The 57,671-nt window shown below is 47.3% G+C and carries 53 protein-coding genes (1 of these 53 running past the window's edge); 27 read left to right on the top strand and 26 right to left on the bottom strand.

Features of this window, described 5'->3' with window-relative positions:
• The 6 genes from aroC to QUB14_RS16775 all read left to right on the top strand — a co-directional run.
• Window positions 1-441: the 3' end of a chorismate synthase gene (aroC, locus tag QUB14_RS16800; RefSeq protein WP_190659307.1), read on the top strand. Its footprint begins 660 nt before the window's first position; only the last 441 of its 1,101 coding nucleotides appear in the window; its start codon lies off the left edge, out of view; it ends in the stop codon at window positions 439-441.
• A gap of 1 nt (window position 442) precedes the next feature.
• Window positions 443-1,354, top strand: coding sequence for an MBL fold metallo-hydrolase (locus QUB14_RS16795; RefSeq protein WP_006633695.1), 912 nt, complete (start codon window positions 443-445; stop codon window positions 1,352-1,354).
• 634 nt (window positions 1,355-1,988) lie between these two features.
• On the top strand, window positions 1,989-2,912 hold the full coding sequence (locus QUB14_RS16790; RefSeq protein ID WP_333119890.1) for a hypothetical protein: 924 nt from the start codon (window positions 1,989-1,991) through the stop codon (window positions 2,910-2,912).
• Between the two features lie 851 nt (window positions 2,913-3,763).
• Window positions 3,764-4,363 (top strand): class II aldolase/adducin family protein, encoded by a 600-nt coding sequence (locus QUB14_RS16785; RefSeq protein ID WP_333218174.1) that lies wholly within the window; start codon window positions 3,764-3,766, stop codon window positions 4,361-4,363.
• 262 nt (window positions 4,364-4,625) lie between these two features.
• Window positions 4,626-5,180, top strand: coding sequence for an Npun_F5560 family protein (locus QUB14_RS16780; protein WP_190659313.1), 555 nt, complete (start codon window positions 4,626-4,628; stop codon window positions 5,178-5,180).
• A complete protein-coding gene (locus QUB14_RS16775; protein WP_333218172.1) occupies window positions 5,173-5,823 on the top strand; it encodes a hypothetical protein in 651 nt (216 codons plus the stop codon). Before QUB14_RS16780 ends, QUB14_RS16775 begins: the two co-directional genes overlap by 8 nt.
• Before the next feature lie 51 nt (window positions 5,824-5,874).
• Here the strand turns inward: QUB14_RS16775 and QUB14_RS16770 are convergent, their stop codons facing one another.
• Window positions 5,875-6,219 carry an STAS domain-containing protein gene (locus tag QUB14_RS16770; protein ID WP_190659317.1) on the bottom strand — a complete coding sequence of 115 codons (345 nt, stop codon included), beginning with the start codon at window positions 6,217-6,219 and terminating at the stop codon, window positions 5,875-5,877.
• A 33-nt stretch (window positions 6,220-6,252) separates the two neighbouring features.
• Between QUB14_RS16770 and QUB14_RS16765 the strand changes: the two genes are divergently transcribed.
• Together QUB14_RS16765 and QUB14_RS16760 are read left to right on the top strand one after the other, a co-directional pair.
• Window positions 6,253-6,423, top strand: a complete 171-nt coding sequence (locus QUB14_RS16765) for a hypothetical protein (protein WP_190659319.1) — start codon at window positions 6,253-6,255, stop codon at window positions 6,421-6,423.
• Window positions 6,424-6,568: 145 nt separating this feature from the next.
• Window positions 6,569-7,192: a DedA family protein gene (locus QUB14_RS16760; protein WP_333218170.1), complete on the top strand. Its 624-nt coding sequence runs from the start codon at window positions 6,569-6,571 to the stop codon at window positions 7,190-7,192.
• A gap of 959 nt (window positions 7,193-8,151) precedes the next feature.
• Here the strand turns inward: QUB14_RS16760 and purM are convergent.
• Complete coding sequence (purM, locus tag QUB14_RS16755) at window positions 8,152-9,180, bottom strand: phosphoribosylformylglycinamidine cyclo-ligase (RefSeq protein ID WP_333218168.1); 1,029 nt, start codon at window positions 9,178-9,180, stop codon at window positions 8,152-8,154.
• A gap of 492 nt (window positions 9,181-9,672) precedes the next feature.
• On the opposite strand from purM, the gene QUB14_RS16750 reads away from it, so the two are divergent.
• From QUB14_RS16750 to QUB14_RS16740, 3 genes are all read left to right on the top strand, one after another.
• Window positions 9,673-10,749 carry a septal ring lytic transglycosylase RlpA family protein gene (locus tag QUB14_RS16750; RefSeq protein ID WP_333218167.1) on the top strand — a complete coding sequence of 359 codons (1,077 nt, stop codon included), beginning with the start codon at window positions 9,673-9,675 and terminating at the stop codon, window positions 10,747-10,749.
• Window positions 10,750-10,943: 194 nt separating this feature from the next.
• Window positions 10,944-12,533, top strand: coding sequence for a bifunctional pantoate--beta-alanine ligase/(d)CMP kinase (locus QUB14_RS16745; RefSeq protein ID WP_333218166.1), 1,590 nt, complete (start codon window positions 10,944-10,946; stop codon window positions 12,531-12,533).
• A gap of 495 nt (window positions 12,534-13,028) precedes the next feature.
• A complete protein-coding gene (locus tag QUB14_RS16740; RefSeq protein ID WP_333218164.1) occupies window positions 13,029-13,964 on the top strand; it encodes a polysaccharide deacetylase family protein in 936 nt (311 codons plus the stop codon).
• A 20-nt stretch (window positions 13,965-13,984) separates the two neighbouring features.
• Here the strand turns inward: QUB14_RS16740 and QUB14_RS16735 are convergent, their stop codons facing one another.
• Both QUB14_RS16735 and QUB14_RS16730 read right to left on the bottom strand, forming a co-directional pair.
• A complete protein-coding gene (locus QUB14_RS16735) occupies window positions 13,985-14,212 on the bottom strand; it encodes a Uma2 family endonuclease (RefSeq protein ID WP_333218162.1) in 228 nt (75 codons plus the stop codon).
• Between the two features lie 39 nt (window positions 14,213-14,251).
• Window positions 14,252-15,319, bottom strand: a complete 1,068-nt coding sequence (locus QUB14_RS16730; RefSeq protein WP_333218161.1) for an FAD-dependent oxidoreductase — start codon at window positions 15,317-15,319, stop codon at window positions 14,252-14,254.
• A 272-nt stretch (window positions 15,320-15,591) separates the two neighbouring features.
• On the opposite strand from QUB14_RS16730, the gene QUB14_RS16725 reads away from it, so the two are divergent.
• Both QUB14_RS16725 and QUB14_RS16720 read left to right on the top strand, forming a co-directional pair.
• Complete coding sequence (locus tag QUB14_RS16725) at window positions 15,592-16,437, top strand: YaaW family protein (RefSeq protein ID WP_333218159.1); 846 nt, start codon at window positions 15,592-15,594, stop codon at window positions 16,435-16,437.
• Between the two features lie 43 nt (window positions 16,438-16,480).
• A complete protein-coding gene (locus QUB14_RS16720; protein ID WP_333218158.1) occupies window positions 16,481-17,959 on the top strand; it encodes an O-antigen ligase family protein in 1,479 nt (492 codons plus the stop codon).
• Between the two features lie 114 nt (window positions 17,960-18,073).
• Here QUB14_RS16720 and glmS read toward each other — a convergent pair whose 3' ends face one another.
• The 4 genes from glmS to QUB14_RS16700 all read right to left on the bottom strand — a co-directional run bounded on the left by glmS (window position 18,074) and on the right by QUB14_RS16700 (window position 24,034).
• Window positions 18,074-19,996 carry a glutamine--fructose-6-phosphate transaminase (isomerizing) gene (glmS, locus tag QUB14_RS16715; RefSeq protein WP_333218156.1) on the bottom strand — a complete coding sequence of 641 codons (1,923 nt, stop codon included), beginning with the start codon at window positions 19,994-19,996 and terminating at the stop codon, window positions 18,074-18,076.
• A 159-nt stretch (window positions 19,997-20,155) separates the two neighbouring features.
• Window positions 20,156-20,401 carry a photosystem I iron-sulfur center protein PsaC gene (gene psaC / locus QUB14_RS16710; protein WP_015175986.1) on the bottom strand — a complete coding sequence of 82 codons (246 nt, stop codon included), beginning with the start codon at window positions 20,399-20,401 and terminating at the stop codon, window positions 20,156-20,158.
• Window positions 20,402-21,297: 896 nt separating this feature from the next.
• Complete coding sequence (locus tag QUB14_RS16705; protein WP_333218154.1) at window positions 21,298-22,509, bottom strand: chloride channel protein; 1,212 nt, start codon at window positions 22,507-22,509, stop codon at window positions 21,298-21,300.
• 619 nt (window positions 22,510-23,128) lie between these two features.
• On the bottom strand, window positions 23,129-24,034 hold the full coding sequence (locus tag QUB14_RS16700; RefSeq protein ID WP_333218153.1) for a CoB--CoM heterodisulfide reductase iron-sulfur subunit B family protein: 906 nt from the start codon (window positions 24,032-24,034) through the stop codon (window positions 23,129-23,131).
• 386 nt (window positions 24,035-24,420) lie between these two features.
• Here QUB14_RS16700 and acpP point away from each other — a divergent pair, with 386 nt between their 5' ends.
• The 4 genes from acpP to QUB14_RS16680 all read left to right on the top strand — a co-directional run bounded on the left by acpP (window position 24,421) and on the right by QUB14_RS16680 (window position 28,143).
• Window positions 24,421-24,675, top strand: a complete 255-nt coding sequence (gene acpP, locus QUB14_RS16695) for an acyl carrier protein (RefSeq protein WP_006633716.1) — start codon at window positions 24,421-24,423, stop codon at window positions 24,673-24,675.
• A gap of 97 nt (window positions 24,676-24,772) precedes the next feature.
• Window positions 24,773-26,026: a beta-ketoacyl-ACP synthase II gene (gene fabF, locus QUB14_RS16690; RefSeq protein WP_333218151.1), complete on the top strand. Its 1,254-nt coding sequence runs from the start codon at window positions 24,773-24,775 to the stop codon at window positions 26,024-26,026.
• A gap of 108 nt (window positions 26,027-26,134) precedes the next feature.
• The gene (locus QUB14_RS16685) at window positions 26,135-27,436 is read left to right on the top strand and encodes an AAA family ATPase (protein ID WP_333218150.1); all 1,302 of its coding nucleotides are present in this window, start codon (window positions 26,135-26,137) and stop codon (window positions 27,434-27,436) included.
• Window positions 27,424-28,143 (top strand): DUF4276 family protein, encoded by a 720-nt coding sequence (locus QUB14_RS16680; RefSeq protein ID WP_333218149.1) that lies wholly within the window; start codon window positions 27,424-27,426, stop codon window positions 28,141-28,143. Before QUB14_RS16685 ends, QUB14_RS16680 begins: the two co-directional genes overlap by 13 nt.
• A 1-nt stretch (window position 28,144) precedes the next feature.
• On the opposite strand, the gene QUB14_RS16675 is transcribed toward QUB14_RS16680, so the two are convergent.
• The 6 genes from QUB14_RS16675 to QUB14_RS16650 all read right to left on the bottom strand — a co-directional run bounded on the left by QUB14_RS16675 (window position 28,145) and on the right by QUB14_RS16650 (window position 33,286).
• Window positions 28,145-28,924: a DUF6816 family protein gene (locus tag QUB14_RS16675; RefSeq protein ID WP_333218147.1), complete on the bottom strand. Its 780-nt coding sequence runs from the start codon at window positions 28,922-28,924 to the stop codon at window positions 28,145-28,147.
• A gap of 255 nt (window positions 28,925-29,179) precedes the next feature.
• On the bottom strand, window positions 29,180-29,587 hold the full coding sequence (locus QUB14_RS16670) for a ChuX/HutX family heme-like substrate-binding protein (RefSeq protein WP_333218146.1): 408 nt from the start codon (window positions 29,585-29,587) through the stop codon (window positions 29,180-29,182).
• 180 nt (window positions 29,588-29,767) lie between these two features.
• A complete protein-coding gene (locus tag QUB14_RS16665; RefSeq protein WP_333218145.1) occupies window positions 29,768-30,721 on the bottom strand; it encodes a PhoH family protein in 954 nt (317 codons plus the stop codon).
• Window positions 30,722-31,095: 374 nt separating this feature from the next.
• Window positions 31,096-31,614 carry a KH domain-containing protein gene (locus QUB14_RS16660; RefSeq protein ID WP_333218143.1) on the bottom strand — a complete coding sequence of 173 codons (519 nt, stop codon included), beginning with the start codon at window positions 31,612-31,614 and terminating at the stop codon, window positions 31,096-31,098.
• A complete protein-coding gene (gene rpsP / locus QUB14_RS16655) occupies window positions 31,586-31,870 on the bottom strand; it encodes a 30S ribosomal protein S16 (RefSeq protein ID WP_006633724.1) in 285 nt (94 codons plus the stop codon). Before rpsP ends, QUB14_RS16660 begins: the two co-directional genes overlap by 29 nt.
• Window positions 31,871-31,951: 81 nt before the next feature.
• Window positions 31,952-33,286, bottom strand: a complete 1,335-nt coding sequence (locus QUB14_RS16650; protein ID WP_333218142.1) for a D-alanyl-D-alanine carboxypeptidase — start codon at window positions 33,284-33,286, stop codon at window positions 31,952-31,954.
• 726 nt (window positions 33,287-34,012) lie between these two features.
• Here QUB14_RS16650 and plsX point away from each other — a divergent pair.
• From plsX to QUB14_RS16615, 7 genes are all read left to right on the top strand, one after another.
• Window positions 34,013-35,062: a phosphate acyltransferase PlsX gene (gene plsX, locus QUB14_RS16645; protein ID WP_333218141.1), complete on the top strand. Its 1,050-nt coding sequence runs from the start codon at window positions 34,013-34,015 to the stop codon at window positions 35,060-35,062.
• 163 nt (window positions 35,063-35,225) lie between these two features.
• Entirely contained in the window at window positions 35,226-36,227 is a 1,002-nt protein-coding gene (locus tag QUB14_RS16640) for a beta-ketoacyl-ACP synthase III (RefSeq protein ID WP_333218139.1), read from the top strand.
• 405 nt (window positions 36,228-36,632) lie between these two features.
• Window positions 36,633-37,514, top strand: coding sequence for an ACP S-malonyltransferase (gene fabD, locus QUB14_RS16635; RefSeq protein ID WP_190663634.1), 882 nt, complete (start codon window positions 36,633-36,635; stop codon window positions 37,512-37,514).
• A gap of 621 nt (window positions 37,515-38,135) precedes the next feature.
• Entirely contained in the window at window positions 38,136-38,849 is a 714-nt protein-coding gene (locus QUB14_RS16630; RefSeq protein ID WP_333218137.1) for a PspA/IM30 family protein, read from the top strand.
• Between the two features lie 10 nt (window positions 38,850-38,859).
• Window positions 38,860-39,804 carry a phosphate ABC transporter substrate-binding protein gene (locus tag QUB14_RS16625; protein WP_333218136.1) on the top strand — a complete coding sequence of 315 codons (945 nt, stop codon included), beginning with the start codon at window positions 38,860-38,862 and terminating at the stop codon, window positions 39,802-39,804.
• 242 nt (window positions 39,805-40,046) lie between these two features.
• Window positions 40,047-40,685 (top strand): 1-acylglycerol-3-phosphate O-acyltransferase, encoded by a 639-nt coding sequence (locus tag QUB14_RS16620; protein ID WP_190663631.1) that lies wholly within the window; start codon window positions 40,047-40,049, stop codon window positions 40,683-40,685.
• A 154-nt stretch (window positions 40,686-40,839) separates the two neighbouring features.
• Window positions 40,840-41,373 (top strand): hypothetical protein, encoded by a 534-nt coding sequence (locus QUB14_RS16615; protein WP_333218134.1) that lies wholly within the window; start codon window positions 40,840-40,842, stop codon window positions 41,371-41,373.
• A 266-nt stretch (window positions 41,374-41,639) separates the two neighbouring features.
• Here QUB14_RS16615 and QUB14_RS16610 read toward each other — a convergent pair whose 3' ends face one another.
• The 9 genes from QUB14_RS16610 to QUB14_RS16570 all read right to left on the bottom strand — a co-directional run bounded on the left by QUB14_RS16610 (window position 41,640) and on the right by QUB14_RS16570 (window position 52,835).
• Window positions 41,640-42,185 carry a GAF domain-containing protein gene (locus QUB14_RS16610; RefSeq protein WP_333218133.1) on the bottom strand — a complete coding sequence of 182 codons (546 nt, stop codon included), beginning with the start codon at window positions 42,183-42,185 and terminating at the stop codon, window positions 41,640-41,642.
• A gap of 165 nt (window positions 42,186-42,350) precedes the next feature.
• Entirely contained in the window at window positions 42,351-42,941 is a 591-nt protein-coding gene (locus QUB14_RS16605; RefSeq protein WP_333218131.1) for a YdcF family protein, read from the bottom strand.
• A 711-nt stretch (window positions 42,942-43,652) separates the two neighbouring features.
• Window positions 43,653-44,483, bottom strand: coding sequence for a GUN4 domain-containing protein (locus QUB14_RS16600; RefSeq protein WP_333218129.1), 831 nt, complete (start codon window positions 44,481-44,483; stop codon window positions 43,653-43,655).
• 154 nt (window positions 44,484-44,637) lie between these two features.
• Window positions 44,638-45,780 (bottom strand): hybrid sensor histidine kinase/response regulator, encoded by a 1,143-nt coding sequence (locus QUB14_RS16595; protein WP_333218127.1) that lies wholly within the window; start codon window positions 45,778-45,780, stop codon window positions 44,638-44,640.
• Window positions 45,781-45,931: 151 nt separating this feature from the next.
• A complete protein-coding gene (locus QUB14_RS16590) occupies window positions 45,932-48,580 on the bottom strand; it encodes a GAF domain-containing protein (RefSeq protein WP_333218125.1) in 2,649 nt (882 codons plus the stop codon).
• Between the two features lie 577 nt (window positions 48,581-49,157).
• Window positions 49,158-50,291: a glycosyltransferase gene (locus tag QUB14_RS16585; protein WP_333218123.1), complete on the bottom strand. Its 1,134-nt coding sequence runs from the start codon at window positions 50,289-50,291 to the stop codon at window positions 49,158-49,160.
• Between the two features lie 13 nt (window positions 50,292-50,304).
• A complete protein-coding gene (locus tag QUB14_RS16580; protein WP_333218121.1) occupies window positions 50,305-50,502 on the bottom strand; it encodes a hypothetical protein in 198 nt (65 codons plus the stop codon).
• Between the two features lie 483 nt (window positions 50,503-50,985).
• Window positions 50,986-52,134 carry an NAD-dependent epimerase/dehydratase family protein gene (locus QUB14_RS16575; protein ID WP_333048204.1) on the bottom strand — a complete coding sequence of 383 codons (1,149 nt, stop codon included), beginning with the start codon at window positions 52,132-52,134 and terminating at the stop codon, window positions 50,986-50,988.
• A 110-nt stretch (window positions 52,135-52,244) separates the two neighbouring features.
• On the bottom strand, window positions 52,245-52,835 hold the full coding sequence (locus QUB14_RS16570; protein WP_333218120.1) for a chromophore lyase CpcT/CpeT: 591 nt from the start codon (window positions 52,833-52,835) through the stop codon (window positions 52,245-52,247).
• Window positions 52,836-53,024: 189 nt separating this feature from the next.
• Here QUB14_RS16570 and QUB14_RS16565 point away from each other — a divergent pair, with 189 nt between their 5' ends.
• Window positions 53,025-53,219 carry a KTSC domain-containing protein gene (locus QUB14_RS16565; protein ID WP_333218188.1) on the top strand — a complete coding sequence of 65 codons (195 nt, stop codon included), beginning with the start codon at window positions 53,025-53,027 and terminating at the stop codon, window positions 53,217-53,219.
• A 343-nt stretch (window positions 53,220-53,562) separates the two neighbouring features.
• Here QUB14_RS16565 and petL read toward each other — a convergent pair whose 3' ends face one another.
• Complete coding sequence (gene petL / locus QUB14_RS16560) at window positions 53,563-53,664, bottom strand: cytochrome b6-f complex subunit PetL (RefSeq protein WP_006633742.1); 102 nt, start codon at window positions 53,662-53,664, stop codon at window positions 53,563-53,565.
• Between the two features lie 77 nt (window positions 53,665-53,741).
• On the opposite strand from petL, the gene aroB reads away from it, so the two are divergent.
• Complete coding sequence (gene aroB / locus QUB14_RS16555) at window positions 53,742-54,836, top strand: 3-dehydroquinate synthase (protein ID WP_333218118.1); 1,095 nt, start codon at window positions 53,742-53,744, stop codon at window positions 54,834-54,836.
• A 96-nt stretch (window positions 54,837-54,932) separates the two neighbouring features.
• Here the strand turns inward: aroB and QUB14_RS16550 are convergent, their stop codons facing one another.
• On the bottom strand, window positions 54,933-55,703 hold the full coding sequence (locus QUB14_RS16550; protein WP_333218117.1) for a tetratricopeptide repeat protein: 771 nt from the start codon (window positions 55,701-55,703) through the stop codon (window positions 54,933-54,935).
• 192 nt (window positions 55,704-55,895) lie between these two features.
• Between QUB14_RS16550 and QUB14_RS16545 the strand changes: the two genes are divergently transcribed.
• Window positions 55,896-56,738, top strand: coding sequence for a stomatin-like protein (locus QUB14_RS16545; RefSeq protein WP_333218116.1), 843 nt, complete (start codon window positions 55,896-55,898; stop codon window positions 56,736-56,738).
• Here QUB14_RS16545 and folP read toward each other — a convergent pair.
• Window positions 56,729-57,598, bottom strand: a complete 870-nt coding sequence (gene folP, locus QUB14_RS16540; protein WP_333218114.1) for a dihydropteroate synthase — start codon at window positions 57,596-57,598, stop codon at window positions 56,729-56,731. The two genes, QUB14_RS16545 and folP, sit on opposite strands and share 10 nt — an antisense overlap.
• Between the last annotated feature and the right edge of the window lie 73 nt (window positions 57,599-57,671).

Below are 57,671 nucleotides of genomic sequence, written 5' to 3'. Positions count from 1 at the left end.
CTGGGAATGCCCGTATTCGACAAACTCGAAGCCGACTTGGCAAAAGCCATCATGTCCTTGCCCGCCAGCAAAGGCTTTGAAATTGGTTCCGGGTTTGCCGGGACTCTGCTCAAGGGCAGCGAACATAATGATGAATACTATACTGATGATAAGGGTGTAATTCGTACAGTGACGAATCGCTCTGGCGGAATTCAGGGTGGGATTGCTAACGGCGAAAATATCATTTTGCGGGCGGCATTCAAGCCAACTGCAACAATTCGCCAGCAGCAGCGCACCGTTACCCGAGAAGGCGAAGAAACGCTGCTGGCTGCCAAGGGACGGCACGACCCTTGCGTTTTGCCAAGAGCTGTGCCAATGGTGGAAGCGATGGTAGCTTTAGTGTTGTGCGACCATCTGCTGCGCCATCACGGACAATGTGGAACCTTAAAGCCTGAATTTTAAAATGGAAATCAGCTTGTCCTCTGTAGCGGCAACTCCCGTTGATTGCCCTCAACCCTCCGAATCAATAAAAGGTATAGATGATTTTGTAGTACAGTTTTGGGGCGTGCGGGGCAGTGTTCCGACACCCGGACAGGAAACTGTTCGCTACGGCGGCAATACTTCTTGTTTGGAAATGCGAGTCGCTGGCAAACGCTTGATTTTTGACGGCGGAACAGGCTTGCGGATGCTGGGAGACCAGTTGGTGCAAGAAATGCCCGTGCAAGCTTATATGTTTTTTACTCACTATCACTGGGATCACATTCAAGGTTTCCCGCTGTTCGCCCCAGCTTTCATCCGCGGCAATAGCTTTGATATTTACGGGGCGACTCCGCCGGATGGAGATTGCATGAAAAGGCACTTTGTCGAACGGGTGCTGCACTCGAATTCGCCGGTGCCGCTGATGGGTTTGCAGGCAGATTTGAATTTCTACGAACTCCATCACAACCAGACGATGATGCTGGACGATATTGAGATTAGGACGGGTTCTCTGAATCACCCGAATACTGCTATGGGCTATCGGGTGACTTGGCAGGGACGTTCTGTTGTTTATTGTTCGGATACTGAACATTTTCCCGATCGCCTAGATGAGAATGTCTACAATTTAGCCCTCGACGCTGATGTGCTGATTTACGATGCGATGTACACAGACGAGGAATATCACAACCCCAAGTCTCCGAAGGTGGGTTGGGGACACTCGACTTGGCAGGAAGCGGTGAGAATGGCTAAGGAGGCCCGGGTGAAACGAGTGGTGATTTTTCACCACGATCCGGCTCACACAGACGATTTTCTCGATCGCATCGCCGAAGACGTGCAAATTGCTTTTCCGAAGGCTGTCATGGCACGCGAGGGTCTTATTTTGCCGATCGGCTTCTGAACATTCGCCTAGGCGAGCTCGATCGAACCATCAACCGATCGAACCATAATTGTTATGTGAATATGTGGAGCTGGGGGCGAGACCAGCTCCACAATTTTTTTTAATAGGCAGCAAACTCTTAACTGCATGGTATAATTCTTGCTTGTTAAGTTTTTAGGTCGAGTATTTAAGGTTTTTTTTATTCTTCAACCGCGTCCGCAAGACGCCAAGACGTAAGATAATTGGAGAATTGCCAAGGGTGAAAAGGAGACTGTTTTGAATGTCAACAAACACGGGGAGGCGAGGCGATCGCACGCCTGAGTGCTAGTCTGATGCCAGTAGACTTCCAGAAGCCTTGTTACAGATTAATTATTAAGGACAAAAACTGAAGTTATAGCTCGGATCAAATAAAAGCGCAATCGGTTTTTTCAGATCGTGAATATTGACAACTCTCAAAAGCTAATAGCTTTTAGGCAGAAACTGAGAAAATTTTCAGCAGTCAATTTGACTAACCAGAAAGAAACGATGGCTCTTGGGTTTGGCAGGAGCTGCGGCAAGCGAATGTTATGACTTGACTATCAAAATGGGAAATTTACGTTTTAGATCTTCAGCACATCAATACAGATGGATTGCCTTAGGCAGTTTTGCTGTAATTATGGGTATTTCAGGCGCCCTGGCCTACCGCCTCGCCCCGCCCCCCGGATTCATGGCTCAAGGCACTCTCACTTCTAATAATCCGCCAGTCAAATTTTCGAGTACGGGCACGACAATTCTCAAGCAGGGAGAGCAACTCACCCCAGAGGTTCTGCTGGCAGATAATGTTGTCAAAGCAGTGGCAGATGCAGTTAAGCTGTCGCCCCAGCAAGTTCGACAAAATGCTAGTGTCAAGATTTCTAAGCCGGAACAACCCCTAGAGATTGTTGTTGGGTATCGCTCGCTCGATCAGGAGCAAGCAATCCAAACGGTGGATATGTTGATGAAGGGCATGGTGGAAAAAAGCCGCCTGATTAACAGATATCGGTGGCAATCAGTCAATCAGTCGCTCAACCAACGCTTGGCACAAGTCACTCAAGACCTGAAACAAGCTCAGCAAAAACTCGACCAATACGAAAGAGAGCGCGCTCGGCTGTTGCAGCAAATGAAGCTTCAGCAAGACTTTTACAACAAAACTCAGCTTGCAATGGCGGATACGCAAGCTTCGGAAAAAGAAATGGTGAGCAGTTTGGCCGCCGCTACAGTGCCGCAAATTGTGGCGACGCCCACGAGCGATCCGACAGTGCCTCTGATTTTGGGAATTGGCTTGCTGTTGGCGATTTTGGTCAGCCGGGGTTTGATTCCTTCGGTGGCGGATTGGAGGTACAAGGCAGCTTTTCAGCGAGAAGAGAGCGAAAGGCTCCAAAGTGCTTTGTACCGACTGATCAAAGAAGGCCGGGGCGAAATAACTCTGGTGCGGTTTGCAATGGAAACGCGGCTGTCGCCGGATGTCGCTCAGCGTTTTTTGAACCAACAAGCTGAAGTCTTTAATGCCAATTGCGAAATTAAAGACGACGGCAGCATTTTGTATCACTTCCACATTTAAAGGGCTGCGAGCGATCGCGATCCACAGAAGACTTTAGCCGATCGAACCCTCACTGCTCGATCGGCTTGTTTTTTTCTTAATAGGACTTATATCAGGTTCGGTTGATCGACTATCCCCCTCTAGGTAGGCGCGGGTTTACGGGATCTATAACTTATACTACTACTTACAGATTTTGGTGAACCCGCCGACGCGAGCTGGTGTTGCGGTGATTTTACCCGACATGATATTACGCTCAACCCGGTTTCTTAGCTTGTAGGATGCCCCGGAGCTAAAAATTTCTCGATCGACAGAGGTGTTGACTAACGTAGAGCACCCGAAGATTCTGCCAGTTCCTCCCAGACTGGCTAAAAAATATTTTTTTTGTTCCGCTTGCTTTTTGCTTAAATATATGTATAATGATAAAAAATCAGTAAATGTACGGTTGCTTTTTAGCTAATTTATCTGATGAAGGGGTAATTTATCCTTAAATCTTTCTTAAGGTAGAAATACCCTCAGTAAAAATGCTGTAGGGTAGAACAATAACGGATTCAGGGATGTTATGTAGTTTCACCTCAGAAACTTGATCGGGCAAAAGCCTGGAATCAAACTCCCCGACTGAAAGCGTACATCTTCATATTGAACTTTTCTAATCACCTAGAGGCTAAACCATGATTTTGGAAATAATTGGTTCTTCATTCCTAGCTTACTTTTTGCTAATGTCGGTCGCTAATTACGGCGACACAGGAATGTAGATTAGTTAAAGCACTGATGCACCGAGACAGAAGGCAGCAGGCAAAAAAAACCAGTTTGACAACTTCGATTAAGTCTCTGTTTGGATTGTGTCTGTCGTGTCCGCTCTGACCGAAAAATGGATGGATGAAGGAGTCGTTAAGTACCGCTGTGATTGGGAAAAAGCAGACCCTGTAGCTGCCCAGAACATAGCAGATTTGATGGACTGGCGCGATCGGCTCCACGGTTTGGGATTAATTGGCGTTTACGAAAATGGCATAGGGTTTGGCAACGTCAGCGTCAGACTGGGGAATTCTTGCCAATTCGTGATTTCGGGAACCCAGACTGCACACTTGAGAACTCTGGGACCAGAATCATACTGTACTGTTACCGAATTTAACTTAGAACAAAATTTCCTCGGCTGCCGGGGCCCCGTACAAGCTTCGTCGGAGTCCCTGACTCACGGGGCCCTGTACCTTCAGAGACAGGATATTGGCGCGATAATTCACGTCCATAATCCTAAGCTATGGCAGCAACTGCTGTTTAAGATTCCTACTACTAGAAAAGAAATACCTTACGGCACTCCTCAGATGGCCTTAGAAATGTTTAGACTTTTTGAAGAGGAGAATTTGGCAGAGCGCCAAATTCTGGCGATGGCCGGTCACGAGGACGGCATTATCTGTTTTGGCAGCACCGTGGACGAAGCTGGCAAAGTGCTTTCGGCTGTGATTGGTTACACATGAGATCTTGCACTATTATCAGAAAAAGCTAAGAAACCGGGTTTATTGACAAAAAACCTAGGATTCTACCTGTGTCTATGGCAAGAAACTAAGGTGATGACGTGGATGCCTGATTTGAGTTAGACTGAGCTTTACCCTTGACATCGGGCCGCTGGCTCGATTTAGCCTAATGGGTTCAAAACTTTTGAAGTGCCTCTTGCCTCTGCGGTAAGGGAAAGATATTTTTAAAGAGAAACACATTATATAACAAAAGCTGAGAGTCATCGTGAATCCAACTAAACTTGTAAGCTCAAAAGAACTGCAATCAGAGGTATCTCGTCTCACCGAAGAGCTGCAAATGCGCGACCAATTGGTGCAGCAGTTGTCTCAAGAACTCTTCAGGCTGGTGAAGGGAAATTCGAGTTTTGTGCCGGCGCCGGAAGTTTCCGATCGCCACCAAGCTCAAATGCAGGCAATGCGGGAACAACTCCAAGCTGTTGAAGAACAGGTGGGTTTTTATCAGGAACAAATCGCAGAGAGGGATGCTGAGGTTTACCAACTGCGGCAGTCGGTGCAGGAATTGACGGATCGCTCTCGGATGCTGGAACAGGTGGTTCAGGAATTGCCGGGGGTTTACCGCCAAAAGTTTGCCGAGCGGATCGAGCCAATTAAGGAAAAATTGGATCAACTGCAAAAGGAAAACCGCCAGTTGCACACTGAGTTGCAAAGCGTAACTTACCGTCTCGCTGTGCGGAGCCGCAAGGCTAAGGGCTTGGATCTGCCGAGCGTCGATGCTGAGGACGATCGCGGCATTCAAATGCCGAGCTTTGGCAATGTCTAAGGTTTTGATTGTGGCGGGTGGCGAGAAAGGCCCAGCCGCAAGTCTCAAGGCGGCGATCGCTCAATCTCATCCTTTAACTGAAGTCAATATCTGTGGGGTTTCTCAACTCAATTCGGGCGCGATCGCTCCGGGTGGGGCTATCGTTTGTCCCTTGACGCTGGATGTGCCAGAAAATCTCGTTTTTCCGGCTCAGGATGTGTTTCGATTTTGCCGCAATGTTTCGGCGGCGCGCGATCGAGTGTCCCAGGAGTTGCTTTTTCCCGTCGGGGGTGGCAATTTTTGGCTGCCTGTGGTGTTGACGGCAAAGGGGCCACTGTATGCTGAGGTGATCGGTGGGGAACCTGACAAGCAGTCTGGCGAGTTGAGTTACTCTCAACCGGTGCATTTGTCGGATGTTTGGCGACAGCAGTTGTATGAGTTGGCTTACCGCTTGCTGAATCTTTTAAATGCGCCGCCGGCGACTTATTTGATGCAGTTCGGGTTCGTAGGGGAAAGGATTTGTTTCGATCGACTGTGGCCTTTTCCGGCTGCACCTGCGATCGTTTCTGTCGGCCTTCAAGTGCCGGATTTATTTGTCTGTCATTGGTCTTGCTTGACAAATAAGCCTATTTATGATATACAAATTTGCTCTGGGGTTACTTGAAGTCTATGGGAAATTTGAGATTTGAGATTTGCTCTCGGGAGGTCATTTGAATCAAGCAACTAGAGCCGGAGTTTCAGCGGAGATAATTTGGTCGAAACTGTCGAAGATTTCAAAGAGTTGGTCGAGTTGAGTAATTTCAAAAATTAGCTTGACTGTGGCTGAGAGGTTGCAGATGACCAGGCGGCATCCCCGGTGGCGGGCGGCGTTGAGTCCGCCGACTAAGGCGCAGATCCCGGAACTGTCGATAAAATCTACGGCGGCCATGTCTATTACCCAGAGTTTGTGGCGTTCGGGGACAATCTCGGCTAGCTGTTGCTGGAGGAGGCTTCCGGCTTGGGAGTCGAGGCAGTTGTGAGGTTGAAGGATGATGTGTTGGTTGAAGTTGGGAAATTCCATAGCAGTTATCCTACCATCGTAAAGTATGAATAAGTGAGTTCAGTTGCTGATTCTGTTGAAAGAATCAGGGGATTTCAGCTAAGGTTTGAGGAAGGGCGATCGCCCTTGTGGGAATCGGTGGGGAGAGCCGTTGTGATAAATTTAGTAGGAAAACTGGCTAGCTATCGCGCAGAACGCAACGGCCACAATTATCTATTAGTCTAGTATGCCTGAAAGGCTAATTTTTAGTGGAACCAGCGATCGCCACAAGAGTGTGTTCTTCATCACAGCGAAAGATTGCACTATTGGCTGAATCGAGCCAATATATAAAAGTATTGAGCTTTGCAAAAGTTTACGAAGGCAGCATCCAATGTCTTTTGAGTTTTTATCGCTAGAGACTATTCAGAAATTTGCCCATGATTACGGCTATTGGGCAATATTTCTGGGAATTTTACTGGAAAATCTGGGAATTCCTCTCCCAGGTGAGACTATTACGATTGCTGGCGGGTTTTTAGCTGGTAGCGGGGAACTGAATTACTGGTTTGTGCTCGCGAGTGCGATCGGCGGTGCGACTGTGGGCGGAAATTTCGGTTATGCGATCGGCAGGTACGGTGGCTGGCCACTGCTGCTGAAGCTGGGACAATTTTTCCGCTTTCGAGAAGAACAACTGTTTGACTTAAAAGAACAGTTTAGCAAAAATGCAGCTAAAGCCGTATTTTTGGGCCGTTTCATCGCACTGCTGCGAATTTTTGCTAGCCCCCTAGCGGGTATTGCAGAAATGCCTTTTTGGAAATTTTCGCTGTTCAATGTTCTGGGTGCTGCAAGCTGGGCATCTGTAATGGTGAGTTTATCCTACTTCTTGGGACAAGTTGTGTCTTTGGAGAAATTGGTAGCTTGGGCCGCTCAATTTGCGGTATTTGCTTTGCTGTTAGCAGTTGCTTGGATTGCAATTCCTATTTGGTTGGAGTCGCGGAATTTGGACAAGACTAAATAAGATTGGTGGTTAGACTTTTTGCAAGAGTTCTGGATTTTCTGTTTTTAACTGCGGATAAACGCAAATGAATGCAGATATTATCTATTTTTGCAAAAAGTCTAAGGATTGTCGATCGCCTATTAATAACTCAGGGCTTCTGTCCTCCAAATCATCAACTTTGTAGCGATAATTTCTGTCCTCAGTCCCATCTCTGCTTAGTATGAGGATGTTCTTGGATTGATTTAAATAGGATTTCAAAAACTTGATCGCTATAATTATAATTCACAGAATGCTGCTAACCAGGGAGGAGAAGAAGTGCTATCGGAATAATCATGGTGTTCGCTGAAAGGCGATGTAATAAATACTCTAGCCCTTCAATTACTTTAAATATTTCATTAGCAATATATTGAGGACTTAGGTAATCAAGGGCGTTAAATCAAGGGTTTGAGATTGCTTCACTAAGCTCTCTTCGGACATAAAATAGTAGTACGTGTCTAGATTCTCTGGATCTCCCTGAATCCACCAATGAAACACCTTATTTACGATGCAACAAAAAAACTCAGCAAGTTTAGATTGATTATTTCGGTTATTTAGCAATAAATAAAATATTTTTTTTCCTCTAATATCTCCTTTTTGTTCCTCTTTTAATGCTTATTGCAGTTGCTATATTTATTTTGGAGTCAGATACCTTTGAACGGCTATTTTTGCACTACTTGACGGAAATAATTTTGAATTATACCGTATTTAAAGGCACAACAGCTTGTTTCACTTTCATTTAAAATTGTAGCAACGAGTCATCTGTTGTGAATTCCTTTTTCCCTTTCTTCCTCTGTCTCCTCTGCGTCCTCTGCGTTTACTTTCAAAAGTATAAATTTAACCGCAGATATACACAGATAAAGGCAGATTGAGATTGTCTGTTATTGCACAAAGCAAAGCGAAGCAATCTTCAGCCCCTGGGATTGCTTCTTACTAATTACCCATTACCCATTATCCATTATCAATTCTCCTTTCCCCTCAATCACTTCCCCGATCGCGAACGCACCAATTCCCTGAGACTCAAACCATTTAACAGCCTGTTCTACTTCCCTGGAATCGAGCAACAGCACAAACCCAATCCCCATATTAAAGGTATTGAACATATCTGCTGTGGCAACTTGGCCAGCTTCAGCAATCCACTGGAAAATTGGTAAATTTGGCCAGCTATTGCTGTGAATTTTCACAGATTGATTTGCGCCCAAACAGCGGGGCAAATTTTCCGGTAAACCGCCGCCCGTAATGTGAGCCATGCCGTGAATTTCTAGACCACTCTTAATTGCTTCGAGGACAGGTTTAACATAAATCGTAGTCGGAGTTAGCAGCACTTCTCCTAAACTTTTGCCACCTAACTTTTCGGGTTGGGAATTCCAGTCAAAACCCCCATCGCCCGCAATTTTTCTCACCAAACTAAAACCGTTGCTGTGTACGCCCGAACTCGCCAGCCCCACAGCCACATCTCCTACCCGCACCTGCGAACCGTCCAACAATTTGCTCTTTTCGACAATTCCCACGCAAAAACCAGCTAAATCGTACTCTCCCGGTTGGTAAAAACCGGGCATTTCTGCCGTTTCCCCGCCCAACAAAGCACAGCCCGCTTGCTTGCAACCGTCAGCTATCCCGGCCACCACCGCAGCTAATTGTTCGGGATTTAACTTTCCCGTCGCTAAATAATCGAGAAAAAAGAGGGGTTCGGCCCCGGATGTCAGCACGTCGTTGACGCACATCGCCACCAAGTCGATACCTACCGTGTCGTGCCGATCGAGATTGTGGGCCAATTTCAACTTAGTCCCAACGCCGTCAGTACCCGAAACCATAATCGGCTCTTTTAAACCCTCCGGAACGCTGAAAAACCCGCTAAACCCGCCGAATCCGCCCAAAACTCCCGATCTGTGCGTGCTCTTGACCATACTCCCGATGCGCGAGACAAAAGCTCTGCCCGCTTCAACATCCACACCTGCTTCTCGATAATCCATAAGTCCGCCAAATCGATTTCTAATTTTTAGTTTATGGCCATAACAGTTGACAAACAGCTTTTTTCACACTAGCTATTCGCCAGCCCACAACAGACACTAAATTTTTGTAAATTTTTGTAAATTTTTCGGGAATAACTGAAACGGCTGTAAGCACTGTAACTAAAGGATTTTATGATAGAGGGTTTGGAGAAAATTTGATGAATATTTGGTGAAAATCGCGATCGCAGCGATCCCCAACCGCAAAAGTTTGTGGTAGTCTGTTGCAGTTCGTGAACAAAACACAAATTGCGGATCGAGCACGAGTTGTCAAGTGTCAGGGAAGTTTCCGCCAATTTTTTTTGGGGCGGAAGCATGAAAGCAAAAACGCACCCCGATACTTTGCTTTGACTCACGGGGGAATGGCGAAGGGCAAGAGAGAAATCCTTGACGCCCGCCGCCAAATGGCCAATCCTCCAATCTCGGTTGGCAATGGCTATTCACAAAAATGGACGTATGAAGGAAAAATTTGTTGGTGGTCTACTCGCTATCCTGTTAGTTCCTGTGGTAGGAACGGCATCCTCTTGTCACGCACAAGCAACAGGTGCCGACAACCAAAACTCTCCGGTTTCCGAGCAAGTAATTGCCACCCAACCGTCCCGGCAGTTAAACGCGAGTCGGGTCGAAGCGCAAAAAGTCGGACAGTATCAGTATCAAGCAAGAGCTGAAATTGCCCGAGACTCGATCGCCAAAATCCAGCCCCACGAGTTAGACGGGCGACAAGCAGCGACAGTCTACGTGCGAAACATTCCAGTCATCACCTTTCTGAACGCCAATCCGGAAACAAACACGAAAATGGGAGAAGCTGGCAACAGCCAAGCCGGTGCTAGCAGTCGGTCAAAAGTAGCGGGCGCCAGAGAAAATCCCAAAGTCGGAAACATTGCCAGCAACGACCGCAACCAAGAACCCGATTCAGTTTGGCGGGCATCAACCTTAGCAGCAAGACTCAACCAGCTAGCCCGCAACAACATCGATCCGAACAGCATTACCGTTAAGTGGGAAAAAGGCGATCGCTACATTATCCAGGCAAACGGCGAGGACTTGGTAAACATCAACGCCGAAACAATCCTCCCCGACAGCACCACCGACTTTAGCCGAGACGCCCTGCAAGCAACCAATCGCCTCCGCCGGCTTCTGGGCAACGCCCCACCCCTGGAAAAAGTCGCAGGCAAACCCCAATCAGAACCCCCCGTGCTGTCTATGGGCCCAGTTCAAGTGCGCCTCAGCGGCTGGGCTTCTTGGTACGGCCCCGGATTTGACGGCAACCTCAGCGCCAGCGGCGAGCGTTTCAACCAAAATGATTTGACCGCAGCGCACCGCCACTTGCCTTTTGGAACTAGAGTCATGGTGAGAAATCTCGACAACGGCCGCACCGTAGTTGTCCGCATTAATGACCGCGGCCCCTATGTGGGCGATCGGGTCATTGACTTGTCCGCCGGCGCCGCCAGCGTGCTGGGAATGATGAGCAGTGGCGTTGCGAGAGTGGAAATCGAAGTGATCGAACCGCCGCAGCCAACAAAAGTTGAACGCTGAACGGTAGTCTAAGGCAGAATACAAAAGTTATCCGAAGTGTAGAAGGCAGAAAGTAGAATAAAACTGACATCTTGCACCATTCTTTTTGGAAGAGGCATCTTACCTGTTCTTGAGGATGATGCAAGATGTCAAGTCGAACAAATTCTGACAAATAAACTCTGCATTCTGCCGAATGCCTTCAGGAGATTCTACCGGTGCGCCTGTTTACTACCATTGCAGCACTTCGCTGCTACTTAAATTTACAAAAGTCTGCTGCACCTCATTTGACAGTCGGTTTGGTGCCGACGATGGGAGCTTTGCACGCAGGACATCTGAGCTTGATCCAGCGGGCAAGGCAAGAAAATGCGATCGCCCTGGTCACCATTTTTGTCAACCCGCTGCAATTTGGGCCCACAGAAGATTTTCAAGATTATCCTCGGAATTTCGAGCAAGACCGGCTGTTGTGCGAACAAGCTGGGGTTGATGCCATATTTGCTCCCTCAGCAACGGAAATGTTCGGCCATCAAGCAGTCGGCACAGAAACAGAGCAAACCGCCCAAAAACAGATAGAGATTCACCTTTCATCCTTAACTCAAGTAGTCCCGCCACCGGCGATGACATCGGTTTTGTGCGGCAAAGCAAGGCCGGGTCATTTTCAGGGCGTCGCGGCAATTGTTACTAAACTCTTGAGTTTGGTGCAGCCGACAAAAGCTTATTTCGGTCAAAAAGACGCCCAGCAGTTAGCAATTATTCGGAAGCTGGTCTTTGATTTTAACTTGCCTGTAGAGATTGTCGCTTGTCCGATCGTCCGCGAAGAGTCGGGACTGGCAATGAGCTCTCGCAATCAGTATTTAACAGCAGAGCAAAAACAGCAAGCCTCCGTACTCTACCGCGCGCTGCAACAAGCCTCGGAAACTTTTGCTTCAGGGGATCGCACCGCAGTGACCGCAATCGCTGCCGCGCACGCAGCAGTCGCAGAAGAACCAGCAGTAAAGCTCGAATACGCCGAAATCGTCGATCCCGACAGTCTGACGCCGTTGCAGGTTGTGGAAACAGCGGGACTTTTAGCCGTGGCCGCCAGAGTTGGCTCTACTCGCTTGATTGACAATATAATTCTCAGGAATCGCCGGCCCATTGTGGCGATCGACGGCCCGGCGGGAGCAGGCAAATCTACCGTAACTCGCCTTGCCGCAACTGCTTTGAACTTGTTTTATCTGGATACCGGTGCGATGTATCGGGCGCTGACTTGGCTGGCATTGAAAACAGACACGCCGATTTCCGACGAATGCGCGATCGCCGAATTAATCAGTTCGAGTTATTTGGAATACAACCTCGATCCCGCGTCCCCGATGTTGAAGATTAACGGCGAAGAGGTAACCGAGGCAATTCGCAGTTTGGAAGTGACATCCCGCGTCTCGGAAATGGCGGCAATTCCCGCCGTGCGGCAGTTTCTGGTGGAGGAACAGCGGCGCTGCGGCACAAAAGGCGGAATTATAGCAGAAGGCCGCGATATCGGCACTAACGTGTTTCCCGATGCGGAACTGAAGATTTTTTTGACGGCTTCGGTACAAGAGCGATCGCGCAGGCGGCTGTTAGAACTTAAAGATACCGATCGGGCTAATATTAGCTTGGCCCAATTGGAACAAGACATCGCCCTACGGGACGAAAAGGACAGCACCCGCGAGGTTGCACCTTTGCGTAAAGCGGCGGATGCTGTGGAAATTCAAACAGACAATCTGACTGTTACTGAAGTTATCGATCGGATTGTCGGCTTGTACAAAGAGAGAATCGGCCCTAAAAGTTAATTTTACGAGCCTGGGGGCGCGCGATCGCCCTCATATCAAATCCGGTTAAACTCACATCTTGCACCATTCTCGCTTAACAGGCTTTCGGGTCTATCCCACAAAGACTAAATTTTCTTGTGGGGTGGAATCTTCTAGCCAGCCCTTGAAAGGCTTATTAACAATAGTGCAACATCTCACGTTAAACCAACTTGCAGTGTCAGGTAGGGACGCGGGCCGATGCGCGCTGAGTCCCTAAGAATATCGTGCCATTAATCCGATTTGAGCGCCGTCCCCCTAGCTGGGGAAAAAGTTCAACCATCCCGCGTTTTCATGGGTTAGGGCATTTCTGGCGTACAAATCTTAAATTTTTTTATCCGGACGCACTTCCCCACGATCGGTCATTTGCAGTAGCATCTTTAGATGCCATCCAATTTAAGATTATCCTCTTAAGTGGATTAACTTGATATCAACATAAAATCTCAAATTAACTGTGCAAGGTGTGAAGGAGAGAAGGACGTGACAAAATTGAAACTGCTGTGGAGGCGGCGAAAAACTTTCATCGTTGGTTTTATCGCAGCCACAGGAAGTTTTTTGTTGGGTGTGACATGGCCGATTAACTTGCGGGCAAATCAGCCCTTGCAACCGATTCAGGCGCAAGTCTTGGCCGTATCCCAGTCCCAAGAACAACAGCCGATGTCCACTATTAATAAGTTCTCCGAGGCGATCGCCAATCGAGTAGAATTTTCCCAACAGGCTCTAGCCCAAGTGCAGGCAATCCGATTTCAATCAGCCGTACCGGATCAGTTTCAAGGTACAACCATTAGTCACGCGAAACTCGACTCCCAGCACAAGGCGATCGCCCTGACATTTGACGACGGCCCCTGGCCGAAAACAACTACACAAATCCTAGATATTCTCAAGGAAAATAATATTAAGGCTACATTCTTCTGGGTAGGAAAATACCTGCAAAATTCTCCCGAAATTGGCAAACAGGTTGCAGCAGCCGGTCACGCGATCGGCAACCACACTTGGAACCATGAATACCTTCAGTATAACGAAGACGGTGCCGCTCGCGAGATCGATCGCACTTCATCCTTAATTGAGGAGTTGACCGACATCCAAACATCGATGTTCCGCCCGCCAGGAGGCATTTTAAACAATGGATTGACAGCTTACGCTCAAAAGAAAAATTATGCAGTTGTGATGTGGTCTGCTGATTCTTTTGATTGGCGCACTCTTACGGAATCTTTAATCGACAACGTGATGAGGCAGGCAAATTCCGGCGGCATTGTGCTGATGCACGATGGCGGCGGCAATCGTTCTAGAACTGTAAAAGCTTTGCCTGATATTATTGCTAAACTGAGAAAGGAAGGGTACAGTTTCGTAACAGTTCCCGAGTTATTGCAGATGCAAGAACAAGAGTCAAAACAGCAGGAAACAGCACAAAAATAAAAATTTGGAAAAGTGGGACTTTACACCATTTTTCCATTTTTTTGTAAGTCGTTAGATGGATTTTTCATAACTATATAGCGCAGGTGAAGGTTAATCGCAGTTATAAAATTAATATAGACACGGCTGTGGTCATCGCTACCTCCCGCCATCGCGTACACCAAACCGCGCCGATATTCATGCCGGACGGTATTATCACGTTCGAGGGCAAGGTAATCTTCGGGGCTAAACGCAGAGGGGATGGCAATCATAGCGTTAGAGGCAAAATCGATACATTCATTTTAGCCATATTACCAATTTAGGGTTGAATCTAAGGGCAAATCCTGCAACTGAGAATTCACCCAATTAGCCGCCGCCAAACCCGATCGCAAAGCACCCTCTATTTGACCTTCGCCGCACAAATCCCCCGCACAAACCAGCGGCAAATTCCCCCCAGCCGACAAACAAGATACAGGCAAAGGATTTCGACAAAAAGCATAGCGCCAGCGGTGAACCTGTAACCATTCCGGCTGCTTCAGCCAAGGGATTAAATATTCAGAAGCTCTCGAAAGCAATTCCTGACCGACAGTTTCCAAATCAGCAGCTTCTAAATAGCGTTCTGCAAAAGTTGCGCTGCTGTGAACAACAAACACCGGCTGCTGCGGATCGAGCCGTTTGCTGCTGTCCAAACCAACCCAAGCTAAATCAGCATTATCGGGAAAAGAAACAGATTTCCACTGCGGATTTAGATTGCTCAAATCTTGGTGTTTTGCCACAGGATAGCCAGCCATAACGGTAATGCAAGGGTCGTACTCCACCGAACGTAATTTGTCAAGAAAATCAGGTTGAAAACCAATTTCCGAATTCAAAAACATTAAAGCTTGAGGAGCCGGAATTGCTACTACAACAGCCTTAGCAATCAATTCTTGAGGCGTCTGTAAATTGTCGTCGGTAACTTCTAGGGAAAGATGCCACATTTGGTTATCTGTAGTCGAAATAGCTTGTACGCGGCGGCCAAAGCAAATTTCTAAACCCTCCGCTAGATACTTACCCACAGCATTCATACCCGCAGGTGCGACATAACAAGAATTAGGAATAGCAGAAAGTTCTCCCTGTCTGAATTCCCAGACAGTATCAGTCCAGAGTTTGAGGATCTCCCGATCGACCAAAGCCTCAATTAACCCCTGCACCGCATCCCCCTGCGGTTCCAGATACCGCGCCCCGTGATCGGCCCTAGTACCCTGTACGCGGCGGGTAGCAACACGTCCCCCCGCGCCGCGAGATTTCTCAACAACCGCCACAGAATAACCAGCTTGACGCAACCGTTGAGCGCAACTCAGCCCCGCCATACCCGCACCAATCACCGCAACATCGAACATAATCAATCAGTCAGCCTTGTGAATCTAAACATCAGCTTAAAGGCTGCGAGCTGAATTTGTACCTTACCGATGACTCAAAAGAGCCGTAGCTTGCGGGGCCCGACGCCATCGCCCTGCACCAAGTAGTAGAATAAAGGACAGCACGAATCCATGATTAAGACCAGATCAAAAAATGCCACTGTAGGTAAATCCTAAATCCTCATGGTTGTCAATCAGCAGCAATCTAAAATCTAAAATCTAAAATCTAAAATCGAATAGGGGAGGGCAAAATTTTGGACGAACTCAGAGCAGCACTCGAATTGACAACAGAAGAAGAATTGCAGCAACTAACAGAACTTCTGTTCAGCCGCAAGTTTAACCCTTTAGATTACGTGCAAACCCCCGCACCGATAGATGTACAAAGTCGCGATCGCGAAGCATGGCTCGACGCGGTTGAACAGCGGTTTCGCTATCTTGCAGCCGACGGGTTGACGGTACTCAGAGGGCGAACCCAACAAGTAACTTACAGACAAGCACTAATTCAAGTTTGTCGCTATCTCAAAATCCCTTATCCCAGACAGTTGTCAACCACCGACTTAGAGGCAGAAGTATTTCTGCACTTAATGGGCCGCGCGTGGAAGCGTTTACCCGCAGACGAACAGCAAGCGCTGACAGTGCGCGTACAGCGAGCGATCGTTGATTCTAAACTCTCAGAACCCCTGCCAATTTCTGCAGAAAAAGACCCGCTCGGTTTGCTGTTCAAAGGTGGCAGCGCTTTAGCTGTTAGTTCTATCTTAAAACCAATGCTGCTCAAACTAATGGCCAATCAATTTGCGCTGCATTTTGCCACCTATCAAATGGCAAAACAAGGAGTGCTTGCAGGCACTGCAACTGCAGCAACCCAGTTTCAAAATTATGTCGCAATTCAGACGGCGCGGCGCGGTATGGCGGTGAGTGCGGCTCGTTACGGTGCGACGCGGAGCGTATTTTCGTTGGTCGGCCCGGTGATGTGGACTTGGTTTTTAGCGGATTTGGGTTGGCGATCGATTTCCACGAACTACGGCCGCATTATCCCGACCATTTTTGCCTTAGCTCAAATACGCCTGACGCGATCGGAATGCGTTTGGGAACTAGCTTAACGATGGTAAATTGTAGATTTTAGATTTGAGATTGGGAGTGTGGGTGAATATCAAAAATCGGTTGAAATTAGCTGCCAAAAAGACAGCCGAAAATCTCAAGTCTCGCCTCCAAAAACATCCAGATCCCCGCCTGCAAATCCCTTGGAATTTCGCTCAAGTGGGGATGCTGATTTTTCCCTTAATTCCGATTTTGGGAGCTTTAGGTTTATTCCTGGGATTGGCCGGCACTTGCAAGCAAAAGTTCCGTCAAATTAGTCGCCGCCCGTTGAATCGAGGATTCGCAATTCTGAGCGCGCTGCTAGTCATCACAGCGGTTTTTGCCCACAACCGCATCGAGGCCTTTTTAGGGTTGTACAATTTCTTGCCGTTCTTTATATTGTTTGCCGCTTTCAGCAGTTTAATTCAAACTTTGCCTCAATTGCGGCAATTGTCTTGGATGATTGTAATTAGTTCAATTCCAGTGATAATTTTAGGCCTGGGACAGCAATTTTTAGGCTGGAGCGGCATCGATCAATTGCAGCCTGTTTTTGGCTGGGTACTCGAACCCAGAGGCAATCCCCCCGGCCGCATGGCTTCTGTGTTTATGTACGCTAATATTTTAGCTTGCTATCTGACAATTGCTTTTATTTTAGCACTGGGACTGTGGATGGAAGAAGTCAGTTGTCAGTTGGGAGTTGTCAGCCGTCACCACTTACCAATGCCCAATGCCCAATTCCCAATTCCCAATGCCCAATTCCTATTTTTAAGTTGTGCAGCGATCGGAAATGCTCTTGCTTTGATTTTTACTAATTCTCGCAATGCTTGGGTAATGGCAGTTTTGGCAGTTTTGGCTTTTGCATTTTATGCGGGTTATAAAAAATTATTAGCTGCGGTTTTGAGTGTGGCTAGCACAATTTTTTTGTCTGCCTTTGGCCCGGAACCACTGCGGCAATCTTTACGAAGAATTGTTCCGGCTTTCTTTTGGGCTAGACTCACCGACGAGATGTTCCCAAATCGGCCGACTGCTACTTTGAGAAAAACTCAGTGGGAATTTGCTTGGTCTATGACTCAGCAGCGTCCTTGGACTGGTTGGGGATTGCGAAATTTTACGCCTCTCTATCAAGCTCAGATGCAAGAATGGCTCGGTCACCCTCACAGTTTGATACTGATGTTGACTGCGGAAACGGGAATACCCGCAACGCTTTTTTTGTTTGGTTTAGTTGGTTGGGTTTTGGCTAGGGGTGTTTTGCTGCTGACGAATTGGCCACTTTTTCCTGCGGATATCAAACACGAGCAAATAGCAACACAGGAAGTAGCGGAAAATGCTTTTGTGTTCAATCAAAAATCTATAATTAATAGCAAAAGTCAGGTGGTTTGTCAAGATGTAAGAGCGACCGATCGCCTAATTTTTTTCAGTTATTTATTAGCCTTCGCCGCCTGTACGCTTTTTAACACTGTAGATGTGACGCTGTTTGATTTTCGAGTCAATACTACAAGCTGGTTGCTGTTGGCGGCGATTTGGGGTGTGTGCGAGGGGGAATAGTTTTGAGTTGAGGAATTGGCATTGGGAATTGGGAATTGGGCATTGGGAAGGAGAAATTCAGTAATTAATCCTCCTTCTTCCTTCTTCCCTCTTCCCTCTTCCTTCTTCCTTCCTTTATTCTACCGTCACCGACTTCGCCAAATTTCGTGGCTGATCCACATCCAAACCCCGACGCGCCGCAATGTGATAAGCCAACAATTGCAGCGGAATCACTGTCACAATCGGCGACAACAATTCATCCACCAAAGGCACCGGCAAAATGTGGTCAAAAATATCGGCTTCCGCCACACCTTGCTTCGGCGTAACGCCAATTAAACGGGCGTCGCGCGCCTTCGCTTCTTGAGCGTTGGAAAGCACTTTTTCGTAGACGCTTCCCGGCATGGCGATCGCCACTACAGGCACTTTTGCATCCAAAAGGGCGATCGGGCCGTGTTTCATCTCTCCCGCCGGATATCCTTCGGCGTGAATGTAGCTAATTTCCTTCAGTTTCAGCGCCCCTTCCAAAGCAATGGGAAAGTTTATGCCCCGCCCCAAAAAGATAAAATCTTGGGTGTCTGTAAACTGGTGGGACAATTCCTCCACATACTGTTCTTGAATCTCCAAAAACTTCTCAATCTCCGCTGGCAACTGGCGCAAACCAGCAATAATTTCTGCCAATCTATCTGTGTTGATTGTTTGCCGCTGGTGCGCCAAATCCAAAGCTAAGAAATAGAATGCCATCAACTGAGTGACAAAAGTTTTAGTCGCAGCAACGCCGATTTCTATACCAGCGTGGGTGTTGATTACCTGCGGCATCATGTGGGCGATCGAACTTTCAGTCCTGTTAGTAATGCCTAACATTCTCGCCCGGAATTTATCAGTAAAACCCGCGCGGCGCTGCTGTTCCATCCCCAAAGCAGCCAGCGTGTCCGCCGTTTCTCCCGACTGTGTTACCCCAATAGTTAAAGTATTTGCTGTCAGCGGTGGCGGTGCGTAGCGGTACTCCGAAGCGTACTGCACCGCAGTGGGAATATTAGCTAATTGTTCCAACAAATATTTGCCAATTAGCGAGGCGTGCCAGCTCGTTCCGCAGGCGAGAATTGAAATTTGTTCGACATCGGCACAAAGTTCCTTGGGCAAGTTGAGATTGATGGGAGAGCGCGGATTTCCTGGCTGCCAATCGCTGTCTAAATAAGCCTCCAAACAAGCTCGGACTACGGCGGGCTGCTCGTAAATCTCCTTGTGCATGAAGTGTTTGAAGCCTTGTTTTTCGACTAAAACCGGACTCCAACCAAGGATGCGCGGGCTTTTTTTGAGCCTTTCCCCTGCAAAGCTGTAAACTTCGACTCCCATCGGAGTTAGCCTTGCCAATTCGCCATTTTCCAAGGACAAAACAGTGCGGGTGTGAGATACTAAGGCCGGCGTGTCGGAAGCGCAGAAAAATTCGCCTGCACCAAAGCCAATCACCAAAGGAGCTTGCTGTCTGGCGACAATTATTTCCTCTGGAAAATCTGCACAGATAACGGCGATCGCAAAAGCTCCTTCTAATTTATTTACCGCCTTTAAAACAGTTTCCAAAAACGATAAATCAGCAATTTTCTCTGTTTTTTTATCTTTTCTTTCTTCGTTCTCCCTTCTTGCTTCTTTCAAAAATTCAGCTATTAAATGAGGAATAACTTCTGTATCCGTATCCGAGACAAATTTATGTCCCTTCGCTTTCAATTCTTTCCGCAACTCGCGATAATTTTCGACAATTCCATTTTGAACTACCGCAATTCGCCCGCTATTATCCATGTGAGGGTGAGCGTTATATTCTTCAGGCTTGCCGTGAGTTGCCCAGCGGGTGTGTCCGATGCCGATGGGAGCGAGAGAGTCTATCTCTGCTAGCTTTTCCCGGAGGTTGTGCAATTTGCCCTTTGCTCGGATGCAGGTAATTTCTCCTTCGGAGATGGTAGCGAGGCCCGCTGAATCGTAGCCCCGGTATTCTAGTTTCTCCAATCCTGCTAGCAAAATCTCGCTTGCTGCTTGCGTGCCGATATAGCCAACGATTCCGCACATTTAACGTACTACTCCTGCTTAGCGATCGCAATAAAACTCAAGTTTTATCATTTTTACCTTCTTCCGGCCCAGAATGCAGATTCCGCGACAAAAAAAGAGGGGGCGATTAAATTGCCCCCCCTTTTGTGCCCCTAATTCGATCGGCGTGTCGATCGATATTTAGTAAGCTAGACCCATACTGCGAGTGGTTTCTGCTCCCAGGTAAACCCGGATGCTGAGAAAATCGGTAGGGCAAGCAGTTTCGCAACGCTTGCAGCCTACACAGTCTTCGGTGCGGGGAGAGGAGGCAATCTGAGCTGCTTTGCAGCCATCCCAGGGCACCATCTCCAAAACGTCAGTCGGACAAGCGCGGACGCATTGAGTGCAGCCGATGCAAGTATCGTAAATTTTGACTGAATGAGACATTGAATAAAGGCTCCCAACGAGTCACTAAAAATTTGCTTGCTCTGCGAATTAACAGATTTGACGGCGAGATGCCACCGCTATAGCCTGCACAGAGAATTAAAGGTTAGTCTACCGCAGTGCCTGGAAGCACTTCGCGAAAAAGCGACAAAACTTCACAGTTATTCACGCTGAGACTCTGATACAACCCATTTGGGATCTCTATCATTCGCCAACCGTTTGAGCATCAGCCTGATGAAATACAAATTGAGTTTCGCAGTGGCATTGGTGAGAGTCTGCTCAAAGTTCTTGACTAAACTCTTACAGCTTTACATCCAAGGATTTGACCGTTCAATCACGAGCGCGAATTGCCATCACGACAAATCCAGTTTTCCCCTCCAGCGCCATTTTTTCGGCTTTCGTTAGTTTCCGTGCAAGTTTAAACCGGATCTGGGTCATAATCTGGGGATAGAGTTTTTACTTTCTCTGGCATGAGCCGAGCCGGGTGATACCTCTTGCCCTTGCAGAACCATCGTCTTCGGAATATTAACGAGCCCGAGTGTGAAAGTAATCGCAGTGGTGAATCAACATTTCATCAAGCCACAGTCCTCGAACACACTGGTTTTTGTGCAAGGGATCTGAGATATTGCACCATTATCAATAACCCTTCTATGGGCGGGCTCTCCTGCCCACCCCACAAGAAAATGCACTTGTTGTGGAACAGGCCGGAAAGCCTGTTCTTAAGAATGGTGCAAAATGTGCAATGGATAAAAAACGGCAAGCTGACTGGTATCAACGGCTAGATGTTGTTTGATGCCATTGGTGCATTTGTAATGGCAGAAGCCTTGAGACTCGACACTCGCAAATTGCACGTATTTTTTACGGCTACACGGAGCTATTAGAGGATTTCTAGGCGTTTGTCAATCAATTTTACGCTGTGAGGTAATGAAGGGAGATCGGGGAGCCAAGAAGAAACCCACGAGACTAGCGAAGAGAATCGGTGTAAAAGTGCTAAATCCTGTTAATTTGGCGAGTAGCAGAGTTGTACTAATTGGAGTCCGAGTAACTGTTGAATTCAGAGCAGCCATTACACAAATCATTGCCAAAGTCTCGTTGGACGCGGGATTAATGATAGCGATTGCCTTTCCTAAACAGGCTCCTATAAAAAAGAGTGGGATGATAATCCCCCCCCGCCAGCCTCCATTTACGGTCGTACTAATGGCAAACACTTTAGCAATAACTAAAGTTAAGACAAATCCCAAAGAAAAGTTTCCCTCAACAATTTTTTCAATTTGATGTTCGCCAAAGAAACGAGTGAGCGGAAAAAAAGCTGATAAAACACCCAGTGCTAGCCCAGCTAAAGTAGTTCGCACATAGATTGGACTGCGTATTGAATCAAACAAGCGACCCACACTGCGAAATACAGCGATAAAAAACCACCCCATAATTGCCCCTACGATTCCATAAGCCATCGCTGCGGCAAAGTCATAAAGGCTGTCCACATTGTATTGAGGAAAATGCCAGGTAGGGCCAATTCCAAGCTGGGTAATTCCTACAAAGATAGTGTAACTTGCACAACTTGCCACGACCGCAGGCAATATGGCTTCAAAATACTCCACAACATTCTGATGGTGCAGGATTTCTAAAGCAAAAAAAGTACCACCCAAAGGAGCACCGAACAAAACTGTAAAACCAGATGCCATGCCAGCAATACTCAAAGTTCGTAGTGCCTCTCCGGTCAATTTAAAGCGATCGGCTAACCATGTACCGATTGAACCTGTGACTTGCACCATTGGTGCTTCTGGACCAGCACTGCCTCCACTTGCAATACTGATTAGCGACGACAGAATCATCGAAGGATTTTCGTTCATGGGTAATCGCCCCCCATTGAGATGAATATTGTCAATAATCAACCCTATTTCGCCAGGATTGCCCAGCCAATGAATCAGCAAACCGATGAGCAAACCAGCAAGGGGCATAATAATTAGTAGAGAAACTCCACTAAAATATTCAAATCCCAGCATTATGTAAGACAAAAACATCCAATAAGTTGCAGCAAATAAACCACAAATTATTCCTAGCATTGCCCATAGCAATACCGAACGTGTGAGATTTACTGGGTTCCGTTTCATTCCTTATTCCTTGTCAAGAGCTAGCCAGTTAGGAAGTGTTAAAAAACTATTTTGTGTAATGGTATACAACTTCTGTTTCTGTTATCTGCATATTAACCTACCAACCACCACACTTGCTATTGAGTGTAAATCCGGCTATCGAATGCGCTCTAACAATCGCAGTCAAACAAGGGCTGAGAAAGGAACTGAGGCACAGGTTATCAGTTGTGTAGCCCCCTTGTAACGCCCTCCGTTGAAGCCCCCGCCGTTAGACAGCTTCATCTTTTGGTGGTGTCAATAGCTTAAAAAACCAATTTGGGATGTCTGATAAGGAGCTAAGATCGGGAATAAATGGGATAGTCCAGCAGCTTAACCGACAAAGAGTCAGAACTCCGCAGCGCTATTGTTGCCCCACAAGAAGAAGACTAGACTACCTATCCGCACAAAAGGACAAATTTTGGCTGGCATCTTCTATCAGCTCAAGAATGTATGAGCGCGATCGAGCTTCCCGCTAGCATTCGGGTATAATTCCGATCTAACGGGATTGCATCTTAGAAAGAACCAAAATCCTTACTACAAACCTGGATTGGATATTAGAAAGTACTAAAGTCCTTACTACAAAGCGGCGCAAATCGATCGACTAAAAGCCTAATTTTTCTAACACGGGCTTAGTGGACACGATATGTCGATCGAGCCCTAGTTTTTTTGGCTCCACACCCAAAGCCAAAGCCACCAATTGCGACAAATGCAACACCGGCAAACTTAATTTGCGCCCGATTACTTTTTCCACCTCCGGCTGTCGCGAATCCAAATTCAAGTGACAAAGGGGACAAGGCGTTACCATACAATCAGCGCCATTGTCAAGAGCATCTTGAATATGTTTGCCTGCCATCTGAAAAGATTGGTTAGTGGCATAACTCGCCAACGGCCAGCCGCAGCACTGCGTCCGCCCTCGATAGTAAACCGGAGTTGCCCCGATCGCCCGAAACACATTTTCCATCGATTCGGGTTGGTGCGGGTCATCGTAAAGCAGCTTATCCTGAGCTCGCAGCAGGTAGCATCCGTAAAAAGACGCGCACTTCAAGCCAGAAAGCTTGCGGGTGACTCGCTTCTGCACCTCGTCGAGCCCGTAATCGGCAACGATCGCCCACAACAGATGTTTCACCTCGGTACTGCCTTGATAAGGCGAACAGCCTTGTTTTTTGAGTAAACCGTTGACTTTTTCTATGTAGTTGGGATCGGTTTTTTGGCAATCCTTGAGGCGATCGTCCACATGACCGATTACTCCTTGACAAGTGCTGCAATGCGTCAGCAAAGGCAAATTCAGTTCCTCGGCCAAAGCAATATTGCGGGCGTTGACAGTATCTTCGAGCAACTGCGAATCTTCCTTGAAAGTGCCAGAACCGCAGCAGGAAGCTTTCTTGAGTTCCACCAGTTCAATCCCCAACGCTTGAGTGAGGGCTTGGGTAGACAGGTAAAGTTCGCGGGCAGCCCCTTGGGCAACGCAACCGGGAAAGTAAGCATATCTGAGAGTTTGGGATGGCATAGTCGTTTCTGCTGGGGACACAAGGTTCGGGAAAAGAAACTTGAGCCATCGAAGTCGGGAGGCTTCCTGCTTAGTTTTCCCTCTTTATAATTAACGTAATCACCGCCTAGCTAGGAGCTAATTGTCAGCTTTTCTGAAGCATTTTGAGTTGATGACTGACGCACCACCGACCAAAAATCCGGTTCCTCAACGTTATCAGGTGGCTAAACGAGATGATTGATTTTGCGCTATTGGGTTTTTTTTTGCCTTAGTCCGAGAGTTGCTGCGATCGTCCGTGTCCCAATTGTCGCTGGCCCGTGTCACTTAGAAAAGCGGCCAGCCTTTGTCCTGCAGATCCCCCTTTCGGATAAGATTAGATACGCAGCAACCAATGAGGACACGATGTTATGAGCCAAGACGACATTTTTGCTAGAGTCCAGAAAATTGTGGCAGAGCAACTGGAAGTCGATAAGAGCGAAGTCAAGCCCGAAGCCAACTTTGCTAACGATTTAGGAGCAGATTCCTTAGATACTGTAGAGCTGGTCATGGCTTTGGAAGAAGAGTTTGATATTGAAATTCCCGACGAAGCAGCCGAAGGAATTACTACGGTTCAAGCTTCTGTAGATTTCATCAGCAGCAAACTTGCAGCTCCAAAAGCATAAAATACCTGTCTTTTCCCCTAAGAGGAGAGAAGTTAGAAAACTGGAAACTCCTCTTTTGTTCTGCGTTCTGGGTGTTTAATTTTTTGAAACTGAAATCATGACAAATTTAGAGCGTAAGCGCGTTGTTATCACGGGTCTCGGCGCGATTACACCGATCGGCAATACCTTGTCCGAATATTGGGACGGGTTGCTTGCCGGGAAGAATGGTATAGGCCCGATCACCTTATTCGACCCGTCGCGGCACGACTGCCGCTTTGCCGCAGAGGTGAAGGGTTTCGACCCACACGACTATTTAGAGCGCAAGGAAGCAAAGCGCATGGATCGCTTTGCTCAATTTGGGGTGTCAGCGAGCAAACAAGCTATTGCTGATGCAAAGTTTGAGATTAACGACCTGAACGCAGAACAGGTGGGTGTCATTCTTGGCACTGGCATTGGTGGCCTGAAGGTTTTGGAAGACCAGCAAGAGATCTATCTAACTCGCGGCCCCGATCGGTGCAGCCCGTTTATGATTCCCATGATGATTGCGAATATGGCCGCAGGGCTGACGGCGATTCACACGGGCGCGAAGGGGCCAAACTCTTGCACGGTGACGGCCTGCGCTGCCGGGTCAAATGCCGTGGGCGATGCGTTTCGCTTAGTTCAGGGGGGCTACGCTCAAGCCATGATTTGCGGCGGTACGGAAGCTGCGGTGACACCTTTGTGCGTGGCGGGTTTTGCTGCGGCGAGGGCGCTTTCGACTCGCAACGATGACCCGACTCATGCTTCTCGTCCGTTCGATCGCGATCGTGATGGTTTTGTCGTCGGCGAAGGTGCTGGGATTCTGATTCTAGAAGAAATGGAACACGCTCTGGCGCGTGGCGCGAAGATTTACGCAGAAATCGTCGGCTACGGTTCAACTTGCGATGCGTATCACATGACTTCTCCGGTACCGGGGGGGGAAGGTGCGTCGCGGGCGATGGCTTTAGCGCTCAAGGATGCGGGTTTGACGCCGGATCAAGTGAGCTATATCAACGCTCACGGCACGAGCACGCTTCCCAACGATTCTACGGAAACGAAAGCGATTAAAAAGACTTTGGGAGACCACGCTTACAAAGTAGCAATTAGTTCTACCAAGTCAATGACCGGCCATCTTTTGGGCGGTTCTGGGGGAATTGAGGCGGTGGCGACGGTAATGGCGATCGCCAATGACAAAATCCCGCCGACAATTAATCTGGAAAATCCCGATCCTGAGTGCGATTTGGATTATGTTCCTCATACAAGCCGCGATCTAAAAGTTGATGTGGCGCTGTCGAATTCCTTTGGATTTGGCGGCCACAACGTGACACTGGCATTCAAGAAGTTTGTTCGGTAACGGCTAATCCGAAAATCGAGAGTTAAAAGGTGAAAAAATATTTTTTTACCTTTGTAGGGTAGGCATCTTGCCTGCCCTAACTTTCTGAAGTATAACCGGAGCGCTCCTATGAATCAACCAATTATTCGATTTCTGACAACCAAGAATTATAAAAATCTGCACTTAGATCCATCTGTAAAGTTAAACAACCTTAATATATTTATTGGCTCAAACGGTTCAGGCAAAAGCAATTTCATCAGTTGTTTAAAATTTTTAAAAGATTGCCTAATAGCTATTCCAGACGAAAATCGGGGCGTGAGTAGTTTTGAGGATGCTATTTCTAAATTTGGTGGCGATCGCATCTTAGATGTCAATGTTGAAAGTCCGGCAAAGGTCAGTATAGCTTGCTGTTTTTCGCAAATTAACCAAACTGGTAATCTTCAAAAAGACAGCGCAATTCTTGATTTCAAACTTTATACCGATCGACAAAAAGTAAGGGCGAGCATTTCTGAAGAATATCTGTATGGCGGAGAAGATTTGCAGGAAACTTCCAGCAAGCCACCTTTCTATTACTATAAATTGCATAACAGAGAATTAGGGCAAGGAGTTTTATCTGTTTACAATTTTCCCGGTCAAGAGCCAACTCATTTTGAAACTTTAGATAACATTCCTACAAGTTCTTTGGGTTTGTTGACAATTACGACACTGCTTGAAAATAGTCAATTACCACCAGAAAATACACCTGTTTACAAAATTAGAAGAGAATTAATTAAATTTATTTCAAAATGGCAATTTTATAATGCCAATAACATGAATTTGAATTTAATTAGAACCGCAGAGCCTAAAATAGGTGGAAGTGATATTTACCTATCTCCATCTGGAGATAATCTGCCCTTAGTTTTGGAGAATTTAAGCCAAAATATCGACTTTGAAGATAGCCTGAACGAGGCGATGAAATCGATATTACCAAAAACTCGTCGCATTAGACCTGTACGTTCTGGTCGCCTATCTCTCACTGTACAATGGTATTTTGAAGATATCAAAGAAGCATTTTACCTTAATGAAATGTCAGATGGAACTGTGAGGATGCTTTGTTGGGCAACTATTTTACATTCTCCACTCCTTCCTTCTTTGATAGTTATTGATGAACCGGAATTAGGATTGCACGTATCCTGGATGCCAATTTTAGCTGAGTGGATTAAAAAAGCTGCGACAAAAACTCAGATAATTATTACCACACATAGTCCCGACCTTTTAGATCACTTTACTGATTGTTTAGAGAATGTTCTTTGTTTTTATTCCGAAAATAGAACCCATTTCTCAGTCAAATCTCTTTCAAAAGAACTGCTGGAGCCAAAACTTGAAGAGGGATGGCAATTGGGCGACTTATACCGTGTTGGCGATCCAAGTATTGGAGGATGGCCGTGGTAGTGTGGGTTTACTCTGGAGGCGGTGAAGCTGAGGTTAGAGGATTCTTTCCTTTTTTAGACAAAAATTTTCCTGGGTGTAGATTTGAACGAAAAACACCGGTTCGTGACAAACCTGGCCCTAAAGCTAATAAAGCAGGTAGTTATGGAAGAACAGGTCAAAGCTTAATCGAGCAAATCAAGCAAGAATTGCCACTCGCCTTAAAAGCAGAACCAAATAAATGCGACCTGATTTTAGTTTTTGACGATTTGGATTGTCGCGATTCTGAGACACAAAAATTAAAAATATTGTCAGAGATATCAAAAATACCAGAATGTGCTGACATCAAAAAATTTGTTGGGTTTGCCGCGCCGGAAATCGAAGCTTGGATTATTGCTGATTGGAATAATTCAATAGCTAAACATTCAGATTTTAGAGCCAGACATGAACGTATGCGTTGGTGGCTGAGGACACAAAGAAAATTTCTTTTTGATACTCCAGAATCATTTAGTGAATATGATTCTAAAAGAGATTGCTGTCGAGAAAAACTATCAGAATATTTAATTGAGTCAAGTGTTCAAGATGAAGTCGATCGCGATAAAGCACGCTTTTCTAAAGGAATCCATACACCTTTGCTCTTGAGAGAAATCGCTCCGAATGAAGTCCAAAAAAAATGTCCGTTATTTCGCGAACTCTATAACTATCTCACTAATTTTTGTCGTTCTTCTTAGCTTATTCTCCCGGCACCAACTCCAACCGATATCGATACAAAGCCACAGGATGCCCCCCAGCAGCAAAATAATCCGGGTCTTGCGGCGACAAATAAATCGCTGTCACCTGATCCGCCTCAATTCTTTTACTCGCAGAATCGCCATTTTTCCTGCCTTCAACAACTCGATAAGCCGTTGTTGTTTCCACCTCGTTTAAATAAATATCAGACTCTCCCCGAAACACTTGCTGAGAAATCTCTGCAGACACAAACTCGCGAGGATTCGGCGTCTCAGTTCCCCGACTGGTAACAATCGAAATTAGTTGGCGTTCCCCTTTCAAAACAGTAATTTGGCGGTTGGGATTGGTCGGATCGACTTTCACCGAAAGTACGCCACCATCGCCTAAATAAGCCTTGGCAATGTTCAAACCGTTAAAAGTGCGATCGGCTACAATCTTTGTAGCTTTTTTAGATGTTTTTTTATAAATAAAACCAATATTTTTTTCCGGTTGAAATCGCACTTTAAATAATACTGGCTGCTGCAAATATTGGCGGTTGCTTTCAAATCCTGGCGTGACAATATTTGGCGCTAAAGGAGCCGCTAAATCCACCAAAGTGCTAGCAACATTCCAATTCCCCGCCATCCAGTCGGGATATACCAAATCTCCCTTAGCTACAGCGATAGGAGGCTTGCTTTCCCAATTCGGAAAACTTGATATGCGATCGCCCAAAACCCCCGCTCTCGCAACACCACCCCACAGCAGTACCGCCAAAACCAGACAAAAACCCCAAATTACCTTCATACCCAATTACATTCAAACAACTAACCTGACATTTCTCTTTCTCTTCTTTCTCTCTTCGGGCCATTCTCTGCGCCCTCTGCGGCTCATTAATTCAAAAATTAGACAACAAATCAGTTAAACATCATATTTGATACCATTTTCATAAACAGGCAAGATGCCTGTTGCACAAAAATAAATGTTCGGGTTGTGGGGAGTAGGGGTTGGGCAGGAGAACCCGCCCCCAATATGCAATTTAAAGGTGAGAAAGCCTCTGTGTTAAAGCGCCTCAACAGGTGCAGGTTCCCAAACCTCCCCGTATTTTTCCTTCAATTGGTGCCAATTTTCCACCTGTCCCGGTTCGTATTCCCCCGGCTTTCCCCACTGCAAAAACGCGCTCAAAGCAGCCTCATTTTTTTCGTCCAGAAAACGGATCGCATAAGTAGTAAAATTGCCTCTTTTCGCCTCGCCAGTTTCAAACTTCACCTGTTTGATTTTGTCCATGTTCAGGTGAAACTCAAATATTTCGGCGTGCATATTGGCATACTTACCCTTCGGCAACTCCGCATAAAACAGCTTGTGAATTGAACCGCGCACTTCCAGCACAGCCGCGCTGCTAGTCACGATTAAACGCAGCGTTCCCAATTGTTCGCAAGCTTCCAAGAATTCTTTCAGAGTCGCAGTCATATCAATTTTGGATTGTGGATTGTGGATTTGGGATTAAATCGATAAGAAGAAAATGGTAGTTGGGAATTAGGAAAAGGAATTAGAGAAAAAAGGATAATTCTTCCTTCTCCCTTCTCTCGTAGATAACTAAAGCCTTCCTTCTCTCGTAGATAACTAAAGCCTTCCTTATTCCTTCTTCCTTCATGTTTCGTGCAGTTCGTAAGCAGCGACAATCCGCTGCACTAGCGGATGTCGTACCACATCCGCCTGAGAAAATTCACAGAAAGCAATGCCCTCAACGTTACGCAGAATATTTTGGGCAACTGACAATCCCGACTGTTGGTTGGGCGGCAAATCTGTTTGAGTGATATCACCCGTTACGACCATTCTCGATCGAAAGCCCAGACGAGTCAACACCATTTTCATCTGAGCTGGCGTCGTATTTTGAGCTTCGTCCAAAATGACGAAAGCATTGCTGAGAGTGCGCCCGCGCATATAAGCTAAAGGAGCTACTTCGATCAAGCCTCTTTCCATTAAATCGGCCATTTTTTCAGGGTCGATCATTTCTTGCAGGGCGTCGTAAAGCGGGCGCAAATATGGATCGACTTTTTGCTGCAAATCTCCCGGCAAGAACCCTAATTTTTCGCCAGCTTCGACGGCTGGTCTTGTTAAAATTAGCCGTTCGTACTGCTTGCTTAACAGCGCTTGCACGGCGAAAATAGCTGCTAGAAATGTTTTGCCAGTACCAGCGGGGCCAATGCAAAATGTCAGGTCGTGCGTGCGTACTGCTTGGACGTATTGCCGCTGCTTGAAGGTTTTGGCTCTAATTTCTTCGCCGCGGCGGGTTCTGGCGAGAACGTCTCGCTGCAAGTCTTGTAAATCGCCTTGGCGGTTGGTATCCAAAGCTTGGCGCGCCGTCTGGATTTCAACTCCGGTAATATTTTTGCCGGATTTCCAATAGTCGGAGAGCGATCGCACTAATTTATGACACAATTCTACTTGACTTTTTGTGCCAGAAATCAGCAGTTCTTGCCCTCGCATTACCAGGCTAGCACCGGTTTGCTTAGAGATCATTTTCAGGTTTTCTTCTTGATTACCGGCCAGCGACATTGCACTTTGAGTGCTCGGTAACTCTATTGTTAGTTTTTCATTCATGCCAACATAATCTCCTCCAAATAAGCAATTAAAAGTTAACAACTAAACATTCAACCAGTCACTATTTGCGAACAAAAAGACGCCCGTTACTAGGTTTTACCTAGTATCTAAGGCGTCTTTTAGATTTAGCTCCCAAATGAGTTTGGTGCTTGAGGCACAAATCAAATCTCCCTTCTATTAAGTCAGGCAATTTTAGATTTTAGATTTGAAATTTTAGATTTTAGAGGAACCTGATGCCGCTGACATTTGAAATTTAAAACTTTACATTTGTTTCCGATCGCAAAACCGGCAATTTCAAACCAAACGGGGCTTGTAATACAAACTCTACAACAGGCAATCTAAAATCTAAAATTCTTTCTGGGTTCTGCAGTTAGTTAATAACCGGGAGTATTTCTGCTCGTTCTAAACGTAGGTGTGTTAGTACGGCGAGGTTGTTCTCTCGGAGTTCTGCTAGCTAAGGGACTCGGCGACGGAGGTGGCGTCCGGGGTCGGAAGTCGCCTCGCGGCTCCCGCGATCCACGATCTGGGCGGTCGCGATCTGGGCGATCGCGATCTTGGCGATCGCGATCCGGGCGGTCGCGATCGCCCCTGGGCGGGCCAGATCCGCGATCGCCCGCTTCACCATCGTATATATCTAAGTAGAGGGACTGACCCGCCGTCTGCGCCACCGCTTCGAGGGTAGTTCTAATGGCCTGAATATTGCGTCCGCCCCTACCGTAAACCCGGCCTTTGTCGGGATCTTCAAAAGCAAGCCTAACCCAGACCCGCGATTGGCGCGGGTGCAGTTCGCAATCAACCCGCAAAGAGCCTGGGGTCTCTAAAAAAGGCCCAATTAAAAACTTAACCAGTCCAGCATAGTTGGGACTAGCTGACTGTTGCTGTGCTGGATTCAACGTTGGCTCCGGCTCCGACTTGTTCAAATACATGGGCTTTTCTCAGGATGTCACGCACGGTGTCAGTTGGCTGAGCGCCTTCTTGCAGGCGCTTGACAATCGCTGGAACATCCAGCCTGGTTTCGTTATTTCTGGGGTTGTAATAGCCGAGCTCTTCTAGGGGACGGCCGTCGCGGCGAGTAGAACTGTTCATCGCTACAATCCGGTAGCTTGTCTCGCGTTTTTTCCCGTATCTCTTCAATCGCAGTTTGATCATCTTCTTGCACAATAGTCTTGTTCCAATTCTAAGCTATTTTGTCAATGCTCCTTCCCCGAACCCCAACTCAACCCGTATTTCTTAACCTCCGACCAAAATATCGCTACGATTTGCTGCCCCCAAGGCAGGTCTGGCGCCGTCAATGTGCGGTGTAATTGCTAGTGGCAAAATCGATGCTGTTCCCCACTGCTGCACCAATTTTTGCAAAAATATATCCTGCTGCGCTCTCAAAGAGTCCCAATCGGTGCCGCGATTAATAATTGCAAACCAAACTAAACCCCGATCGCGCGTGGGTATGGCTCCAGCCAAAGCAATCACCGTGTCCAAAGTACCAGTTTTTACCACAGCCGACGGCGGAATGTGTCGGTATTCCAAAGTTCCTTTATCGCGCCCGGACACCGGAAACAAGTCAGCAATCGTCAGCCCAGTAGTCTGAAGGTTGCGCCCGATCGCCTGCATCATCCCACAAGCCGCCCTCGGAGACATCTGATTTTCCACTCCCAATCCCGAACCGTTAACTAATTGAAGTTCCTCCTCCGGCACCCCCGCAGCCCAAGTCGCTTGCTGCTGCACTATTTTTGCCCCGCCCAAATCGTCTGCCAGCATCTGAGCGATTTCATTATCGCTGTGGACGTTCATCTGCTTGAGAATTTCGGCTAAAGGAAGCGATCGGCGTTTCAGTAGCAAATGCCCCGAACTCACAAATTTCTCAGCAATGACGCTGCCGGCAACCGTTACTTGCGGCTTTCTAGTTCCCGGAGCCATCTTAGAATACATTGCCACCACATCCTGTGGCCAACTGCTCCCGTCGAGGGCTTGCCGCAGTATGTCCCCCGCCACCAAAGGATCGGACTGGTAATTCATGCGGAAATTGCCTGTCACCACCAAATTCCCCGCCACACGATTGATACCCATTTGATTGAGAGCATTGCCAACGGCGATCGCCTCCTCCCACACAAACAGCGGATCGCCCCCGCCGCTGACCACCAAATCTCCCTGCAATACACCATTGCTAATCGGCCCCGTTGCTCGGAACCGCGTTTCAAACTGATAATCCGGACCCCAAGTCTCCAGGGACGCCAGAGAAGTAGCAATCTTAGTCAGAGAAGCCCCAGGCATCAGCACTGTCCCCTGCTGATTTACCAGCGGCACCATTCCCGCTTGCACCCAAATTCCCTGATTCCCATCAATCAGGTTCTTGTCTTTTAACTCTTTTAAATATTCTCGCACCGTCGCTTCTGCGGGCAAGTCTGGATTTGCCACATTTATTCTCCCAAAAGCCAAATCTTCGGCCACCGCTAACCCGGGTATCCCTCCCCGCCAAGCCAGCACTGACGCAGCATTAGGCGCGGCAGTGCCTACCCCAGCCATGTCCAGCCACAGAGACATCATCCCTGAGCTAAATAAATCCAGCATTTTTTACTCCTAAAGTCAATCGATTTGAGATTTGAGATTTTAGATTATTGAAGAAAGCGCTCCCACTGATAAATCCGGGGGCTTGCGATCAGGATGGGGAGCTTTTTTCTCGCTCCACGGATGAATCCGGGGTTCCCGGACTAAAGTGCTTGCGGTCATGTAAACTATTTCATTGATTTTTTCAATATGCCGTCAAAAATAGTAAAGTAGTGACAAAACAAGTTCTATCAGAGTAGTCGGAAGTCAGTAACTCAGGGCTAAAGCCACGCTCGCTTGCAAGAGAAATCGAGCAAGCTGTACTGACGGGCCTAAGTCTTAACTGACTACGTTATTTAGGTCATAACACCGGTGAATGCGACGCTAGTTTTCCGCTCTGTTGTTTACAGTTAAACAGTTTTAAAGTCCCTGAAACAGTGCTGTAAGCGTGACAAGCCTTTATAACTTTGGCAAAGCGAACATTACCCCGAAAGGGAGATTGAGGCAACCATACCTCACGCCTTGGGGCAACCATACCTCTCCAACCCCGAAAGGGGTTTCAAGGCGATTGAAATTGCCGGGTCGTTTTCCTCTCAAAACTAAAGTCTCGCTCGGAACCCACTTACCGAACTTTTTTTATGAGAATTGTCCGCTCACTAGGGCGAGGGGATTTTAGTTCTTTATTCAGACTTGTGGATTCAAGCTCCTGACTTCCTGGTAGAATTTTTAGTGTTTCTCAAACATTGGTCAATGGGATCGACACGCGCAAGAATTGCAATAGACGCTATGGGCGGGGATCATGCCCCCGCCGAAGTTGTAGCTGGAGCGCTTAAGGCACAAGAAGAATTAGGCGTAGAGATTTTGCTCGTGGGCGACCCGCAGCAAATAGAAGACTCGCTCCGGCAACAAGACGCGCTCGGCCGCGTCTCTACAGGTCAGCTAGAAATCGTTCCTTCTGAAGGAGCGGTGGAAATGCACGAAGAACCTTTGAGTGCCCTCAAACGCAAGCCCAACGCTTCGATTAACGTAGCGATGAACTTGGTAAAGCAGCAGCAAGCTGATGCTGTGGTGTCCGCCGGTCACTCCGGCGCGGCAATGGCTGCTGCCCTGCTGAGGTTGGGGCGGCTCCCCGGAATCGATCGCCCTGCGATCGGTGCGGTTTTACCGACAATGGTAGCGGGCACCTCTGTACTCATTCTCGATGTCGGCGCTAATGTGGACTGCCGCCCCAAATTTTTGGAGCAGTTCGCTCTTATGGGAACTATTTACAGCCAGTGCGTGCTGGGCGTCGCCGAACCTAAAATCGGCCTGCTCAACATTGGCGAAGAACCTTCAAAAGGCAACGACGCGGCAGTGCGGACTCACCAGTTATTGGTGGACAATCCGAACATTCCTTTTGTGGGCAATGCCGAAGGCCGCGACGTGCTGTCGGGGAAATTCGACGTGATTGTCTGCGACGGGTTTGTCGGCAACGTGTTGTTGAAGTTTGCCGAAGCGGTGGGCGAAGTCGTCGTGCAAGTGCTGAAGGAAGAATTAGTCAAAGGACTCCAACATCAAATTAACGATCCTCTGCTGCAAAAAAGCTTGCAAGGATTTAAGCAGCGGGTAGACCACGTTGAACACGGCGGCGGTTTGCTATTGGGCGTTGCTGGAGTTTGCATTATCAGCCACGGTTCGTCTCAAGCTGGCTCGATTTTTAATGCCATTCGTTTGGCGAAGGAGGCTATTGACAACCAAGTGCTGGAGCGAATTCGATCGTCCAATCACCAAAGCGCTATGGAACAAGAAGCTGTGAATTAGAGGCAGTAAGTAGGAATTAAAAATTAAAAATGTAAAATTAAAAATGTCAGCTTAAACCCACTGTTTTGCTTAAAAAAAGTAATTCCAGCAGTTTAAAAAATAATTTTAATTGGTAGTTTTTAATTTTTAATTCCTCGATCGAACAGCGAGTAAATGGAGAGGAATGTTGCAGCAATCAGGGTTCGGCATGGCCGTAACGGGTAGCGGTTCTTGTACACCGCAGGTTTCGCTGGATAATAACGGTTTGAGTCAGATAGTAGAAACTTCTGACGAGTGGATTGGGGCGCGGACGGGCATTCGCTCCCGCAGGCTGGCAGACGATCGCACTTCTTTGTGCGATTTAGCCTCGGAGGCATCGCTTCAGGCGATCGCAATGGCAGGAATTTCGCCGACAGATATCGATTTGATTATTTTGGCCACCTCAACTCCTGACGATTTGTTTGGCACTGCCAGTAAAATTCAATATCAGTTGGGCGCGACAAAAGCAGTGGCTTTTGATTTGACAGCAGCTTGTTCGGGCTTTGTTTTTGGTTTAGTTACAGCCTCGCAGTTCATTCGGACAGGGGTTTATCAAAATGTTTTGCTGATCGGAGCCGATATTTTATCTCGGTGGGTGAATTGGTCGGATCGGGGTACTTGCATTCTCTTTGGAGACGGTGCAGGTGCTGTGGTATTACAAGCTTCAGAAGTCGATTCCTTTTTGGGATTTGAAATTCGCAGCGACGGCACGCAAAATTCGTCTCTCAATTTGGCTTACAAAGCCGAGTCAAAAGAATTAATTGAGGGCGTCAGCGTCGCAGTTGGCGGATTTCATCCCATCACAATGAACGGTCAAGAAATCTATCGCTTTGCCGTAAAAAAAGTGCCGGAAGTCATAGAAAAAGCTATGTTTCGGGCTAATATTAACGCTGCAGAAATTGACTGGCTGCTGTTGCACCAAGCCAATCAGCGGATTCTCGATGCAGTTGCCCAAAGGCTAAAGATTCCCCCCGAAAAAGTAATCAGCAATTTGGCAAAGTACGGCAATACCTCAGCGGCTTCAATTCCCATTGCCTTAGACGAAGCCGTGCGTCTGGGTAAAGTTAAACCGGGCGATACTATTGCTGCGGCTGGTTTCGGTGCAGGTTTGACTTGGGGGGCGGCGATTTTTAAATGGGGAAGGTAATATTTGGCGGCCGGCTGTAAACTTGCCCTGCTTATTGTCGGGGCTGTGACACTTGCAAAATACAAATCCTTGGACACGCCATACATAGGGCAAGGTTCACAGCCGCACACCCCCGGGGCAGGTGTTATTGACAAGCGCGCCCTGAAATAGAAAATCCTCTATTCTTCGATCGACTTTCCCCACCTAGAAGGTGGAAAATTTTGTTACTGCTATTAATTTAATTAAAGTAGCAAAAAAAATATAAACTTCGTAAAAACTGCAATTATTATGTTATAATTGTGAGTCGCGAGTAGATAGTTCGTTAACCGAAAGATAGCGGATACCAGCGAGCGAACTTAGAAGCGGGAAACAAAGAATTTTTGCAATCACCAATTAGCAACCACCAATTAGCAGATTACCGGAAAAATGACTAAAACAGCATGGGTATTTCCCGGGCAAGGTTCCCAGGCGATCGGGATGGGTGCAGACTTATTAAACTTGCCAACAGCCAAAGCCAAATTTGAGCTCGCTAAAGAAATTTTAGGTTGGTCTGTCGCGGAAGTTTGCCAAAAAGAAGAAGCAAAACTATCTCGAACTCTCTACACTCAGCCTTGCTTGTTCGTAGTAGAAAGTATTTTGACCGACTTAATGCGAGAAAAAAGCGATCGGCCAGCGGTAGTTGCCGGTCACAGTTTAGGAGAATATGTTGCCCTCTACGCAGCAGGCGTCTTTGACTTTGAAACCGGATTGCGCTTAGTCAAACGCCGCGCCGAACTCATGGACACTGCCTCCGGCGGTCAAATGGTGGCTTTGATCGGGTTCGATCGGCAGGAACTAGAATTGCAAATTCAATACAGCCGAGACGTAGTGCTGGCAAACGACAACAGCGAAGCACAAGTCGTGATTTCTGGAACGCCCGCAGCAGTAGAAGATTTGCTTGCCAAAATCAAAGTCAAACGCGCCGTTAAATTGAATGTTTCTGGTGCGTTTCACTCTCCCCTGATGGCCGGGGTGGCGGCAGAGTTTCAACTAGCGTTAAAGTCTGCAAGGTTTTCCGATGCTAAAATGCTGGTGCTCTCGAACGCAGAACCGTCAGCCACTACCAGCGCAGCCACTTTAAAGCAGCGGTTGACTCAGCAGATGACCAAAGGCGTGCGGTGGCGAGAAATTTCGCTGCAACTGCCGCAGCAAGGAATCGATCGCGTAGTGGAAATTGGCCCCGGCAAAGTTCTGACAGGTTTGATCAAACGGACTTGTCCGGATTTAGCGCTGGTAAATGTTAGCAGTTTTGCAGATTTGCCCGCTTAATCTATTTTTAGCCTGTGATGAAATGCCAGGCCGTAAAATTGAGAGTTAACAGGTCTGAAGATTGCCGAAAAACAAATAGCACAACAGGCAAATCCGAATATTGCCTGCTGTGCAAATTGCGGATAGACGATCCAGACAGTTAGAAAATCTTTATCAAAATATGTAGAAATCGATCGACTCTTGGGGCCGATCGCCAAATCCTGATGTAGACTAGGCGTAAAAACCAAGCTTATCTGGTGTTTATGTCAAGAACCTCAGCCTAAAGGCATGAGGCTTGAAAGAGAAATCTAACAAGCCATCTTGACCCGCCTAAGTCTTAACTGACTACGTTTTTTGAGTCACGACACCGGGCGAATGCGAAGCTAGTTCCCTGCTCTGTCGCTAGTAGTTAAACAGTTCTAAGGTCACTGGAACAGTGCTGCTAGCCTAACAAGCTCAGAAAACATTGGCAAAGCTAACTTTACCCCAGAAATGGGAGATTGAGGACAACCATATCCTCACGGGGGGGCAACCATACCCCCCTACCCCGCAAGGGGATTTCAATTAAATGTAAAGCCGTCCTGTAAGGCGATGCACGCTCGCGTAGCCGAAGTGACGGGGTTTCAGACCCGAGGAATTTTGATGAAAAAAGTTCTTTACTGGTTGATGGGCGACAAGGCAGGCAGAACCATAGTAGGTGCCTGGAATTGGATGTGGGGACTGCCCGTAGAATCCGGCGGCAAAGTGTCGGTGGCGGTAGCCGAAGAGTCGCTGCGATCGATGCAAGAATCCGTGCAAAAGCTAGCAGCAGCAGTCTCCACCCAAGTTGCAGCCTACCAGCGCGCCAAAACGAAATATGAAGAAAAAGTTAGAGAAATGCAAACCGTAGAGCGCCAAGTCATCACAGCCAAGCGCCACGGCAACGAAGAAGCAGCCCGCTTGGCAATGGCGAAGGTAATTCAGACAGAACAAATTCTGCCGCAGTTAGAAGCTCAAGTAAAACAAGCCGAACAGTACGTCAACGCTTCCAAAGACAAGCTAAATCGAGAGCGGATGAAGCTGGAAGCCTACAAAACTGATATGCAAAATATGAAAGATATGGCTGAGATTAACGAAGCTCTCCGATCCATATCCAAAGTCAACAACGACCTCAGTATCGATTCAGCTCGATCGCAATTTGAGCAAGCCAAAAACGCCGTCCACGGCCGGAACCTCCAACAGCAAGCTTTAGCAGAACTATCTGAAAACCCGCAAGAAAGACTTCAGGCAGAATTAGAAAATATGACCTTAGACGATGAAGTTAATCGCAGGCTAAAAATGTTAGACGACCCCAACAACAAAGAACTTCCCAGCTAAGGAGAATTTTATGGCTAAGAGCGGGCCTCCCCCCATAGTTTTTATCCTGTTATTTCTCTTGCTAGCGGGTGGTGGCTGGTTCTTTTTTCTGAACAAACCAGCAGCACAGGATGCTAATAATACACCCAGTGCCACACCCTCAGGCGGTAGTGGAGCCAATCTGCCTCCCGTAGCGCCAGTAGTCGGCGGTGCTTCACCTGTGGCAGCTAGTTCCTTTGCGCTTCCTGCTTCCCTAGCTGCGGGTACGACCGTGAGAATTGACGGTTCTACCAGCATGGTGACAATCAATCAGAACCTCAAGAACGGCTTTCAAGGCAAGTTTTCCGGCACGACAGTCGATACCAAAGCGAACGGTTCTGAAAAAGGAATTCAGGATTTGGCGGGGGGAACAGCCGATATTGCAGCGGTATCGCGACCTTTGACGGCTCAAGAACAAGGTCAGGGTTTAGCAGCGGTGCCTGTTGCCCTAGATACGATCGCTCTTGTAGTCGGCATTAACAACCCCTTCAAAGGAGGTTTAACCTCGGCTCAAGTTCAAGATATCTTCAAGGGAAATGCTCAAGACTGGTCGAAAGTCGGCGGCCCGGCGGGCCCGATTAAAGTAATTAACAGACCGGCAGTTAGCGGCACTCACCAAACGTTTAAAGAGCAAGTGCTTGCAGCAGGGGAGTTTGGCACGGCGTCAAATATTACCACGCTCGATCGAGATGCGACAACTCCTCTGCTGCAAGCTTTAGGCAACAACGGCATTGGCTATGCGACTTTCGCTCAAGTAGCCAATCAGAAAACTGTGCGCGTGGTTCCGGTCAACGGTGCGACGCCGGATGCTGGTAACTATCCTTACCAGCGACAGTTGTACTACGCCTACAAAAATCCTCCTAGCCAAACAGTTAAGGATTTCTTGGGCTATGCGACTTCTTCGGAAGGACAGAAAGCGATGCTGGCTGGAAATTGAGCCTTTGCAGAGTTTTGACATTCAGGAATTCGCCAGAATAAATTCTGGCGCTACACAAGCAAATAGTCCGCCAGAATTTATTCTGGCGCTACACAAGCAAAGTCCGTCTGCGCGGACTATATTCTTCAGTCCGCGCAGGCGGACTTGGTTTGACAAGAAGCGGTTTAAACCGCCGAATAATCTCAAACGGACTCGATCTGATAGGCTAATATTCGATGTAATTTAAAATCTAAGGTTTTTCTGTGAGCAAAAGTCGCGAACCAGTCGAAAGTTTACTTCTCTACTATTTATTCAAATGGTCAATTGTTAGCCCGATGCTGCACCTGTACTTTCGGGGCCGCATCTACGGCGCAGAAAATGTTCCAGCAGAAGGGCCGGTGGTAGTAGTCAGCAATCACGCCAGCGATTTTGACCCGCCGATTTTGTCGAATTGCATGAGGCGACCTGTCGCATTTATGGCGAAGGAAGAGTTATTTAAAGTTCCTATTTTGAAGCAGGCAATTACGCTTTACGGTGCTTATCCAGTGAAGCGGGAAAGCGCCGATCGCAGTGCAATTCGATCTGCTATCCACTCTTTGGAAAATGGCTGGGCGACGGGTGTATTTTTGCAGGGAACTCGCACGCCAGATGGCAGAATTACTGAACCGAAATTAGGTGCTGCGCTGATAGCTGCTAAGGCTAAAGCGCCGCTGTTACCTGTTAGTTTGTGGGGAACTCACGCCATTTCGTCCAAAGGTTCGGCAGTGCCGCGTCCGGTGCCGCTGACGGTGCGAATTGGCAAGCTAATTGAAGCGCCCGGTTCGTCGGATCGCGAGGAGTTGCAAGCGCTGACTCAAAGATGTGCGATCGAGATTAATGCGATGCACGATTTGGGGCGCTAATTTTATAACTTTTGTTGCGTATTTTCAGGTTATATCTACAGATAGATGAATGCTGAAGATAAACACCTAAAAATATCAATATAAGTGATTGAAAACAAGCGCAATAATTAGGCTTGAATTTGAGTTTAATTTTACAGGGGATAAGAAGAAAGATATGGTAACAAGCAATCAAACCCGCGCGTTGGGATTGTTTTCTAACCGCGAAGATGCCGAGCAAGCTCTGACAGAATTGAAATCTTCCGGGTTTCCAATGGATAAAGTTTCGGTTGTTGCTAGGGAGGCAGGCGAGTCTGTAGGCGAGACTGAAACGATCGCTCAGGTGGGCGATAAAAATCTAGACACAGGAGCAGGAGTGGTAGCAGACACTCTGACAAATAGTGCTTTAGCCACCGTGCTAGTGGGTCTCGGAAGTTTAGCTATTCCCGGAATCGGGCCGATAATTGCAGCGGGTACTTTGGGCGCCTCACTGGTGGCTAGCGTAGCAAGCACTGGCGTCGCGGCTGTGGCTTTCGGTGGAGTGGTGAAGGCCTTGACTGACTTGGGAATTCCCGAAGAAACAGCTAGAACTTACACGGATCGCCTGCGGGCGGGAGATTATTTGGTGGTAGTAGATGGCACTGAGGATGATATTAGTCGGGCTCAAGGGGTTTTCAGCAGTCGGGGCATTCAAAATTGGGGCGTTTTTTAAACAGGAATTGTGCACCAGCTCTATCTGTAGGGCGATGTACACCCCACCCTTGGTGATAACAACCAGCTCAAATTTAGTACCCGACTTTTGTGTGAAAATTAGCGCATAGATCCCCCCTAACTTAAAAAGGGGGGAACCGGAAATGCTCTTTTGTCCCCCGCGAAGGGCATTGAGATTCGGCTAAAACCACGCTCTAGAGGTGGTTTTAGTCTTAAATTTACATTCATTCATTGCCCACCCCCTCCCTACAAGTCAATTATTGATTGTTATCGCTCATCTTTTGATGCTGAGGCGGTGACATAAGCGACAGCTAAAGGCGAAATTTTTTCTGTAACTGCTGCGATAACTTGGCGATCGAAGTCAGTCCAAACTCTGGGGCGATCGAACATACAAGGCTGCAAAACCCCCCACAATAAGCCGTCATTACAAAGGTGAGCGTGAATCAAAGCTCGATGTCCGAACTCTTTTGCCTCAAAATTTTTGTTGACAACTTCAGGATTTGCTGTTTCAACATCCTCAACAAAAATCGACGGTTCAGTTCGCAAAGCTGCTGCAAACAAAGGGTCTTCTTCCCCTAAAGATTCTGGTTCTTTTTTCCATTCTGCGTCCCAAACCTCTGGAATGTTCGAGTTGTGACGCCAGCAGTAAGGTACTCTGCCCATTTGCGTTTCAGGATTGCGGAGGTAGAGGAAGACGCGATCGCAATTTAATACCTCGCCTAAAGCCGGCACCAAAGCCGAAAAAACAGCATCCGGTGTTTTGGTGTCACTCAAAATTTTATCCAGAACTTGCGGCAGAATTTGCTCGGTCATTAACTTTGGCTCTTGAAGTTCATATACTGATTTTAAACTACTCGTTCTCTTCTGTTACGCATTTATCATCAGCATCTTCCCCGTTCCTTAAATAGCTATAGAAGACAAGTTTTAAAAGCTGAGCGAATGGCAAAAAATTAACAATTGCTCAATGCTTCCCTGTGTTTATTCAATTCGGGCTGGGCTGAAGTCAGCACCCGTATAACCGGTTGTCAGCCAAAGAATAGCCCTAGCGCCGTCGCGAACAGCTTTTTCCACCGGTTCGGGGGTTCGCCCAGACGGAACTGCCACCGGCTTAAAGCTAATGCCTCGACTGCCGAGCACGATTTCGCCGATAATCTGAGCTCGCCGCATATGATCGTCAGAAGTGATCAGATACACGCTCTCAATCCCTTGAGCTTTCAATTCATCTACCAGGGTGGTAAAATTTGTTACCGTATCCACCGCTCTGTAGTCTAAGTGCAGGCGATCGGACTCAATTCCCGCTTCTGAAAACACCCATTCCGCGAACTCCGGATTGCTCCCAGACGACACCCAAATCGGCAATTCAGGATGCTCCCGAGCAAATTTGGCGGCAAACACCTCTCGCTCCGTAGCCCCACCTAGAACTAACACAGCTTGGGGTCTCTGAAATTCGCTCTTAACCTGCTGATAGCCAAACCAACACGCCATCAAAAGCCCTACTAGGAACCAAAAACTGCGTGAAGTGTTCAAACGCTTGTAACGCTGCGTGTTTGAATTGATTCTTAACCACATCTAAACCTATAAAAATTTTATGTAACTCACAAAAAAACCATAACAAAAAATACCGCACGTATAGCCCACTAACAGGAATTAAAAATTAAAAATTCAAAAAGGGTCGGGGGATCATAGATTTTAGATTTTAGATTTTAGATTTTAGATTTTAGATTGACTCTACGCTGGTGGTGGGGCTTAAACAGGTGATTTGAGATTTGAGATTTCAGATTTTATAGCAACCGCTTGGCGGTTGCTATACTTCTCTGGGAGCCAATTCCTTAGCGGATATGCAAAAAAGAGGGGTAAAACTTAGGCTTATCCCTCCTGCTTTTAATTTTTCTTGATTTTTAACGGGACTGGCCGGGTTCGAACCGGCGACCTAGCGCTTCAGATTTGTGTGAGTTTCCCCACTCTCTGGACTATACCTTCACCATATGCTTGCAGCTTTTAGGTGGTGACCGTCTAGTCTCTAAACCTTCCTGATTTCAATATAGGCGATTGTTTAATCGCGCTGAACTCAGGCTTGGCTTGGTATTGCCTTAGAGTCATAGGAACCCACGAACTCTTTAGGTTTCACCAAATTTGACCACATTCACTCCCAGAGTTTCCTCACAGGGTGCCCGATTCTTCAGGAGGCGCTTGCTCTATCCATCTGAGCCACAGCCCCAGTTGCGGAACCGTTTTGATTATAGCAGTTAATGTCGATTTTGATGTTTTTATTCTGGAGGATTACCGATCGCCAGTTGCCAGTTTCGCAGCGATGCGGGCAAAGTTTTCTGCTGCGGTGAGTTTACCAGCACCGTAACAGGCGCGCTGTCTCCATGGGGTGACGGGGAGATGTCCGGGGGGAGCATCTTCGTTGAAGGAGAGCTCGCTGTAATATTTCCAATTTTCCTTGACTCGCCAGCCGACGCGATCGCAAAATTCAGTATAATTTGCCTCGGTACTTTCCCAAATCTGCTGCTGCACGCTCAACCCGAACCGCCCGCTGCTGTATTGTTGCCAAAGTTGGTCGATCGTGCGAAGGTCTGTAGGAGGAAAACTGTCAATATCCGCTGCACTCAGCCAGCCTTCGTCTTCCCTGACAGCGATTTGCAGCAAGATTTCCCAAGTGTGTTCATCAGCTTTGCGCCATTTTCCGCTTTCTAATAGCTTTGTCAGTTGACGGTAGTCCATCCCCACTTCGGAGATAGCCGGAGTTGACTCAGGTATAGCGCCGATTTTGTCTTCCAGTCGCAGTAGAGTGCTGACAATCAATTCGGGGTTTAGTTGTTCGAGGCGGTACAGAACCCATTCTAACTGAGATTGAATGTATGTGCGGGCGATCGCCCCTTCCTGAAATTCACTCTGCAACTGCTCAAATTTAGCTGACCAATTTTGTTGATTGCGGGTCAATTCCCACATTTGTTTTGCCCACTGCAATCTAACTTGTTCTTTTTTTAAATAAGTTTTGGAATGCTTAGCACGTTGCGGGTAGGGAGTCAAATCCCAACCGCAAATCGAGCAAAACTCTGCTTTTTCTTCTATGTATTCAGCACCGCACACTGGACAGTTAGACATATTGCCATAAATTCGGTTGCCAAGTAATTACATGACATCGGGATAAATTAACCATAATTCGATTAGGTACGCACTTTGCCACCTACAATTACAGTTTATCTGCTGTAGTAATGTGCGCTTTTCGCGCCCCAAAGTTAGAGTTAATTATACCGCTCTAACAAGGCAAGCGAATAGTAAACAAACTGCCTTTGCCCAAATCTGATTTTACCTCGATCGTGCCGCGGTGAGCTTCGACTATTTGGCGGCACAGGTGTAGTCCCAAACCTGTGCTGGATTTCTTGTGAGTTCCCGAGCTAAACCTTTGAAATAACTTGGCTTTTTCGGTGGGAGAAATGCCTGCGCCGGTGTCTTTGATTTCTATGATTACCCATGCCAGCGGTTGGTTTTTGAAGCTCGTATAAGCAGGTGAATTGGCAGCTTTTAAGGTGACATCTATTGAGCCGTTGTCGGTGAATTTAATCGCATTTCCGATTAAATTTGTCAGCAAGCGGTGCAGTTCCAGACGATCGCCCGGATACTTGGCAATCGGTGCACTTTCTGCACTTTCGGTCAAGTCTAAATTTATTGACAAACCTTTAGCATCGGCTAGGGCAGCGAGTTCTTCAGCTACCTCAGTAATAAGCTGGCGCAAGTCCACGGGAGCAAAACTTAGGGATTTGCCGCCTGCTTCGTAGCGGTAGACTTCCAGCAACATATTTACCATCGTAATCAGGTTTTTGTTGCTGCGAACCATCGTCCCGAAAGCGTCCCGCATGGGAAGGGAAATTTCTCCCAAAGCTCCCTGCTGCATTAAAGTTAGCATTCGATCGGCTGCTACGAGGGGCGTCCGCAAGTCGTGAGCGAGTCGGGAGACAAAATCTTCGCGCTGGAGGGCGATCGAATTGCGCTCGTCTACACTGTGTTTTAGCCGCAGGAGCGATCGTACCCTCGCCAGCAGTTCATCCATTTCGACTGGTTTGCGGATAAAATCGTCTGCTCCCATGTCCAATCCCTGCACTACGCTCGCACTGTCGTGAGCCGTGATCAGCAAAATCGGGATAAAGGGCAATTCCTTATTTTGTCGGATTCGTTTAGTGACTTCGTAACCGTCCATTCCCGGCATCATCACGTCTAGCAGTACCAAATCCGGGGCTGACTTGTCAATTTGACTCAAGGCAGAAAAGCCGTTTTCTGCCGTGCTAATTTCGTAACCTTCTTCTTCTAGGATTGTTTGAACCAACAAAACATTATCTGGTGCGTCGTCTACCACCAGAATCCGATCGGCTTTTGTGGCATTCGGAACAGATAAATAACTCATTTAATTGCTAGCCTGGAAATAAATACTAAACTTTAATATGGCATCCGATTTATGTTTTCACATTTTTACACTTGTTAACTCTGTCATAAGGAAGATCTCACCCCTTTACCAAATCTTTTTACTTTTGAGCACTCGGATGTAATATAATCTACTACTTGGTTGTGATCGTATGCACGCCGTCCCAATCATCGGGCGGGGGTACTTTCAAATAGATCAGGGATCGGTCGAGGTGAACTTCCACAGGTCGATCGCTGGGTCGCATTGCTAAAGCTGCTTCAAAATAACTAATAGCTTTCTGAAAATTTCTAGCAATATAAGCATCCCTACCGTTACTGTAAAGTTCCAAAAACCGAAGCGTTTCCCCATCAATGGGTTCAGAACTATTTTGCAGCAACTCGTAAATACCCACTGGCTGATTTTGGCCCTTAACCCGCACCTTGTCTAACTCTCGCACCCAAATCCCTTCGCGGCACAAACTGTATGTAAATTCGCTCAAAATTATATCGCAACCGTACTCCTTTGTAAGCTGTTCCAATCGCGAACTCAAATTCACCGCATCCCCGATTACCGTGTAATCCATGCGCTTTTGGGAACCAATATTTCCCGAAACCACCTCTCCAGAACTAATCCCAATTCCGAACCGAAACGGAACTTCGCCGGGGCGAGAATCATTAAACTCTTTCAAACGCCGGCGCATATCTAAAGCCGACTGAACCGCCATCCAACCGTGACTTTCCGGGGGATTCAGCGGCAGGGGCGCGCCGAACACCGCCATTAAAGCATCGCCGATAAACTTGTCTAAAGTGCCTTCGTAGTGGAAAACCGCCTCCACCATCGTCTCAAAATATTCGTTTAGCAGGGATACCACCTGGGACGCTCCCAGATTTTCCGTCAGCGTGGTGTAGCCGCGAATGTCGGAAAATAAAATAGTCACTTCTTTGCGTTCGTCCACCATCATGGCGCCTTCACCCAAGGCCATCACTTTATCTACGACTCCAGGAGTCAGGTAGCGGTACATCGTATTTTTCATCCGCTTTTCGCGGCTGATGTCTTCGAGTACCACTAAACCGCCGCGCACGCCACCCTCTGGATTGATCAGCGGGTTGACAGTCAAATTCAAACTGCGTTCAATTACTTTAATTCTAGAGGCGGGGATGGGCAGCGGACAATAAGGGTGATACAGGGCAGAATTTCGCAGCGCAAATAGAGATTGGGCATTAGCTAATTCTGCCAGCGCTACTTCCTCAGTCCACGCGCTGTTTTCGCCCCAAGCGTAATATAAATTCGGATCGGCGCGATCTGGCACGGCCAAAATATAACTTTCTTCTTCTTCTTTTTGTTGGGAATTTAACGTTTTTTCTACCAACAGTCCCACAGTTAAACTTTGTTCGGGAACGTAATGTCTGGCAGCATTTCTGAGACTGTCTTCTAGTCGAAATTGCAAATTGTCGATCGGCACAACTTCCCAAACATAGCGATTCACCAGTTTATCTTCCCAAATCTGGGGATTGTGTTTGCTTTTAGCTTGATTGACCGGACAGCCCAACAATTCTAAGGCTGCTTCGTTGATCGTCACAACTCGCCCCTTCAAATCCGTGGAAATCACTGCATCAGAAAGACTTTGCAGCATATCTTTCTGATACTGTTTTTCCACCATCACGTTCTGAAACAGTTGAGAATTTTGCAGCGCCATTCCCGCTTGGGAATTAAACGCTCGCAAAAACTCTTCGTCGGAAGGGGTGAAAGTACCTTGGTTCTTATTAATTAGCTGAGTCACCCCGATGAGCTCACCTTTAGCGTTGTGCACCGGCATACACAAGACAGTGCGAGTGCGGTATCCCGTTTGCTGGTCTGTAGAGGGGTCAAAGCGGGGATCGTCGTAAGCATCTGTAATATTTAGAGGTTGACCGGTCGAAGCCACGTAGCCAGCAATTCCCTTATTAGCAGGAATGCGGATTTCCATCATCGTTTTGCCGTCGGCCTTGGCGACTTTTGTCCAGAGTTCGTTAGTTTCCCGATTTAACAAAAATAGCGTGCTGCGATCGGCTTGCATCAAGTCGCGAGCTTGATCCATGACAGAGCGCAAAGTTGTTTCCAAGTCAAGACTTTGACCCAAAGTGGTGGTGGCTCTCAAAAGTGCAGCAACCCCTCGCTGGTTGCGGGCCACGACGTAGAAAGACTGACAGCTTTCGAGAATAATCCCGATCGAATCTGCAAAAGCCTGGAACTGCTGTTCGTCTTCTTCGCTAAAAGGGACATTGCCAGCTTTATTTAAGAGTCTGACCACCGCTACGGGTTCGTGTTGGCTCTTGCTGCTAAAAATTGGCATACAGAGCATGGTCTCGATCTGGTAGTCCGGTGGTTCGTCTACTTCGGAATTAAAATGCTCGTGCGATCGAGCTTCGGCGACATTAATCGATTTTCCGGTTGTTGCTACGTAGCCTAAAATGCCTGCATCCATAGGCAAACGAACTTCTAAATCTTCGCCAAGCGGATCGACTGTTTTGTGCCACAGTTGATTTTTATTGGAGTCAACCAAAAAAATTGTTGTCCGGTCTGCTTGCAGAATTTGACCAATTTTGACAGTGAAGGCATCTAAAAGTTGCTCTAAGAGACTTTCGAGTGCTTCATTGTTAATCAGGTCCATCGCCCGGATAAATTGCTGAAATTCAGCCGTGATAAAGTCGAGCAGGCACACTAATTCAGGAACTGGCAGGCTCTTAACGCGGGAGGTCAATGCCCCCATAAAATTGACTTGAGTCAGTGTAGCCAGAACGCTACCAGTATTGGAGAATGTCATGATTAACTGCTTGCTCAGAGGGGTAAACTGACTGCAGGTTGAGCGGCGCTAGATTCGGCGGCAGTGCAAACTCTTGAATTTGTTTGCAAGCGCATCGGCACTCGCTTGTCGCTTTATCGTGAGTTCAAAAGTGTCGCACGCAACTTCAGTTTGCTTGTTATGTATGCTCGATCGATCTTTTTTACAACCTCGATACTGATGAGGGTTCGTCAATTCAAGCTGAACTTGAGTTCGCAAAACTGAAGGCCTGAAAATTAGGTGACAGGCTTTAGTTCGATCGAGAGTGCAGTGTGGATTTGACGCTCTGTGCTCGGCCCCAGCGCGCGGTGTGACTGTTTTAGCGCACTCGGCGACCGTATCCGGTCAGGTAAAGGGCGCTATGAAAGCAGCGCGCAAGGCATTCCTACAGAGCTTACTCATAGTTTAATGGTAAACGCAACAGCAGGATAACGACGGTAATTTATGGATCAAAAAAGTTCGATCAATCTTTGAAAACATCCCTGCTCACTACCAACTGACGATCGAACAGCGAAGCTAAGCTGGCAGTGATGTTTAAAGGTGCTACAGATCCTGACATTTAGGCCGCTCTGGGCATGGACTCGGCAAACACCACTGATTGATAGTACCGCTGGAGTTGTGCGGCGGCGGCGGCCCAACCCCAGCGTTCGGCTTCTCGGCGAGCGTTATGGCGCAGGGTTTCCCGTTCTTCGGGATTGGCAAACAGACGCTTGGTGGCGGCGAGTGCTCCTTCTTCGTCGGCGGGGTCAAATAAATATCCGTTAACGCCGTCGGTGACGATATCGGGAATTCCGCCGCTGCGCGCCGCCACTACGGGCGTCCCCGCAGCCATTGCTTCTAGGAGCACTAAGCCCAGGGTTTCGGTGCGGGAGGGAAAAATGAAGGCGTCGGCCGATGCGTAAGCTGTTGCGAGTTCTTGCCCCTTGAGGTAGCCGACAAAATTGGTGGGGGTACCGGCAAAATATTGTTCCAGGGTTTGTCGGTGCGGGCCGTCTCCCACTAGCGCGAGGCGGGCGTCGGGAATCGCTGCGAGGACTGGTTTGATGCGTTCGATTTCTTTTTCTGCACCCAGGCGGCCGACGTACAGCAGCAGGGGACTGTCTGGGTTATTTTGAGAAAGGCGCGATCGCATTTCTCGACTTGCCAATTCCGGGACAAACATTTCAGTATCTACGCCCCGCTGCCACAAATCTACTCGCTCAATGCCGTGGGTTCTCAATTCCTCCACCATTGCTGTGGAAGTGCAGAGATTCAATTCTGCTTGGTTGTGCGCTCCTTTGAGCAGTTCCCACAATAAAGGTTCGAGGACTCCGAAACCGTAGTGGTGCAAGTATTTCGGCAAATGCGTGTGGTAAGAAGCCAAAATAGGAATGTTGAATTTTTTGCCGTAATATATACCCCCCAATCCCAAAATTGCGGGATTGACAACGTGAATAATATCCGGTTTAAACTGCTCTAATTGGCGACCGACAGCCGGAGAAGGAAGTGCCATTTTCAGTTCCGGGTACATCGGCAAAGGCAAACCCTCCACACCGTAAACTCGGGCGCCTTTGTATTCTTTAATCCCGTAATCTGGAGAAAATATCAGAACTTGTTCGCCCGCCCGCTGCAAGTGATCTACAGTGTGAATCAGGCGCGTCACAATACCGTCTATTTTCGGCAGAAATGTTTCAGTGAACAGAGCAATTTTCATAAAAATAAGTTACTTAGGGAGCCGATAATCCTAGCCTGCGGCCAAGGTCATCGGTAACAGGATACACTGTCTCGCGGGGAGCTAAGTCATGGCGTGCGATCGGCTGCTTTTCTACACTTCTTCTTTCTCTTTCACTACCGCTAATTTCGAGCGAGAGGTTTTTGGGATAAGATGCAAATTCCCGGAATGCCAATTGATAAAATTCTCCCACCTAAAAGCCACCCCCCGCTTTCGGCAAAGCAATTAATTCTGTGAATTTCCTGTGCTGTTCTGGCAATTTATAATATTGCTGTTTCAGTGGCAGATTGGGCTTCCCTAACTCGCTCGGCGCTAATTTTGATAACTCGCCGTTACTGCAACCCCTTCGGCTATTAAATAATAAGCACAAACTGCACTCGCTGACAATCCAGGCAGAACAACCAAAAGCCACAGAACGAGAATTTGACTTTTCACGGCTTTATTCCCAAAAAACTACCCGTAAAAACCTTATGCCATTTTTCAATTAAGCGCAGAGGACGCAGAGAACACAGAGCAAAAGAGCAAAAAGATAGATATGAAAAAATTAATCTACAAAGAAACCCATTCTGAACTTGCAAACATTTCTCCTCTCTTCCCTTCTTTTCTTTTACTTCGCGCCCTTCGCGCCTTCGCGGTTCGTTAAAAAATCTCTTCCCCCGCAGGTAGATACCAGAACTTACTTCCAAGAAACCTTCGGCAAAATCTGGTTTTTATCGACACGGTGCTGATATTTTGTAGCAAAATTCAGCAGAGAATCGAGCAGGGAATCTGAGAGATAGTGCGGTTGCAAACCGAGGTCTAGCAAATTGGTGTTTTTGGCATTGAAATAATGTTCTTCTTTCTCGACTCTGGGATTTTCGATGTTGTTGATTTCTACTTTTAATCCCATTGCCATGCCTGCTTTTTGCACCAAGGAGGCTAAGTCGCCGACGCTGAATAGTTCGGTGAATTGGTTGAAGACGCGGAATTGTCCGGCTTCGGCGGGGTTGGCGATCGCCAATTCCACGCACCGCACGGTATCCCGAATGTCTAAGAAACTGCGGGTTTGTCCGCCAGTTCCGTAAACTGTCAGAGGATGACCGATCGCAGCTTGGATGCAAAATCTGTTCAACGCTGTCCCGAATACTCCGTCGTAGTCCAAACGGTTAATCAACAGTTCGTCCATGCCAGTTTCATCTGTGAGCACGCCGTAGACTACGCCCTGATTTAAGTCGGTGGCTCTTAAACCCCAGATTTTGCAAGCAAAATGGATGTTGTGGGAGTCGTGGACTTTTGACAGGTGGTAGAAACTGCCTGGTTGTTTGGGATAGGGTAGTGTATCCTTGCGGCCGTTGTGTTCGATCGTGATGTAGCCTTCTTCAATGTCAATATTCGGGGTGCCGTATTCGCCCATTGTCCCCAATTTCACTAGGTGACAGTCGGGGAAGTCTTCGCGGATGGCGTACAGCAGGTTGAGTGTCCCGACGACGTTATTGACTTGAGTGAGGACTGCGTGTTCGCGATCGATCATCGAGAAGGGGGCGGAACGCTGTTCGCCGAAATGGACGATCGCCTCTGGTGCAAATTTTCTCATGCTTTTGCTGAGAAAATCGTAGTTGGTGATGTCACCGACGAACAAGTCGATCGACTTGCCCGTTAAATCTTGCCATCGCTGGAGTCGTTGCTGAATCGGTGCGATGGGAGTGAGGGTGTCGCTGCACAGTTCCAGATCCCAGTGCCGCCGCACGAAGCTGTCGAGGATGCCAACTTCGTAACCTTTGTTAGAAAGGTAGAGTGCGGTTGCCCAACCGCAATAGCCATCGCCACCAATAACCAGGACTTTCATAAATCAACGGTGAATCTTGCTTGCCAATACTGGGTTAATGTACCAGGTATTGGTGCATTCTGAACCTTTAATCAAGCGTGTTCGCCCAGGAGGTACTCTGTTTTTTTGGATTAAACCGGAATTTCGTCGGCGAAACTGGCCCGGCGGGTGAATTCAAAGGGGCCGGCCTGGGCTCCCCAGACGTGGGCGTCGGTTTCTGGGTCGCGTCCGCGATCGTGGCTAATAAATTTGTCTTGGTCTATCTCGAATTCGCTGTCTAGATAGGTTTTTTTGCCCTTTCTGACCACCATGCACCCTTTTCCGGGTTCGACAGACCCTTTGAAGCTGTGCCCCGTCCACTGCGTAATAAAGGTGCAGCCGGGAAGCAGTGTCAGTTGTGCTTTTTTGATTTCTTGCAGCCGTTGCGGGTCGCGGGAAGCGCCGTAGAATTGTTCTTCGTTTTCTATGGCATAATTTTCGATCTCGATGCGATCGTCCACCGGGACTAATTTCAAAACTCGGACTCGGTACGGTACGTGCAGTTCAATATCGTAGGCTTGTTCTAGGTACAAGCTGATCCCATCCAGAAGTTCGACGGGCAAAGGCCTCATGCAGACGCGGATGTGGGCGAAGAAGGGCGGGTTTTCAAAGGCTTGGGCTTGGTTGCTGAAGTCGGCGGCCATCCAGCGGGCGAGGGTGACGATATCGGTGGAATGAGTCATTTCGATTTTAGATTTTAGATTTGAGATTTTGGATTGAGGGAGTAGAAATTATTTTAGGGGAAATTCAGGTGCGATCGCATTTTAGATCGCTGACTTCTTAAATAAGTCGGGAATCTGGGTATTCTATTTTTTCCAGGTAGCCTTACTTATCTGGAAATCATGAAACTATAAGCCGTCGAATCTAGCACGATCGAAGCTGTAGGTTATGACGAAACCACGTCTAACCTTGAGGTTATTTTCAATAGTGGCAAAACCTATCGATACTTTGAAGTTCCCAAGACTGTCTGCTTGGAACTGATGGAATCTGATTCCAAAGAGAGTTATATGCTATCTGACGTTATTGATTGTTTTCCCTATGAACAAGTAAAGAAACGACGACGATAAGTACGGCATTAATCTAGGCTGGGCATACTTCTCATTTTTAATCCGAATAAACCTCAGATTTAGCTTTCCTCTCAATATATTGCTGATAAGCTCCCTCTCCTTAATCATTTTCCTCATCTTCTACAGCATTGGGGAATCGAGCGATTTTATATTTTATATTTTATCATTAACCAAATTACTTAGTGTCAAATATTAAATTAGCTGTAGCATCAAGTTCTATGAAACAAAGTATGTGCGCCGTCAATCCACAGATTAAATCCAAGATTTTTGGCGCAAATACTTTGTCAAACTGAGACTTGTGCCAGAGATTAAATACTCTGGTTGAGACATCTAAATTAGCAAATTAGATGAGTTTGACAGCCCGCAGACCAAACATCAGCACTGTCGCTAAGCCGATCATGCCGCCAAAAATCCCAAAATAAGTTATTGCTCCGCTAAGAGTCATTGCAATTTCTCCAAAACAATCAATAAAAAGACCTATAAGAACTATAATCTAAAATCTAATATCTAAATTAGATAAATATGCAATCCATAATTAAAGTTGACTTGGGGCCACAATCTTACAATGTTTGCGTGCGATCGGGCGGATTAGACGAACTCGGCAGTCTGATGGGCGATCTAAGTTTGGGCAAAAAAGTGCTGCTGGTGTCGAATCAGTCGATTTTTCGGCAGTACGGCGAAAGAGCAACAGCAGCCCTCGAATCGGCCGGTCTGGAAGTCAGTAGCTGCATTTTACCACCGGGAGAACAGTACAAAACTTTAAATTCGGTGCAGAAGATTTACGGTGCGGCTTTGGCAAACCGCTTAGAACGTTCCTCGACAATGGTGGCTTTGGGTGGCGGGGTGGTGGGCGATATGACGGGTTTTGCTGCGGCGACTTGGCTGCGGGGAATTAATGTCGTGCAGGTTCCGACTTCGCTGCTGGCGATGGTTGATGCTTCTATTGGCGGCAAAACGGGGGTAAATCATCCTTTAGGGAAGAATTTAATCGGGGCTTTTCACCAGCCGCGCTTGGTGTTAATTGACCCGGATGTACTCAAAACTCTGCCGGCGAGGGAGTTTCGTTCGGCGATGGCGGAAGTGATTAAGTACGGGGTGATTTGGGATGTTGAATTGTTTGAAAAGTTGGAGAATTGCAAGCGTTTGGATCAAATGCGCTACGTGAAGGCGGATTTGTTGGCAGAAATTTTGAGCAGGTCTTGCCAAGCTAAGGCTGAGGTGGTCAGCAAAGACGAGAAGGAATCGGGTTTGCGGGCGATTTTGAATTACGGACACACCATCGGTCATGCTGTGGAAAGTTTGACCAATTACAAGGTGATCAATCACGGGGAAGGAGTGGCAATCGGTATGGCTGCATCAAGCCGATTGGCTGTGGAGTTGGGAATGTGGGACGCTGAGTGCGATCGCCGCCAGTCTGCTTTGATTGAAAAAGCGGGTTTACCTGCCAAATTGCCGGCGAATGTGGATGTTGAGGAAATTTTGCATACTTTGCAACTCGATAAAAAGGTGCAGGATGGCAAGGTGCGGTTTGTGCTGCCGGTGCGCTTGGGTGAGGCCGCTGTGAGCGATCGGGTGGATGGGGATTTGATTTTACAAGTTTTGAAGGAAATGCTTTAGATTCCCGTTTTTGGGGGTGTTTAACCGCCGCTGAACGCTGATTAACGCCGATCGCCAAAGATGTTTTTTCTTTCAATCGGCGATCGGCGGTTGAGTTTAGGAACCGCTCGACCGCGAATTAATTTCGTCCAAAATTTTATCTACTCTGTTAGCGGCTTGAGTTCTGCCTTGCTTGATAAATAACTCCTTAGCTTTTGTGAGGCTGGCTACGGCCTCGGCTTGGTTTTCCTGACCTCCTTGCTGGTACAAACCGACTCCTAAATTGTTTAAAGCATCGGGATATCGATCGTTAATTTTAACGGCTTGTCTCCACTGAACAATTGCCTCGGGCAACTGCCCCTGACTTGCCATCGCCACGCCTAAATCGTTGTGAGCTTTGGCGTGCTGTGGGTTGACTTCAATTGCTTTTTGGAATAGAACGATCGCATCGCTCATTTTACCTTGCCCCGACAGCATAGTTCCCAGCTTGTAATAAGCATCCGCTTGTTTGGGATAGCGAGCGATTAGTTGCCGGTACAAAGCTTCGGCATTCACAGCATTTCCTTGACCGTAAAGGTCGTTAGCAGTTCTCAAGCCCACCGTGTAGCCTTTACCTACAACTTGGCACTTTTTCTCGGAGTTGCCTTCCTGCTTGCAAATCCTGAGTTCGTCTCCCTTCATTTCGTAGGACATAACTTCCCGAACAGCAGGTACTCGTCGCGGTGGCTGCAAGTTCTGCGACTGCAAGTTTTGCGAAAGTTGCAGGGCGATTGGATCAGCTTGTGCCGGTTGGGCCGCTGCGGCATTCCAGATTCCTGCACCCACCAAAATGCTTGGGGCAATCCACCTCAAAGGTTTGAACAAGCGAAACTCTCGATCGTTTTTCATGTCTTTTGTGGAAACGTGTTGTTGATATCCTGGGTTTCACTAGCGCCGTAAGAGTCGGAGCAGATCAGGGCCCACCCGATGAAATAGTTAGTTATTAACAGTCGAGATATTTTAGCACTGTGTGACCGAGTTTGAGTTAAATTAGAGTAGAATTCCGATCGATTCTCAGTCAACCTTAGCAGGAAAATAGAAATGGGGCAGTCTATTCTTACCATGCTCTTTGCGCTCGTCCTCGGCTACGCTGTTAACTCAAGCGTCAAAATAGTCAGCGGTGGCGACGAAGCTTTAGTGGAACGTTTGGGTCAATACAAACGCACCCTCAAGCCAGGATTCCACTTTATCAGTCCCCTGGTCGAAAAAGTCGTCTGCGTGGACACAAGCCGTGAAAGAGTTTTAGACATTAAACCTCAGTCAGCAATCACGGGAGATAATGTGGCTCTCGAAGTCGATGCCGTTGTGTATTGGCGGGTGGTGAATTTACAGAAAGCTTATTATGGAATCGATCAAATTGAAAATGCGATCGCCAACTTAGTTTTAACGACGTTTCGCGCTGAAATTGGTCGATTGCCAATGCAAGACATCTTGGCTTCCCGAGATGACATGAATAAAAAGTTACTCAAGAAGTTGGACGAAGCTACCGAAACTTGGGGCGTCAAAGTAATTCGGGTAGAAATTCAAAGCATTACACCTCCGAAAAGGGTGCAAGAAGCTATGGAATTGGAGCGCGCTACCAAGAGCGAGTGGCAAGCAATGGTCAATAAAGCGATCGGCACTAAGGAGTACATGAGGCTCTTAGTTGAGGCTCTGGACTCCCATCCGAATAGCACGCAAGTTTTGAATTACTTAGTAACCGAAAAATACTTAGAGGCTCAACAAAAATTGGGCGAAAGCGACAATGCCAAAATTCTGTTTATGGACCCGAGAAATATGTCAGAGGCCCTCAACAATTTGATGGAGTCTATCCCTGATGTCCCTTCGGAAGCTGGCGGCGGCGGGGAAATGAAACTTATGGATACTCCAACTTCTCAAGACTGATATCGGAAGATGGCGTCGGCTACCTGAGAGACATCGCGCATTTCTCTGACATCGTGAACGCGCAAGATATCTGCCGAATTTGCGATCGCACCTGTACAAGCCGCCGCTGTCCCCCAAATTCTTTGTTTCGCTTCTGGCTGATTCAAAATGTGACCGATGAAGCTTTTTCGCGATACTCCGACTAAAAGGGGACAGTTTAAAACACGGAATTTTCGCAGATATCGCAGGATTTCTAAGTTTTGACTGTAAGTCTTGGCAAAGCCAATACCAGGGTCGAGAATTATTTGAGATTTGTCAATCCCCGCAGCAACGGCCGCCGCAATTCGACTCTCTAAAAAGTCCTTAATTTCCCCAATTAAATCCCGATAATCTGTGAGTTTTTGCATCGTCTGGGGAGTTCCCCGAATGTGCATCAAAATTATTGGCACTTTTAACTTAGCAACGGTTGACAGCATTTCTGAGTCAAAAGTAGCTCCCGAAATATCGTTAATTATATCAGCTCCCGCCTCAACCGCAGCTTTGGCAACCTGCGCTCTGGTAGTATCGACAGAAATAGGAACTGAGCCAAAAATCTCGGCTTTTTGTCGCAGTATTTGTAGCAGAGGTATAACGCGATCGATCTCCTCTGAAGAGGATATTTCCACTGCACCAGGCCGAGTAGATTGACCGCCAATATCAATAATATCTACCCCCGATTTTACCATGTTTTCCGCTTGTGCTAAAGCCGATTCTAGGGTGTTGAAATCACCGCCGTCGCTGAAACTGTCAGGGGTTACATTCAAAACGCCCATTAAATAAGTGCGTTTTCCCCACTCGAAAGATTTATTTCTAATTGTAATTTTTTTGAGGTTATTTGTCATAAGTAGGTCGGCGGGGAAAATCACAAGTATGTAACAAAAGATTAAGTAGGGTGATGGGACTTAAATTTAATAC

The organism is Microcoleus sp. B3-D2 (assembly GCF_036705345.1).
Taxonomy (GTDB): Bacteria; Cyanobacteriota; Cyanobacteriia; order Cyanobacteriales; family Microcoleaceae; genus Microcoleus.
Note: the sequence above shows the minus strand (reverse complement) of the source record. Positions and strands in the feature narration are given on the sequence as shown.

Excerpts from the sequence above, each read along its gene's own strand:
- QUB14_RS16795 (WP_006633695.1), top strand. The coding sequence starts at position 443 with ATGGAAATCAGCTTGTCCTCTGTAGCGGCAACTCCCGTTGATTGCCCT.
- QUB14_RS16790 (WP_333119890.1), top strand. The coding sequence starts at position 1,989 with ATGGGTATTTCAGGCGCCCTGGCCTACCGCCTCGCCCCGCCCCCCGGA.
- QUB14_RS16785 (WP_333218174.1), top strand. The coding sequence starts at position 3,764 with ATGGATGAAGGAGTCGTTAAGTACCGCTGTGATTGGGAAAAAGCAGAC.
- QUB14_RS16775 (WP_333218172.1), top strand. The coding sequence starts at position 5,173 with ATGTCTAAGGTTTTGATTGTGGCGGGTGGCGAGAAAGGCCCAGCCGCA.
- QUB14_RS16770 (WP_190659317.1), bottom strand. The coding sequence starts at position 6,219 with ATGGAATTTCCCAACTTCAACCAACACATCATCCTTCAACCTCACAAC.
- QUB14_RS16760 (WP_333218170.1), top strand. The coding sequence starts at position 6,569 with ATGTCTTTTGAGTTTTTATCGCTAGAGACTATTCAGAAATTTGCCCAT.
- purM (WP_333218168.1), bottom strand. The coding sequence starts at position 9,180 with ATGGATTATCGAGAAGCAGGTGTGGATGTTGAAGCGGGCAGAGCTTTT.
- QUB14_RS16750 (WP_333218167.1), top strand. The coding sequence starts at position 9,673 with ATGAAGGAAAAATTTGTTGGTGGTCTACTCGCTATCCTGTTAGTTCCT.
- QUB14_RS16735 (WP_333218162.1), bottom strand. The coding sequence starts at position 14,212 with ATGATTGCCATCCCCTCTGCGTTTAGCCCCGAAGATTACCTTGCCCTC.
- QUB14_RS16730 (WP_333218161.1), bottom strand. The coding sequence starts at position 15,319 with ATGTTCGATGTTGCGGTGATTGGTGCGGGTATGGCGGGGCTGAGTTGC.
- glmS (WP_333218156.1), bottom strand. The coding sequence starts at position 19,996 with ATGTGCGGAATCGTTGGCTATATCGGCACGCAAGCAGCAAGCGAGATT.
- psaC (WP_015175986.1), bottom strand. The coding sequence starts at position 20,401 with ATGTCTCATTCAGTCAAAATTTACGATACTTGCATCGGCTGCACTCAA.
- QUB14_RS16705 (WP_333218154.1), bottom strand. The coding sequence starts at position 22,509 with ATGAAACGGAACCCAGTAAATCTCACACGTTCGGTATTGCTATGGGCA.
- QUB14_RS16700 (WP_333218153.1), bottom strand. The coding sequence starts at position 24,034 with ATGCCATCCCAAACTCTCAGATATGCTTACTTTCCCGGTTGCGTTGCC.
- acpP (WP_006633716.1), top strand. The coding sequence starts at position 24,421 with ATGAGCCAAGACGACATTTTTGCTAGAGTCCAGAAAATTGTGGCAGAG.
- fabF (WP_333218151.1), top strand. The coding sequence starts at position 24,773 with ATGACAAATTTAGAGCGTAAGCGCGTTGTTATCACGGGTCTCGGCGCG.
- QUB14_RS16685 (WP_333218150.1), top strand. The coding sequence starts at position 26,135 with ATGAATCAACCAATTATTCGATTTCTGACAACCAAGAATTATAAAAAT.
- QUB14_RS16680 (WP_333218149.1), top strand. The coding sequence starts at position 27,424 with ATGGCCGTGGTAGTGTGGGTTTACTCTGGAGGCGGTGAAGCTGAGGTT.
- QUB14_RS16675 (WP_333218147.1), bottom strand. The coding sequence starts at position 28,924 with ATGAAGGTAATTTGGGGTTTTTGTCTGGTTTTGGCGGTACTGCTGTGG.
- QUB14_RS16670 (WP_333218146.1), bottom strand. The coding sequence starts at position 29,587 with ATGACTGCGACTCTGAAAGAATTCTTGGAAGCTTGCGAACAATTGGGA.
- QUB14_RS16665 (WP_333218145.1), bottom strand. The coding sequence starts at position 30,721 with ATGAATGAAAAACTAACAATAGAGTTACCGAGCACTCAAAGTGCAATG.
- rpsP (WP_006633724.1), bottom strand. The coding sequence starts at position 31,870 with ATGATCAAACTGCGATTGAAGAGATACGGGAAAAAACGCGAGACAAGC.
- QUB14_RS16650 (WP_333218142.1), bottom strand. The coding sequence starts at position 33,286 with ATGCTGGATTTATTTAGCTCAGGGATGATGTCTCTGTGGCTGGACATG.
- plsX (WP_333218141.1), top strand. The coding sequence starts at position 34,013 with ATGGGATCGACACGCGCAAGAATTGCAATAGACGCTATGGGCGGGGAT.
- QUB14_RS16640 (WP_333218139.1), top strand. The coding sequence starts at position 35,226 with ATGTTGCAGCAATCAGGGTTCGGCATGGCCGTAACGGGTAGCGGTTCT.
- fabD (WP_190663634.1), top strand. The coding sequence starts at position 36,633 with ATGACTAAAACAGCATGGGTATTTCCCGGGCAAGGTTCCCAGGCGATC.
- QUB14_RS16630 (WP_333218137.1), top strand. The coding sequence starts at position 38,136 with ATGAAAAAAGTTCTTTACTGGTTGATGGGCGACAAGGCAGGCAGAACC.
- QUB14_RS16625 (WP_333218136.1), top strand. The coding sequence starts at position 38,860 with ATGGCTAAGAGCGGGCCTCCCCCCATAGTTTTTATCCTGTTATTTCTC.
- QUB14_RS16615 (WP_333218134.1), top strand. The coding sequence starts at position 40,840 with ATGGTAACAAGCAATCAAACCCGCGCGTTGGGATTGTTTTCTAACCGC.
- QUB14_RS16610 (WP_333218133.1), bottom strand. The coding sequence starts at position 42,185 with ATGACCGAGCAAATTCTGCCGCAAGTTCTGGATAAAATTTTGAGTGAC.
- QUB14_RS16605 (WP_333218131.1), bottom strand. The coding sequence starts at position 42,941 with ATGTGGTTAAGAATCAATTCAAACACGCAGCGTTACAAGCGTTTGAAC.
- QUB14_RS16600 (WP_333218129.1), bottom strand. The coding sequence starts at position 44,483 with ATGTCTAACTGTCCAGTGTGCGGTGCTGAATACATAGAAGAAAAAGCA.
- QUB14_RS16595 (WP_333218127.1), bottom strand. The coding sequence starts at position 45,780 with ATGAGTTATTTATCTGTTCCGAATGCCACAAAAGCCGATCGGATTCTG.
- QUB14_RS16590 (WP_333218125.1), bottom strand. The coding sequence starts at position 48,580 with ATGACATTCTCCAATACTGGTAGCGTTCTGGCTACACTGACTCAAGTC.
- QUB14_RS16585 (WP_333218123.1), bottom strand. The coding sequence starts at position 50,291 with ATGAAAATTGCTCTGTTCACTGAAACATTTCTGCCGAAAATAGACGGT.
- QUB14_RS16575 (WP_333048204.1), bottom strand. The coding sequence starts at position 52,134 with ATGAAAGTCCTGGTTATTGGTGGCGATGGCTATTGCGGTTGGGCAACC.
- QUB14_RS16570 (WP_333218120.1), bottom strand. The coding sequence starts at position 52,835 with ATGACTCATTCCACCGATATCGTCACCCTCGCCCGCTGGATGGCCGCC.
- petL (WP_006633742.1), bottom strand. The coding sequence starts at position 53,664 with ATGACTCTTAGCGGAGCAATAACTTATTTTGGGATTTTTGGCGGCATG.
- aroB (WP_333218118.1), top strand. The coding sequence starts at position 53,742 with ATGCAATCCATAATTAAAGTTGACTTGGGGCCACAATCTTACAATGTT.
- QUB14_RS16550 (WP_333218117.1), bottom strand. The coding sequence starts at position 55,703 with ATGAAAAACGATCGAGAGTTTCGCTTGTTCAAACCTTTGAGGTGGATT.
- QUB14_RS16545 (WP_333218116.1), top strand. The coding sequence starts at position 55,896 with ATGGGGCAGTCTATTCTTACCATGCTCTTTGCGCTCGTCCTCGGCTAC.
- folP (WP_333218114.1), bottom strand. The coding sequence starts at position 57,598 with ATGACAAATAACCTCAAAAAAATTACAATTAGAAATAAATCTTTCGAG.